Origin of the sequence: Streptomyces sp. NBC_00873, from assembly GCF_045207415.1 — a bacterium.
In the GTDB taxonomy this organism is placed as follows: Bacteria; Actinomycetota; Actinomycetes; order Streptomycetales; family Streptomycetaceae; genus Streptomyces.
In genome coordinates this window covers 7,498,335-7,556,005 of sequence record NZ_CP108803.1, presented here as the reverse complement: position 1 = coordinate 7,556,005, position 57,671 = coordinate 7,498,335, and the positions used below count along the sequence as shown (strand labels likewise).

Below are 57,671 nucleotides of genomic sequence, written 5' to 3'. Positions count from 1 at the left end.
CGATGAGCCGGATGTCGAAGGAGCGGCGGAGGGTGTCGTTGACGCCGACGACCACGGAGGCGAGGTCGGGCCGGAAGGCGGCGGCGGCCGGAGCCTGCCGGTCACGGACGTCGCCGGAGAGCGAACCGCTGACGGCGAAGTTACGGAACTCGACGCCCCGGTGCCTGTCGCCGATGCCCTCGGCAAGCAACGCGGCCCAGCCGCGCCGGCCACCGGGGACAGGATCACCGACTCCTTCGGTGAACGAGTCCCCGAGCGCGGCGAACCGGATCGGGGAATGGGGGCTCCCGGGCGGCACGGGCGGTTCCGGCAGAGCCTCCGTCACCGGCACGGGAGCCGGCCTGCAGACCGGCGCGGGCACGGGTACCCCTGGCACGACCGGCACCGCCACCGCCCCCTCTGCGCCGTCCGACCGCGCCCGCAACCCCGTCATGTCAGTGCTCCCCGGATCCCGCCCCGCTCCGGCACCTCGTGCGCCGCCAGGAACGCGGCCACCGAGCGGTCCCAACCGAAAAGTTCGGCACGTTGTCGCGCCGCCGTGCGCCGCTCGTTCTCCGGGCGCGCCAGCAGTTCCCGTACCGCCGCTGCGAATGCGTCGCCGGTGTCCGCCGCAGCCGCTCCCGCACCGGCGATCACCTCCGGCAGTGCTGAGCTCGCGCTCGCCACCACCGGGGTGCCGCAGGCCAGTGCCTCCAGGGCCGAGAGGCCGAACGTCTCGGCGGGGCCCGGCGCCAGGCAGATGTCGGCCGCGGCCTGCAGATCCGCCAACCGCTCCCGGTCGCGCACATGGCCCAGGAACTCGACCGGCAGCCGCTCCGCCCGTACCCGGCTCTCCAGTCCCGCGCGCAGCGGCCCGTCCCCCGCGACGAGCAGCGTCGCAGGCACGCCCAGGCCGTTCAGGACGGCGAGGGCGTCCAGGGCGCGGCCGGGACGTTTCTCCACCGAGAGGCGGGAGCAGAGCAGAAGCAGTACGGACCGGCCGTGCGCATGACGGGCGCGCAGGACCGTGCTGCGGCGGCCGGGGTAGCAGCGCCGCAGGTCCACGCCGAGCGGGGCACGGACCACGTTGCGGGCGCCGATCCGTATGAACTCGCGCTCCGCCCACTCCGTGGTGCAGACGATCCTCGTGTAGGCGTGAGCGCTGAGGGTGTTGAGGCGGTCGGCGGCGCGTCCGGCCGCTGCCGCCGGTAGGCCCCAGGTGCGCAGCACCCCGTCCGCCGTCTCGTGGGAGACCATCACGGCGGGCACCCTGGCGCGGCGCGCCCACTCGCCCGTCCACCGCAGGGTGGTGCGGTCGGAGACCTCCAGACGGTCGGGCCGCAGCGTTCCGAGGAGGTGGCGGAGCGTGCGGCGGCCGGCCAGCACGCGGTAGCCGCCGCTGCCCGGCAGCACCGGACCGGGCAGGGTGATCACCCTGCCCTGCTCGGCGTACACATCGCCGGCGGTGTCGCCGGGGACGATGAGCACCGGCTCGTGCCCGGCCGCGAGGTAGCCGCGGCCGAGTTCGTCCAGGGCGGTGCGCAGTCCGCCGGAGGACGGGGTGACGAAGTTCGCCAGACGGACGATGGTCGTTCCCCGCTCGCGCCCGGTCATGCGGCCACCGCCGGCCGGTCGCGCAGCACCTCGTCGTAGTGGCCGAGCAGCTGATCGCCGACGGCTTCCCAGGTGCGGCCCTCGACCATGGCCCGCCCGGTCCGCCCGTACGCCGCCGCGAGGGCGGGGTCCGCAACGAGTGCGCCGACGGCCGCCCGTACCGCATCGGTGTCGTGCGGCGGGACCAGCAGCCCGGTCCGCCCGTGGTCGACGAGGTCGAGCGGTCCGCCCGCCGCCGGGGCGACCACGGGCACACCGGAGGCCATCGCCTCCTGCACGGTCTGGCAGAACGTCTCGTACGGGCCGGTGTGCACGAACATGTCCAGCGACGCGACGATCCGGGCGAGGTCGTCCCCGGTCCTGCGGCCGAGGAAGACGGCGCCGGGCAGAGCCGCGGGCAGCGAGGTGCCGCTCGGGCCGTCACCGACGACCACGACCCGCACCCCGGGCAGTCCGCAGGCCCCGGCGAGAAGTTCCACATGCTTCTCCGGGGCGAGCCGGCCGACGTATCCGACGAGCTTCTCCCCGCCGGGGGCGAGGCGCCGGCGCAGTGCCTCGTCGCGCAGCGCGGGCCGGAACCGTACGGTGTCGACGCCACGCGGCCACAGCCGCACCCGCTCCACCCCGTGGTCGGTGAGGTCGCGGACGGCGGCGGTCGACGGAGCGAGCGTGCGGTCGGCGGCGCTGTGCACGGCGCGCATCCGGCGCCAGGCGGTGTTCTCGCCGGCGCCGAGGTACGTACGGGCGTAGCCGGCCAGGTCGGTCTGGTAGACGGCCACGGTCGGCAGCCCCAGCCGGGCGGCGGCCGCCATGCCGCGGACGCCGAGCACGAACGGTCCGGCGAGATGGACGAGTTCGGCCCGGTGGGCGATGAGGGCCGCGGTCAGCCGACGACTGGGAAGCGCCACCCGGACCTGGGAGTAGCCGGGCAGCGGCAGGGACGGGACGCGCACCACGGGGCAGGGAGCGGCCGACGCGAAGAGGTCGGTGCCGCCCGAGGCGCCCGGGTACAGGGGTGAGGAGGAGCGGGACGTGGTCGTCGCGCCGGCGGTGGCCGGGGCGATGACGAGCGGTTCATGGCCGCGCGCGGCGAGATGCCGGGCGGTCTGCAGGGTGCAGTGGGCCACGCCGTTGACATCGGGCGGGAAGGATTCGGTGACGATGACGACACGCATACCTGTGTTGTCGTCGCGCCGGACGTGACTGGGCCGACTTGGATCTTTCCCCCCGGGGAACGTCCCATGAGCGTTGGACGTCCGTGGGCGGGTACGCCGCGCTCCCCCGAAGCGCTGCGTCCTGCTGTGCGTGGAGCGTGTCAGACAGCGGGGGCGTCGGGCCCGATCCTGCTGCGTACCGCGGTCTGCACCTCGGCCTCCTCGGCCGGGTCGGCGGCCAGTCGGCGCAGCCGTTCGGCGACCCTGATGTCGCCGGTCTCCGCATGGAGTGCGGCGACCTCGCGGGTGGACTCCTCGCAGTCCCACAGGCATTCGACGGCGAAGCCGGTGGCGAAGGAGGGGTCGGTGGCGGCGAGCGCGCGGGCCGCCCGGCCGCGCAGATGGGAGGAGGACGTCTCCCGGTAGACGTGGCGCAGGACGGGGGCGGCGCAGGCGATGCCCAGCCGGCCCGTGCCGTCGACCAGGGTCCACAGGCGCGGTGCGTCCGGTCCTTCACCGCGTACGGCGTCGCGCAGGGCGGCGAGGACGAGGGAGGCGTCCTGTGCTCCGCCCCGGCAGGCGAGCACACCGGCGGCGCAGGCGCCGAGCGCGTCGGGCCGTCGGGCCCAGTTCCGGGCCCGGTCCACCGCCGCGTCGCCGCACATCCGCTCGAAGGCGGCGACGGCCGCCTTGGCGACGGTGCTCGACGGGCTGACCGCCGCGGCCTCGATGAGGTCGAGGACAGCGGGGTCCCTGGCCTCGGAGAGGTGGTGCAGGGCAGCGCAGCGGGCGCCGTCCGGGCCGCTGCGGGCGGTCTCGACGATCAACGGCCGGTCCTCGGGACCGGCGACGGCAGTGAGGCAGCGGGCGGCCGGTACGTGGAGGATGCTGCCGCGGTCCAGTCCCTGCTGGGCCCAGTCGAACACGGCCTGGACGCTCCAGCCGGGGCGTGGGCCGCCGGGCCGCATCTGCCGCTGCCACCGGTCGAACGAGCCCTGTTCGGAGGCGGCCCTGACCCGGGCGCCGACCGCTTCACGCGGGTCGTCGGCCCACAGCCGCCAGGGCCGGGGCTCGAAGGCGTCCCGTACGGCGGCCGCGAGTTCGGCGGCGCCCTCCTCGGTGGCGGGGAACCGGCCGAGGACGGGCACGGCGAGGGAACGGAGCCCGGCGTCGTCGTCACGCAGGGCCAGCTCGTCGAGGGCCCACGCCCAGTTGGCGCCCGTCGCCGCGTACCGCCGCAGCAGGGCCAGGGCGTCGCCGCGTCCGTACGAGGCGAGGTGGCCGAGGACCGCGAGGGCCAGGCCGGTCCGCGAGTCGTCGGTGTCGATGTGGTCGTCGGGATCGCAGAGGTGCCGCTCGATCTCTTCGATGCCGCCGTCGAGGTCGAGATACAGGCGTGCGTAGTAGAGGGAGCGGTTCTCGACCTGCCAGTCGTGACGCGGATCGCTCAGGACACAGTGGTTGAGCGCCGCGAGGGCCTCGGGGCGCGGTGCGGCAAGCGCGTGGAGCGTGCCGTCGCCGCGGCCCCTCTGCAGCAGGCCGAGCAGGGTGCCGCTCGGCGCTATGAACGGATCGAACATGGGAGAAGCCTCACATCAAGCTGTCGACGCAACCGGGACTGTGCAGTTCCAAGTGCCGGGTGGGCACTACGCCGCGCAGCAACATGATCGGCCGACCGCCGTCTTCTGCTTGCTGTAGACCATCTTCCTCTGCCTCTCGTCGGTGGCCCGAATCGGGCCCTCGACGTCATGATGACCCAGCCATTTCGCCACCGCGACCACATTTACGGCGAACCCGTTCAGCGGGAGCCGAAGAGTTCCAGCAGGTCGGCCTTGCCGAACATGCGCGCGGTGTCCGTTGCGGACGGTGTGCCGGCGTCCGGGTCGGCGCCCGCGGCGAGCAGCGCCTCGATCACCGCGCCCTCGCCCTTGAAGACGGCTCCGGCGAGCGGCGTCTGCCCGCGGTCGTTGGCCCGGTCCGGGTCGGCTCCCCGGCTCACGAGGGCGGCTACCGCGGGGGCGTGCCCGTGGTACGCGGCGAGCATGAGCAGCGAGTCGCCCCGGTCGTTGGTGAGGTTTGCGGGCACACCGGCGTCCACGTACGCGGCGAGCGCCTCGGTCTCCCCGCGGCGCGCCAGGTCGAAGACCCTGGTCGCCAGCTCGACGACCTCGGGGTCGGGGGCTTCGCTCATCGGACGGACCGCCTTCCATTAACGGGTTTCGCTGCTGCCGGCCAGGGGGGCGGTACGCCGTGGGGGCCGTACGAGTGAATCGACAGGGTACTGCTCCGCAGCGCACATGCCGCGGCCCGGCCGCGGCAAAGCATCACGTCGCGTGAGGCCGGAACGGTGCGCGGCACCGGAAGTTCCGTCCGCACCGCGTTCTCCTGTCGGCCAGTCCAGTGAAAAAAACGGGTTTTCACCCAATTACAGCTTTTATCCTATAGATACTTTTTGTGAGCCTGGAAGGACTCATGGTGACTGTCCCCCAAACAGGAGAACCACTCATGAACCTTTCCATGTCTGGCGTCGTCATCCTCGGCATCATCGTCTTCCTGTTCTTCAGGAAGGACGGTCTGAAGGGCTCGCACGCCTTCGTCACCGCCCTGTTCGGCTTCTATCTGGCAGGCACCGCCATCGCACCGAGCATCACGGCGGGCGGCGCGAGCCTGGCCAGCCTCCTGGGCGGGATCAAGTTCTGACCCGCCGCGACCGCTCCCACCCCTTCAGGAGAACCGACGTGGCCCGGCGACCCCTTCCCCGCATTCTGAGCAGCGGCAGCGCTTCGATCACTCGCAGTCGCGAGTTCGCGCGCACGGCCGCCGCCAACGCCACCGACGTCCTCCATCCGCTGATCAGGGTCGTTCGTGGTCTGCGGCTGCTGGCGGGTGCAGGACGGCAGAAGTGGGCGGCGACGCCCAAGGAGCGGCGTAATCCCATTCTGTTCCTCGTCGCGGCCTGCGTACTCGTGGTGGTGCTCATCCCGTACGGGCCGCTGCTCGCCCTGGTCACGGTGATGGGCGCCGCCGCATGGAAAGGGCGGGAACGCACGCCCGCGAAGACCGGTCCCGGCAAGGCCGAGACGGCGCGGCTCCAGGCGCTGTACGAGGCGCTCGTGCCGCACTTCTCCGCCGCCGAGGACCCCAGTCCGCTGTTCGCCCACGGTGGCGACTGGGCCAAGGCGTTCAGCGGCTACGCGTTCGACGGCGACGGGCGCGTCACCCGGCTCCACGTCTCGTACCCCGCATACTTCACCGACAGTGAGACCGCCTCCCGCACCCGGATCGAACAGCTGCTGCACGCCAAGTCGGGCCGTGGCCGCGAGTACCACTTCGCCTGGAACGAGGAGGGCAACCAGCTCGTCATGAGCGTGCTCGATGCGCTGCCCACCTCGATCGCCGCACAGCGCTTCGTCACCGCGCCGGGCGAGACGGTGCTGGGGTTCACCGACAACGACGCGGTGCAGCGCACCGTGCCGGTGACTGACGGGGACACGACCCGGGACGCTCCCCCGGTCGTCTGGCGGACCGGCGCCCGCTCCACCGAACCGCACCTGCTGATCGTCGGACAGCCAGGCAGCGGCACCACCACGCTGATGCGCTCCATCGCCGTCCAGGCGCTCCAGCACGGCGACATCCTCATGATCGAAGGCAGCGGAACCGGTGAGTACGCCTGCCTGACCGGGCGCGCCGGTGTGCTGGCCGTCGAGTGCGGACTGGCCGGCGCACTGACCAGCCTGGAGTGGGCGGCCCATGAGACGGAGCGACGGCTGATCGCCGCCAACCGGGCCCGGCAGGCGGGGCACTCCGCGCCCGAGGACACCAGGCGCCCGCTCTGGATCCTGCTGGACCGGCCCAGCGTCCTCGGCCATCTGGCGGCCGCCGACGGCAGACCCGACCCGCAGGAGCTGCTGCAGGTGCCGCTGCGGCACGGCCGCGCGGCCAATGTCACCGTGGTGCTGGCCGACCAGTTCGACAGCCTGGACACGCTCAGCGAGACGGTACGGACCCACACCAGGGCCCGCGTCGTGCTCGGCCACAGCTCCCGCGACCAGATCGAGACGGTGCTCGGCCTTGAGCCGCACACCACACCGACCCCGGACGTCCCGCCCGGCCGGGGGTACGTGCGGCTCGGTACCGGTCCGGTGCTGCGGCTCCAGGTTCCGGCCACACCTGATCCGTACGACGACGCGACGAGCGAGGCGCACCGCCAGGCGGTGCTCGATCTCCTGCCCACGGGGCAGACGCCGATCGAGGCGACCGTTCCGGACCCGGCGACTCCGGCGACTGCGACCCCCTTGACCCCGCAGAACGCACTGACCGCGGAGATCGCCCTGACCCCCGAGCAGATGTCGCTCAGCGAGTAGGAGCGCGGAAGGGGCGGGGAAGGATCGCGCGATCCTTCCCCGCCCCTTCCACTGCGCCTCGGCCGTCAGGCGACGAACGTGCGAGGCGCCTCCGCTCCCGCGCTCGCCCCCGACCCCACCAGCTCCGCCGCCGCCGCGAGCCGTACCGCCGCCTCGTCCGCCACCGGACCGCCGACCGTGAACGGCAGCCGTACGTACCCCTCGAAGGCGCCGTCGACGCCGAATCGCGGACCGGACGGCACCCGCACCCCCACTCGCTCGCCCGCCACGGCCAGCCGTGACCCCGAGAGTCCGCCGGTGCGCACCCAGAGCGTCAGGCCGCCGCGCGGCACCTGGAACTCCCACTCCGGCAGCTCCCGGCGCACCGCCGCGACCAGCGCGTCCCGGTTCTCCCGCGCCTGACCGCGCCGGAGCTCCACGGCCTCCTCCCAGCCCCCCGTGCGCATCAGCCAGTTGATGGCGAGCTGTTCCAGCACGGGTGTGCCCATGTCGGCGTAGGCGCGGGCGGACACCAGACTGCGGATCACGTCCGGCGCGGCCCGCACCCAGCCGATCCGCATGCCCGCCCAGAACGCCTTGCTGGCCGAGCCGACGGTGAGCACGGTGCTGCCCGCCGGGTCGAAGGCACAGACCCGGCGCGGCATCTCGACATCGGCGTCGAGGTACAGCTCGTTCATGGTCTCGTCGACGACCAGGACCGTCCCGGCGGAGCGGGCCGCGTCCACCAGGGCCCGTCGCTGGCTCTCGTCGGCGAGCGCGCCGGTGGGATTGTGGAAGTCCGCCACGACGTACGCGAGCCGGGGCGCCGCGTCGCGCAGCACCTGCCGCCAGCGATTCATGTCCCAGCCGCCGATCCCCTCCTCCATCGCCACCGGCACCAGCCGGGCGCCCGCCTCCCGCATCAGCTGAAGGATGTTGGCGTACGAGGGGGACTCCACCGCGATCCGCTCGCCGCGCCCGGCGAAGAGGTGGCAGATGGCGTCGATCGCGCCCATCGCACCGGTGGTGACCATGATCTGTTCGGGCATCGTCGGGATGCCGCGCTCGGTGTAGCGGTCGGCGATCATCTGCCGCAGCGCGGGCAGTCCGGCCGGATAGTCGCCGTGGGTGTGCGCGTACGGCGGCAGCTCCTCCAGGGCGCCCTGGACGGCACGGGTCAGCCAGGGTTCGGGCGCGGGCAGGGAGGCACAGCCCAGGTCGATCATCGAACCGAGCGACTCCGGGGGCAGCGGTTCCAGGCCGCGCGCGGGCAGGGGGTTGCCTGCCGGGACCGCGGTCCAGCTGCCCGCGCCGCGCCGGGACTCCAGGAATCCCTCGGCCCGCAGCGCCTCGTAGGCGGCGGCGACGGTGGTGCGGCTGACGGACAGGGCGAGCGCCAGCTCGCGTTCGGCGGGGAGCCGTGCGGCGACCGGCACCCGGCCTTCGAGGACGAGCAGCCGGACGCCGTCGGCGAGCGCGCGATAGGCGGGGGGCCTGCGGGCGCCGGGGCCCATCGGCTTCTGCTGCTGGGCCTGGAGCTGCCGGGCGAGCTGCGCGGCACCGACGGCCGAAGTCCACTGCGCCATGTAAATCAGTCCACCTTCCTCGGATTGGCCATAGTTGGCAGCCAATCCCCTGCCACAGAGTGTCATGCGGCAGTCCACCACCACCACACGAGGGAGCACATCTTGTCCGTCACCGCCGTCCCCCGCCGGGCGCACCTCACACGGCGGCTGATGCAGCTGTACGTCGGTCTGGCCCTGTACGGGGCGAGCTCGGCGCTCATGGTCCGCGCCGGGCTCGGACTCGAACCCTGGGGGGTGCTGCACCAGGGCCTCGCGGAACGCACCGGACTGTCCATCGGCGTCGTCGCGATCATCGTCGGCGCGGCGGTCCTCCTCCTGTGGATACCGATGAGGCAGCGCCCCGGGCTCGGCACGGTCTCCAATGTCTTCGCCATCGGCCTCGCCATGGACGGCACGCTCGCCCTCGTCCCGGAGCTGCACGGCCTGGCGGCCCGGATCGTTATCATGGTCGCGGGGATCGCGCTCAACGGTGTCGCGACGGGGCTGTACATCGCGGCACGGTTCGGCCCCGGGCCGCGCGACGGCCTGATGACCGGACTGCACCGGCGCACCGGCCGCTCCGTCCGCCTGGTCCGTACGGCAATCGAGGTGGCCGTGGTGGCGACCGGCTTCCTGCTCGGCGGCTCCCTGGGCGTGGGCACGGTCCTGTACGCGCTGTCCATCGGCCCGCTCGCCCAGCTGTTCCTGCGCTTCTTCGCCGTCCCCGAGGCGAAGCCCGCCGACGAGACCGTCGCTCCCGCGCCGGGGTCCGGCACCACCGCCGTCACCGGCCGGCCATCGGAGGAGGCCATACTGCCGCAGTGACCTCTGTACGCCACCCTTATCTGGACCATCCCGCGACGATCCCGTTCGCCCACCGAGGCGGAGCGGCGGACGGGATCGAGAACACCACGGCCGCGTTCAGCCGGGCCGCCGACGCCGGCTACCGCTACTTCGAGACCGATGTGCACACGACGTCGGACGGTCGTCTGGTCGCCTTCCACGACGCCACCCTGGACCGGGTGACGGACGCCCGTGGCCGGATAGCCGACCTGCCGTGGAGCGAGGTGCGGCGGGCCCGGGTGGCGGGCCGTGAACCGCTGCCGCTGTTCGAGGAGTTGCTGGAGGCGTTTCCCGACGCCCGCTGGAACGTGGACATCAAGGCCGAGCCGGCGCTCGTCCCGCTGATCGACCTGATCCGCCGGACCGAAGCCTGGGACCGGGTGTGCGTCGGCTCGTTCTCCGAGACCCGGGTGGCCAGGGCGCACCGCCTCGCGGGCCCCCGGCTGGCCACCTCGTACGGCGTCCGCGGCGTCCTGGGCCTTCGGCTGCGCTCGTACGGCATACCAGCCGCACTGCGTGCCGGAGCGGTGTGCGCGCAGGTCCCGGAGAGCCAGAACGGGGTCCGGGTGGTCGACCGGCGCTTCGTCCGGGAGGCCCATGCGCGCGGGCTCCAGGTCCATGTCTGGACGGTGAACGAACCGGAGCGGATGGCAGCTCTCCTCGATCTCGGTGTGGATGGCATCATGACCGATCACATCGAGACGCTGCGCACGGTGCTGAGCGAGCGGGGGGCCTGGGCCTGACGCCGGCCCGGCGGCGTCCCCACGGGGAGATACAAGGGGGGTGCGGGTTGAGCGCCGAGACCGCCGACACCGCTGAGCCGACGGAACGCACCACCGGCGGCGCCGACGCCGCGGACCGCAGACGCGAACAACGCGGCTGGTACTTCTACGACTTCGCGTGTTCGGTCTACTCGACCAGCGTTCTCACCGTGTTTCTCGGCCCCTACCTGACGTCGATCGCCAAGGCCGCCGCCGACGCCGACGGTTTCCTGCACCCGCTCGGCATCCCGGTGCGCGCGGGTTCGCTCTTCGCCTACGCGGTCTCGATGTCCGTCGTGGTGGCGGTGGTGGTGATGCCGATCGTGGGCGCCGCCGCCGACCGCACGGGCCGCAAGAAGCCCCTGCTGGCGGCCGCCGCGTACGTGGGGGCGGCCGCGACGACCGGGATGTTCTTCCTGGACGGCCACCGCTATCTGCTGGGCGCGTTCCTGCTGATCGTGGCGAACGCGTCGATCTCGGTGTCGATGGTGCTCTACAACGCGTATCTCCCGCAGATCGCCGAGCCCGACGAACGCGACGCCGTCTCGTCCCGGGGCTGGGCCTTCGGCTACACGTCGGGGGCGCTCGTCCTCGTCCTCAATCTGGTCCTCTACACGGGCCACGATTCGTTCGGTCTCTCCGAGTCCGACGCGGTACGGATCTGCCTCGCGTCGGCGGGGGTCTGGTGGGGAGCCTTCACGGTCGTACCGCTGCGACGGCTGCGTGACCGGCGGGTGGCACCGGGCGGTGAGGGCGCGGTCGGCTCCGGCTGGCGGCAGCTGCTCGCGACCCTGCGCGACATGCGCCGCCACCCGCTCACGCTCTCGTTCCTGCTCGCCTATCTCGTCTACAACGACGGCATCCAGACGGTGATCTCGCAGGCGTCGGTGTACGGCTCCGAGGAGCTGGGCCTCGACCAGACATCCCTGATCACGGCCGTGCTGCTGGTGCAGGTGCTGGCGGTGGCCGGGGCCCTGGGCATGGGCCGGCTGGCACGGGTGTACGGCGCGAAGCGCACGATCCTGGCCTCGCTCGTTGTCTGGACCCTGATCCTCGTCGCCGGATACTTCCTGCCCTCGGACGCCCCGGTCTTCTTCTATCTGCTGGCCTCGGCGATCGGCCTGGTCCTCGGCGGCAGCCAGGCACTGTCCCGCTCGCTTTTTTCGCATCTGGTGCCCCACGGCAAGGAGGCGGAGTACTTCTCCGCGTACGAGATGAGCGACCGCGGACTGAGCTGGCTGGGGCCGCTGGTGTTCGGTCTCGCGTATCAGCTGACCGGCAGCTACCGGGATGCGATCATCTCTTTGGTGATCTTCTTCGCGGTCGGTTCCGTGCTGCTCGCGAGGGTGCCTGTACGGCAGGCCGTTGCGGCCGCGGGAAATCCCGTTCCTGAACGGATTTAGGCGTTGAAGTGAAAGGCCGGTAGTGTACGCCTTTGGCCTGCCCGGAGGACCGTTACTGCGAGTGGAAGAAGCCAAACCGTTGGGTGACAACTTCTGCCAAATGTGACAAACCGGGCAATGTTGGGTATTCCAACTCTGAAAAAGCAGCGGCACGACGGGCGACGCATGACCGGCAACGGGAATCTTTGCCGCCGACCGGACGTTGACCGGATGACGACGACAGCGACACCTGTCCTGTGGGCGACAAGCCCGGGAGGCACGATTCATGAGTGAGCGAGCTCTCCGCGGCACGCGACTCGTGGTTACCAGCTACGAGACGGACCGCGGCATCGATCTGGCCCCGCGCCAGGCGGTGGAGTACGCATGCCAGAACGGACATCGATTTGAGATGCCGTTCTCGGTAGAGGCGGAAATTCCGCCGGAGTGGGAGTGCAAGGCGTGCGGCGCCATGGCACTCCTGGTGGACGGGGATGGCCCCGAGGAGAAGAAGGGCAAGCCTGCGCGTACGCACTGGGACATGCTCATGGAGCGGCGCACACGCGAGGAGCTTGAGGAGGTGCTGGCCGAGAGGCTGGCGGTTCTGCGCTCCGGAGCCATGAACATCGCCGTGCACCCGCGGGACAGCAGGAAGTCTGCCTGACCGCGCGACACCGCAGAGAGACAGAGCCGCGGGCCGTGACACACCGAGCGTGTGTCACGGCCCGCGGCTCTGTCGCGCACAGGGTGGGCACCCTGCTACCTGCTCTTCGGTCTCCGAGCGCCGTTCGGGTTTGATTCCTCCGTCCGGGGCGTGAACGCCGGACAGGGAAACTCGAGCCCGTCCGGCGATTGAGGACAGCCGTGCGGACGGGGTCCCGTCCAGGGGGCGGCTTCGGACGAGAACCCGCTCGGAGGCCGTCGGGCTACCTTCGACCGCCCGATCAGAGGTAGCCCGACAGCCGCTCAGGGGGTGAGCGGGGGACGCGAGCCGCCGTCGGGGCGCGGGCCCGGCCGAGTCTCCGTGTCGCGGATGACCTCGCCCTGGACGACCTTTCCGTCCGGACGGTGGATCCGGGCCTGCTCGAACGCGTCGGAGAAGCTGCCGGGGGCAGCGGTGCGCATACGGCGATCCAGGGACTCCTCCGCATACCGGCCGAGCGTCGCGCGGACCGGCGGCACCAGCAGCAGGAGTCCTGCCACGTCCGAGATCATCCCCGGGATGATGAGCAGCAGCCCGCCGAGCATCAGGAAGCCATTGCCCTTGCTGCCCGACGGGGCGGTGGGCGGCGCCGCGGCCTCACCGGGCCGGCCCGGCATCTGCTGGAGCGTCTCGGCGAGGTTGCGGAAGGCCCGGCGGCCGGCCGCCTTCATCACCACGGCCCCGAGCACGACGCCCCCGATCAGGAGCAGCAGCACGGTGAACCCGCCCGCCACGTCCGCCACCAGGGTCAGCAGCCAGATCTCCAGCACTGCCCAGGCGGCGATGGCGAGCGGGATGAAGGTACGGGCGCGCGAGCGCCGCGGTGCGGTCGGGGGCGGGGTGCCGGTCGTCATGGTCCCCAGTGTGCCTGGACGGATGTCCAAGCGGGATAAGGGGGTGATCAGGAAGACTTGCGGCCCAGGACCCGGTTCGTACGGGCGGTGACGCCCCAGGCCGTGACCCGCCACAGCGCCTCGACGAGGATGTCGCGGCTCATCTTGGAGTCGCCGATCTCGCGGTCCACGAAGGTGATCGGGACTTCGACGACGTGGTATCCCGCGTCGATGGTGCGACGGGCCAGGTCGACCTGGAAGCAGTACCCCTGGGAGGCGACCTCGTCGAGGCCGATCCCCTTCAGGGTCTCCGCCCGGAAGGCCCGGTAGCCGCCGGTGACGTCCCTGGTCTGCAGTCCGAGGAGCAGCCGGGAGTACGTGCTGCCGCCGCGGGAGATCATCTCGCGCGACTTGGGCCAGTTGACCACGCGCCCGCCCGGCACCCAGCGGGAGCCGAGCACCAGGTCGGCACCCTTGAGGGCGGTGAGCAGCCGGGGCAGTTCCTCGGGCTGGTGGGAGCCGTCGGCGTCCATCTCCACGAGGACGCCGTAACCGTGGTCGATGCCCCAGCGGAACCCGGCGAGGTAAGCGGCGCCGAGCCCTTCCTTGCCCTTGCGGTGCAGGACCTGGACATGGCTGTCGGCGGCGGCGAGCTCGTCGGCGATCTTCCCGGTTCCGTCGGGACTGTTGTCGTCGGCGACCAGGATGTCCGCGTCCGGTACCGCGGCGCGCACCCGGGTGACGATCGGCTTGATGTTCTCGACCTCGTTGTAGGTCGGGATGATCACCAAGGCTCTGCCGAGCGGGCCGTATCGCCTCTGACCGCCGTCGTTCACTTACTGCCCCTCACGTCCGTACACAGGTGCACACCATATCGATCGCATCAGGGCCGGGGGCCGACGCGTAGGCACCTGTCGGGCGCCCGCCCGGACAGAAGGAGGAAAGTGCGGACAGAACTGCGGATCGGGGCCCGGCGCCCTTCGGGCCGACCTGGGGCCCGCTGGCTGCGGGTCGACCGAGAGCCGTTGTCTACTGAACGTCCGGGCCCCACCCGGGTCACACCTGCCGTCCGGTTCACACCTTCCCTCGCCCCCGAGGCGCGGGCGCTGAACCTGGCTGTCAGTGGTGGTGCGCCGGTGCGGCACACCACCCCATGACCCAGCGGCGTTCGACGACTGCGTGGAGGTTCAACCGGTCGGACGTCCTGTGGTGGACTCGGCCGAACCTACCGGCCCGTGGGCGCCTCCTGTCAATACCCGTCTGACCTGCGATGTTTACCGAAGTTGCCTGGTCAGTACCGGAGATACGCAGGTCGCGGGGAAGCGGGGGCGCCTTCGATCGGCGGTACGAAATGTGGGGACGTCACTCGTTCGGCCGCACGTAGACAGTTTGTCCGTAGACCACGGTTCGCAGACAGACCGGGAGGTCGCTGCCGGGGGTGAGATCCGGCAGGCCGGGCGTCCCGGACCTCGGGTCGGTCGACCAGCGGGCGACCCGGTCGTCCGGGGCCTGGACCACGAGCTCCTCGGTGCGCCAGACCGCGTAGTCGGCGGGGGCGCCGGGAACGAGGGTGCCCGCGTCGTCGCGGCCGACGGCCCGCCAGCCGCCCCTGGTGTGCGCGGTGAAGCCGGCCCGTACGGAGATCCGGTGCTCCGGCGTCCGGTGGAACGCAGCGGCCCGTACGGTCCCCCACGGGTCCAGCGGGGTCACCGGGCTGTCCGAGCCGAAGGCCAGGGGCACACCGGCCCGCAGGAGGCCCGCGTACGGGTTCAGGGTGCGGGCCCGGTCGGCGCCGAGCCGCTGGGCGTACATGCCGTCCTCGCCGCCCCAAGCGGCGTCGAAGGCGGGCTGGACCGAGGCGGTCAGACCCAGCTCCGCGAAACCGGCGACCGTCTCGGGGGTGAGCATCTCGGCGTGCTCGACGCGATGGCGTGCGGCGCGGATCCGGGGCAGCCCGAGCGTCTCGGATGCGGCCCGGACCCCTGCCACGACGGCGGAGACCGCCGCGTCGCCGATGGCGTGGAAACCGGCCTGCAGACCGGCCTCGGTGCAGGCGGTGACATGGGCGGCGATCTGCGCGGCGTCCAGGTGGGCGGCGCCCCTGCCGTCGGCCGGTCCGTCGGCGTAGGGCTCGTGCAGGCACGCGGTGTGCGAGCCGAGGGAACCGTCGACGAACAGGTCACCGGCCGCACCGATCGCGCCGAGTTCACGGATCCTGCGGGCATCCTTCTCGTCCGCGACCTGCTCGGCCCAGTAGCCGAAGACCCGCGGTCCCGGCCGCCCGGCGGCAAGCTTCAGCAGGGCGGTGAAGTCCTCCTCGTCGGAGATGTCCGGTCCGCCGCACTCATGAAGGGAGCCGATGCCGAGCGAGACGGCGTGGTCCAGGGCGGCACGCTGCGCCTCGGCACGCTGCTGCGGCGAGATCGCGCCATGGGCGGCGGAGCGCACGGCGTGGTGGGCGGCGCCGGTCAGCGGGGCGTCGGGGCGGTAGCCGGCCAGCGCGGTGACGCCGGGAACCAGATCGAGGAGGGCGGTCGTGACGACGGCGGAGTGCACATCGATCCGGGGCAGATAGAGCGGCCGGCCGCCGGCCGCGGCGTCGAGCTCGGCGCGCGACGGAGGCCGCTGCTCCGGCCAGCGCGTGGCGTCCCAGCCGTGTCCGAGGACGACCCGGTCCGTGGGGTGCGCGGCCGTGTACGCGCGTACGAGGTCGAGGGCCTCGGCGAGGGTGCGGGCGCCCGCGAGGTCCAGGCCGGTGAGGGCGAGGCCGGTCGAGGTGGTGTGGACGTGGGCGTCGGTGAACGCGGGAGTGACCAGGGCCCCTTCGAGGTCGATCACTTCGTCGACGCCGCTCGCGAAGGCGTCGGCGGCCCCTTCCGACCCCACCCAGGCGATATGGCCGCGTTCGACGACCATGGCGGTGGCGAAGGGATCGGCGGGGCTGTGGACGTCTCCACCGCGCAGCAGCACGGTGCGGTGTTCGCTCTGGGGGGCGGTGCTCTCGGTCATGGCACCAGTCTCGCCCTTGTGCGGAGCGGCGCCGTCCGCGCCCCCCTCAGATCTGCGGGGGGCGTGCCTCGTACGGGGTGGAGAGGACCACGGTGGTGCGGGTGGAGACCCCGGCCAGCGAGCGGATCCGGGTCAGCAGATGCTCCAGCTCGAGCGGGGTCGCGACGCGCACCTTGAGGATGTAGTTCTCGTCGCCCGCGACGCTGTGGCACGCCTCCAGTTCCGGTACACCGGCGAGCCGCTCGGCGATGTCGTCCGGCGCGCTCGGGTCGAACGGTTTCACCGAGATGAACGCGGTGAGGGGCAGCCCGACGGCCTCGGGGTCGACGACCGCGGCATAGCCCCGGATCACCCCGCGCTGCTCCAGCCGACGGACTCGCTGATGAACGGCCGAGGTGGACAGGCCCGTGGCCTTGCCCAGGTCGGTGTAGCTCATCCGCCCGTCCTTGACGAGCAACTCCACAATCTGACGGTCCAGCTCCTCCATGCGGATCAACCTATGGCCCCGGGCCCCTCCAGGCACAGCCGTAGGGCCCCGAACAGGGCACCCGCAGGGGTCATGTGACGAATGCCACAGGTTTACGGAAGGGTAGCCGACGACCTCGCGGTTACGGCGGATGCGCGACGGGAAGTGCTTGCTGTGGTCGAGGCCGTGGCGCCTTGCCGGCCCACCCGAGGGGGAGATTCTCCATGCAGAGCCTGAAGCTCACCGTACGTACCGAACCGGAGCCTGTTGAACCCGTCGAGGACTCCGCTCCCGACGCGTACGACACTTTTGAGATGTACCGGGTGATCTGCCCGGACTGTGCGCAGCCGATCGCGCTGCTGGCCGACGAGGATGTGCTGCCGGAACACGCGCTGTGCCCGACGCCGTGGAACCCGTTCGTCCTCATGGTGTGCGCCGGAACCGGTCGCGACGCCGCGCAGGCACGTCCGGCCGACGAGTCGCTCGAACTCCAGGAACAGGAGATGGGACTGCTGCTGACGCTCCCCCAGGGGCTCGACTGGAGGATGCAGCCGTTCTCGCACGCCGGTGGCGCGGGTTCGCGCCCGCTGCGGGTGCCGCACCAGATCCGCCGCAACGCCGCCTGAGACGCCCTGACGCCGCCTGACGCGCGCCGAAGGCAGTGAGGGGCGGCGACTCTCCGTCTGCCGGATTCCTCCCGCAGACGCCCGGCACACACGTGCTGCACCACGACGGCCGGGCCGGCGTGGTGCGGGCGACCGAGCCACGCCCGCGCGGCAGGGGAACCTGGCGAACGGGCGCTCGAATCCTCACGGCAGTGACCCGGCCCCGCCCCACGGCGTTGGCCTGGCATGACCCTGCTGCAATCCACGGCCGGCCCCGGTCGCCGCCGTCTCGCCGCTCCGACCCCCGAAGAATCGGTTCCGCAGCCCGGTTCGCAGCCGGAGCCCCCCTCGGCGTCCGCCCCGTCAGGCCTGCGCGCGGTGCCGCATTCGACGGATCCACCCATCTACCGAGCGATGCTGAGCCATTGGGAGTCCACCGGCAGGACCCTGCCGGGCCGTCATGACCATGAGTGGAACCGGATCATGACGACGCCCGTGTGGTCGGACCGGCCGTTGCGCCTCAGTGGGTCTCGGGACCCGCGAGGTGGCGCGCGATGACCATGCGCTGAATCTGATTGGTCCCCTCGACGATCTGCAGCACCTTGGCCTCGCGCATCAGCCGCTCGACGGGGAAGTCGACGGTGTAGCCGTAGCCGCCGAGCACCTGGACGGCGTCGACGGTGACCCGCATGGCCGCGTCCGTACAGAACAGCTTGGCCATGGCCGCCTGCCGGGAGAACGGCCTGCCCGCGTCGCGCAGCCTCGCCGCCTCCAGATAGAGCGCACGGCCCGCCTCGATCTGGGTGGCCATGTCGGCGAGCATGAACCGCAGCCCCTGAAAGTCGGCGATGGGGCGGCCGAACTGCTGCCGCCCGGTGGCATATCCGACGGCCTCGTCCAGAGCCGCCTGTGCGACGCCGATAGCGCAGGCGGCGATGCCGAGCCGCCCGGAGTCGAGTGCGGACAGGGCGATGGCGAAACCCTGCCCTTCCTCACCGATCCGGCGGGCGTCCGGCACCCGCACACCGTCGAAGTGCAGCTGGGCGGTGGGCGAGCCCTTCATGCCCATCTTCTTCTCGGGGAGGGCCGCGTTCAGCCCCTCGGCGTCGCCGGGGACAAGGAAGGCGGTGATGCCGCGGGCACCCTCGACGCCGGTCCTCGCCAGAACCGTGTAGAAGTCGGCGATACCGCCATGGGTGATCCACGCCTTGGTGCCGGTGATGACCCAGTCGTCGCCGTCGCGTACGGCCTTCGTGCGGAGCGAGGCGGCATCGGAGCCCGAGGCGGGCTCGGAGAGGCAGTAGGCCCCCAGCAGGCCGCCTCCCAGCATCGCCGGCAGGTGTTCCGCCTGCTGCTCCTTGGTGCCGTATCCGGCGAGGGCATGGCAGGCGAGCGAGTGGACACTGACGCCGAGGCCCACGGTGAGCCGGGCGGCCGCGAGCTCTTCGAGCACCTGGAGGTAGACCTCGTAGGGCTGGTCTCCGCCGCCATGGGCGGAGTCGTACGGCAGACCGAGCAGCCCGGATTCGGAGAGCAGGGTGAAGACCTCGCGCGGGAACCGGCCCGCGTCCTCCTCCTCCGCCGCGTTGGGCGCGATCTCCCGCTGGACGATGTCGCGGACGAGCGCGACGAGCTGCCTGGACTCCTCGGTGGGCAGACGACGCTCCACCAATTGCGGGGCACGGTCGGACATGACGGCGCTCTCCTCCCTGTCGGGCGTTGCGGCGGCGCGCGCGCGGGGTGTGAGCGGCTCCGCCGGGGGATCTCCGGACCGGGGCCCGGAAAAGCACTGGTACCCAAACCGCTGCTGCCCTCCCGGATTACGAGAGTTGCTGGCCAGCGGCCGTGGGGGGTCGAGTATGCCCGATCGGACGGTATCCGTCACGGGGTGACGGATAGGGCGCCCGGACGACCCGTGCGGGGCCCGGACGACCAGGGGAATAGTCCGAACCATTACACAGTTGGTCTCGTCCATCTACGGTTCGGCTTCGTCTGCTTCAGCGGCTGGCCGCGGTCGGTGTAGGTGAAGGCGGCGATCTGCTGGTTGCCCGCCGTCGGCGAGTCCGCGTTGGTGATCTTGTCGACCGGGTCGCGGATGTCGTACTCGGACTTCGACCACGTCAGATCGTGGGTCGCCGTGACCGGGTTCCCGTTGGCGTCATAGGTCAGCGCCGTCGTGTTCCTGACCGTGCTGCCCAGCTTCTCCTCGACCTTCGAGAGGTGGTTCAGCTCGTCGTAGGTCATCGCGTACGCGTCGGCCCTGGCCCCGGGGGCGAGGGGGAAGCCGAGGCGAACGCCGACGGGGTCCCGCTCGGCGACGCGGACGAGGCCGCGGGCGAGCCCCCGGCCGGCTCACTCACAGAACCCGACTCGACCTCGGCGGCGCAGAGAAATCGGGCCGGTCATACATCGCCTCGGCAGCCGATTGCGAGCGCGCGCACCTTTGGGGCAAAACCACTGCACGGGGCGGCGCCCTCTGGAGCTCCTCCGGGGCTGAGCGCAGCGACACCACCTCGTGATATCTTCTTTTCGAAACGTATATACGCATCCTGGGGGTGCCCATGTCCCGCACCGTGATCGACTTGGACGACGAAGCCCTGCAAGAGGCTGCACGACATCTGGGTACCACCACCAAGAAGGACACCGTGAACGCGGCCCTACGCGAAATCGCTGACCGGCGGCGTCGCGCGGCAGCAGTGGAGCGGATGCGGCAGATGGTTGCCGATGGCGAGATCGACTTCTCGGTCATCGACCCCGGCCATGAAAGCCCCGACGACGGCGGACGGTCCACCGCGTGAGCGAGCTGTTTCTGATCGACACCAGTGCCCTGGTGCGCTTCTACCGGCGTCAGGCGAGTCCCGCTTGGGACGAACTCGTCACCGCAGGGCTGGTAGGGCTCTGCGAGCCGGTACGGCAGGAATATCTGCGGGCAGTCGGCAGCCGTGCGGCGTACTACGAAGCCGATGGCCTGCTCCGCGAGACGTTCCCCTACTACTCGATGCGCGACTCCGCATGGGACGACTCCGCAGATCTGCAGCAACGCCTCGCGGACAGCGGGTGGCATCAGTGCGCCAGCCCCGTTGACCTACTCGTCGCTGTCACTGCCCGACATCACAAGTTCACAGTCCTCCACCAGGATGCTGACTTCGAGACGATTGCCCGTGTCACTGGCCAGCCGGTGCGCCGCATCGGCGAGTGACAATCGCCGAAACCAGGTAGGGCGGCACGGGAGGGCCGGCCTCCGGCTGCCGGAACTGCGGACCAGGTCAGCGCACGTCGGCAGGAAGCTCGATCTTCCCGTTGAACGTGCCCTGGTTCTCCTGCCGTACGTCCTGCTCGAACGTGATGTTCTGTCCGCTGTAAGGGATCAGATTGAGGGTCGTTGATCGGTGGGATCGGTTTGTGGTGTGCCCAGGGTTGTAGGAGTGGTGGGAGGGGGTCGCCTCGTCGTCGGTAGTGGCTGACCATGGCTCGGGTCTGATGCAGTCGGCGCCATAACTCGCAGGTCAGGACAGTTTCGACGGGGTGGCGGGGGTTGAGCCGGGTAGCGGCCAGGCAGTGCCGGATGGTGTGGACCGAGGGCCGCAGCAGCGGTCCGGGGATCAGCCAGCGGCCTCGCTCTCGCTGATGCTCTGACCTTTTCCCAGGTCAGGGTCCTGCTCCAGGGCGGGACCGGGGAGGGGGGCGCGTTGAACGGCGAGGAAGGCGCTGGCCAGCATGCAGGCGGTGACGTGCCGGTGCCAGGGCGTCCACTTGCGGACCTGGTACTGCGCGAGGCCGACGAGCTGTTTGTTGAGCTCGTTGTCCTCCTCGATCTGCCGGCGGCCACCGACCCGCGCAATGACCTCAGTGAGGTTGGTGTCCTGAGGGGCGTGGACCAGGAAGTAGGCGACCTCGCGGCGCGGTTCGCCGTCCTTGCCGCGCCGATTGGGATGCAGGAAGCGTCGCAGTACCAGCCAGTGGGCGAAGCCGTCGGCCGGTGCCTCGTCCTTCACCTTCACGGCGAAGGCGGTCCAGTCGTAGAGCCGTTCGCTCTTCGAGCCGTCGCCGCAGGAGCGGCGTGCCCACTGGTCACGGGCCTTGGCGTAGTGGAGGAGGTCATCGGCGCGGTCCACGGCCGGCTGGCGTGGTTTGCCCGGCGGGCCGTTGAGGGGCAGATCGACGGGGACGCCGAAGACATACGGCGCGAGCTGCCGGTGGCACCAGGCGCGCAACTGCGGATCACGGCCGTAGCCGGCGTCCGCCAGGATCCAGGCGAACGGAACATCGGCCGCCTTCACCCGGTCCAGCATGGCAATGGCCAACTCGGGCTGGGTACGGACATCGCCGGTCAGCCCGCAGTGCTGGAAGCCCACCCCAACCGACGTGGTGCCCTTCTTCTGGGCCTGCGTGTCATCGATGACCAGCGACGCGTCCGCGTCGCCGAGATGCGTCACGACGTAGTCGCGGACCGCGTCGCGCAGCAGGTCCGCATCCCACACCGAACCGTTCAGCAGCCACTGCATCCGATCCGCGGTCACATGCCCGGCCCGCTCGGCCGGCGTCCAGCCGTTCTTCGCCGGCAACTCCGCCAGCAGCCCCTCGATGAACTGCGCAAACACCACCCGCGGCTCGGGCCGGTTGAACAAGTGTCCCAGCGGCGGTCAACGCGGACAGTTCGGCGTCCCACCCGGCTATCTGCTCAGCCGTCACATCCAGCACCATGCCCGGTCAACGACGCCACCCTGGCTCCGTCACAAGATCTCCGGCTGTAGTACTTGCAGATCGCACGCCGTATCCAGGTTCTTCCGTTTCGTACTTTCGCACGTCGAAACGTACCCCGGGTACGGCGTGTTCTGCGCATCAGCCCTGGTCAACGACCCACGGAGGCGACAGGAGAGCCACATTGAATGCCACCGTCCAGAGCCAGTAGCCGCTCGTCCTGGACCCCTTGTCTTTGTTGAAGAATTTTCTGGGTTGTTTCGGCCGGGGTCGGCAGCCGCCAGAAGCGGCAGCCGGCCCCGGCCGTCACGCACCCGGTCCCGACACTACGCGTCGTGCCACCCGAGCGCCGCAGCGACGATCGGCAGCGCGTCGTCTCCGGCGCGCGCCGTCCACACGCTGAACCCGCTCTCTGGAAAGACGAGTTCGGCCTCGCGCTCCACGACGGTGACGCCCTGTCTGCGCGCCGCCGCCACGACTTCGGCGTACGGGTGCCCGATCAGCTCCATGCCCCGGTGCACCACTTGCGCGGGCCGGGCCATGACGACGCGCGTCACGCGGCCTTCGGAGTCGTATCCGACAGCCGCACCCGCTGGCAGCCGTCCGCTGACGTTGCCGTCACCGTTGCCGTCAAAAACCCCAGAAGCCCACCGGAAATCACTCCGGTGGGCTTCTGGACGACAACCATTCCGTCAAACTCGATAAGCCGAGCTGGCCTTAAGTCGAGTGCCGACAATCAAGGTTGCGGGTAGCAATCGTAGAGCACTTCTGGCATGACTCCCAAGATGAGACTTTCCATCCCGCTGAGACCAATACCAAATCGCGCTAGCCAATCGGCCACGAGGTAGATCTCTCCCATGTCATCAAGACCAAGGAAATACCTGCCTTGATCGAGTTCACCAATCGGGAAAAGCGTCACCCCGATCAATTCACCCCACTCGCGAAATCTATCATCTTCTCCGAGTCCGAGTAGCGGATCAAGCTCGAAGGGTTCTCGCGTCCGCGAAATACCATAACCGCCATACTCGAAAGACAGGCCACCGAATTCAGAGAGGAATCTCTCGGCTGCCTCGTGCATGCTGAATCCAGAGCCCTCCAATCGGGCCCGCCAGGCCGACGTATCAACGCGCCGACCAGGCGTCCAACCTGCAAGCAGGAGCACCCGCTCCGCTTCTTCGGACAGCTCACTCACTTTAGCCACCTGTCAAGAAGTTGAGGTCGAAGTGCTCAGAAAGAGTCTTGCAGCTATCACACGGCCCTACCCCGAATCCATGCTTGGGGTGGCCAACGTCACCTCTGATCAACACCGCGGCCGCATCGGCTCCCATCGGACTCTCTCCGCTAAATAGCGCCTGCGAAAGACAGACAGCCAACCCGCATTGCCCATGACCGACACCACGGGCACCAGGAGCGACCGCATTAAGAACTGCCTGAACGGCCGGGTGTATGCGTGCCTTTGCTCCGCGGACACTACCACTCGCTATGACCCGCCCACTCGATAGCTGAATCGCTTCCGCGACTGCTGGTCTTGCTGCGGCGGGGCGAATGGACGCCGATGCATCAGCAACCCCCTGAGCTGCTTCTACCGCGCCTTCACCACAATTGTGAACGAGTACCGGAGTCTCGCCCGCCAGCACATAGTACGTGTGCGCGCTGGGCTGACGTCACCTGTATTTTCGCAGTTCAGCGGCATTCGGTACGTGCGCGGGTGTACGTGGAAGTGCCTTGCTGTGCACCCGTGTTGCCGTCGGCGTTGCCGTCAGACGGCTACGTGCGTGAGGTCGGTGGAGTGGGCTTTGATCGGTGTCCTGCCCGGGTTGGGGTCGGGCATGGTCAGGGGGCCGTACGCTGGCCCGGCAACTCGGGCAGGCTTTGCCCCTGCCCGGAATTTGAACGAGTGGCCCCCTGGCCTTGTCCGACGCGGGCCCCGGCCCGGGGAGGTGGGTAAAGCCCACGGAGCCGACCGACCCACCCACGAGCTGCGCACCGGCCAACTCCCCGCCGCTGCAACGCCGTCGACCTGGTGCTCGTCGTGCGGGTGCGTCCCGGCTTCTTCGCGCTTCCGGTCGTGCGCTGTGCTGTTTGCGCGGCCTGGTCGCTGGCCGGCCCGCGGTGGCGGAGCCGAGAGCGGGCCGGGTGGGCGGCCGTGCCGCGCGCGACCCGCGCCAGCGGGTCGCGTTGATGCAGTAAAGAAACTCTGAACAGCTCAGCCTCTTGGACCAACGCCTGCCAGCACCTGAAGAGCATCGGTGTCACCTCAGCCGACCCGCTGAGGAGACACCGGCGAGGCCGACATCGAAAGCGATCCGATGTCGGGTGGAAGATCATCCGCCATTAATGCCGTCAGCCGTTGCCGTCAGACGGACCAGACTGCCCCTTCGGAGGTTCGCAGCTTGGACACGCTAGACGTGGCGTTCCGCCAGAGTCTTGAGGGGGTCGGCCAAGTTGCCTAGATTCCTCACGGCCTTCCCAAGAAATCCGATAGCCGCGCTCAGCTCAATCCCGTCAACCATTTCCTCATGCAGAGCGAGTTTCCGTTCACCTAGCTCTCCGACCGCCTCGCCGAGGTCGGCTCGAATTTCAACAGATGTCGCGCATGAAGATTCCCCAATGAGGATGCTTGCGGCAATTTCAATCTCCTTGCAGTCTACAAAATCAAGGCCGACCGAAACGGTGAAACGATGCAGGGATGTGAATTCTACCGACTTCTCGATCGGCTCAACAAGAATTTGATGAACCAATTCAACGTCACTGCCAAAATTATATTCACGAAGAATCCTGCGAGAGAATTCAGTAAGCTCTTCGTGGAATTTTCCCAGACTCGCCAGGGTGCTGACTACGCCTTGCTGAACCTGCATCACTTGAGATATCTCCTGTAAATATCGAGACGCCGGCCCACCTAAGTGGGCCAGCGTCTCGCACGTCGAGTGGTGTGTTTACCAGGCCATGACCGTATGCACGACCCATGTCCCCTTATGGCCGTCAGTTCCCTTATTTACACGCCTAATAAGGAGCTGTAGATTGTATGCATCTGAGACATTTCCAGAGCTGTCGGCTACCCGGCCAATTGGGCTATTGAACCGTCCAGTGAGAGTCCTTTCGGCCCCATGAGAGTTCTTGGCAGCCCAGGCGTTGAGATTTACGCCAGAAAGTACGGAGTCGATACTTGCCTGGGCAGTTCCTGGCGTCAGGCTCGACGCTTTGCCGCCCTTGAGAGTGGGCGCCCTGTCTTTCAGTTGTTGATCCGACAGACCCACGTGATCCTTGGCGTGTCCGCCCGCGACGTCGTAGTCCTTGTCGATATTTCCGCAGTTGTGGACGAGGACAGGGGTGGTGCCAGCCAGCACATAGTACGTGTGGACGCCGTCGACGGTGAGGTTGTGGACTCGTTCGCTGCGGTGGCTGTCGTCGATCGCGGTGATCTGGGTCCAGGTGCCCGATGAGGTCTGGAGCCACATGCCTGGCTTGAGCTGCTGGGCCTTGACCCACTTGCCCGCGTCCGGGAGCCAGAAGAGGTGTGCCGAGGTTGAGGTGATCTTGCCCGGCTTGGCCTGGCCGTCCTTGCCGTCGGGGTCGACGGTGAGGGTGACCAGGTGCTTGTCGCTCTTGTGGTTACGGGTGTCGGTGACTTCGCGGGCCCTGGTGTCGCCCGTTTCCGGGTCGGTGGCCAGGACCTGCTCGCCGACGTTCAGGTCCTCGATGTTCTTGCTGGACCCGTCCGCCATCACCACGCGCGTGCCCGGCACGAAGCTGTTTTTGCAGCTCGGTGCCGCCTGCGGCGTAGCCGCTGGTGCATCCTTCGGTGCGGCCGGTGCTGCCTTCGCGGTGTCGGTCGCTGTGTCTGCGGCCTTCACCGTGTCGGCCACGTTGTCCGCGGCCTTCGCGCCGTCGGAGATGGCGTCGACGGCCTTGACCGTCTTGGACGCCAGTCGTGCCCCGGTAACCGCACTGCCCGCGAACGGGATCATCCCCGCCGCGGAGAGTCCGGCGTCGACCCAGTTGCCCTCGGCCGCGTACCAGATCGCGTTCGCACCGTCGGCGACCTCACCGATCACCGGCACCTGACCCGCGACATCCAGCACCGCGTGCCCGATGTCCGAGATCGAGATGTCGACGCCGAAGAGGTGACCGTCCAGCTCCACGAAGGCGATCGGGTTACCGCCCGCGAACGCGTACCGGTTGCCCGTGTACGGGTCGCTGCCCAGCGTCATGTCGGCCAGCGCGCCGTTGTACATGTCCCGCGTCAGGAACCGGTTCAGTCCCGGGTCGTAGTTGCGGAACCCCATGTCGTACGTACCCGACGCGGCGTCGTAGCGCTTGCCGTTGTACCGGTACTCGTTGTACGGCTCCGCCGCCGGGTTCTGGGCATCCGGTTTGTCGGCGCCGGTGAAGAGCCTCGACTCGTCCGAGCCGTACGCGGTGTACCCGTACGTCGCCCGGGTCGTGCCGTCGTCCTTCGTGATCGCCTCCACATCACCCTTGGGGTGATACGTGAACTGCGAGTACTCCTTGCTCCCGTCGTCCTTGTGCTTGATCTGCGTCAGCTGCTGACCCCACGGCGACCACTGGTAGGACTTCGTCGCCTTGCCCGCGACCTCCTCGCGCAGGACCTTGTTGTCCATGCCCAGATAGGTGAAGGCCGTGGTCTTGCCGCTCGTCCCCGACGTGGTCTGCGACTGCGTACGGTCGAAGGCGTCGTAGACGTACGAGGTCGTCCTCTCCGAACCGCCGCTGCCCGCGGTGTGCTTGGCCATCCGGTCGAAGCCGTCGTAGGTGTACTTCTCCTGCGTCGACCCGTTGGAGGACACCGTGTCCAGGCGGCCCAGCGGGTCGTAGTTGTACGTCGCCGCCACTGCGCCCGTGGTGTTCTTCAGCAGGCGATTGCGGTCGTACGTCGAGGACGTGGTGACGCCGCCGACCGTCTGGTTGACCACATTGGAGTTGGCGTCGTACTGGTACGACTCCGTCCCCGTGCCGTCACCGGTCTTGGTGACCTTCCTGATCCGGTCCTGCGGGTCGTACTCGAAGGAGGACACCGTGTCCAGGTACGCCGAGGAGTCGTCGGCGTTCATGAGCTTCGCGGTGTCCTTGGAGCGGTTCCCGTTCGGGTCGTACTCCAGGTCGTGCTGGGCGACCACCGCTCCGGCCGAGGTCTTCTCCAGCACCGACTTGGCCGGACCGTCGAGGAAGTAGGTGAAGTCGACGGTGTTGCCGTTCGCCTTCGTCTGCTTCAGCGGCTGGTTCCGGTCGGTGTAGGTCTGGGTGAAGATCTGCTGATTGCCGGCCGTCGGCGAATCGGCGTTGGTGACCTTCGAGATCTTGTCCCGGATGTCGTACTCGATCTTCGACCAGGTCAGATCGTGCGTGGAGCTGATGATGTTGCCGTTGACGTCGTAGTCCAGCGCGGTCGTGTTCTTGACCGCGGTGCCCGACATCTCGTCCACCTTCGACAGCTGGTTGAGCCCGTCGTAGGCGATGGCATAACTGTCGATCTTCGCGCCCGGGGCGAGGTCCTCGACCTCCACCAGGTTGGCGTTCGCGTCGTAGCGGTAGGTGAAGTCCTTCTTCTCGTTGTCGGTTTCGCCGGTGTTCGAGCGGACCAGCTTCACCGCGTCGGCGATCACCGTGCCGTTCGCAGCGTCCGTCAGCGTGATCTTCTGGGCGGCCGCCTCCGTGAAGGAGTACGAGCCCAGGGAGATCCACTCACCGGAGCCTGTCGACTGGTTGACGGTCTTGGTCACATCGCCGGTGGCGTGGGTGACCTTGAAGGAGGCGTCCGAAGCCGCGCCCGTCACGTCACCGTGCCGGACGAAGACCTCGTATGAACCGTCCTGCGGGATGTTGAGCTGCCACACGAACTGCGAGGTGCCGTCGCCCTTGGCGTGCGTACGGACGTCGTAGCCCCACTGGCCGGTCGCCTGGGACGCGTCCCAGGTTCCCTGAGTCGCGGTGTTGTTGATGTCCGTCGAGTCGACGAGCGCGACCTGCTTGCCGACCGGCACACCGTCGTCGGAGCGCGACCTCTGGTTGCCCGACGGGTAGAAGTCCCACGTCATCGTGCGCTGCGAGGAACCACCGGCCGAGGTCAGCGTGTTCTTCGTCTGCTGGCCCAGGTCGTTGTAGTCGTACGTCGTCGAGATGTCGAACGCATCCGTCGACGACTTCGTCCAGCCGTTGTCGAAGTAGGTGTACTTCGTGTCGTTGCGAACGGTCTGGCCCTGCGACGGTGGTGCGGACAGCCGCTCCAGCTGGCCGACCTCGTCATAGAAGTAAAACGTCTTGTCCGGACTCCCGGAGTCACCGTCGCCCGCCTTGAAGGGACTCAGCTGCTCCTTGACCCGGTTCAGTTCGTCGTACTTCGCCTCGGCGACATGGTCCGTGGCGTCGCCGGTGGTCTCGACGCCGCGCGGACTGACGACCTTGGTCTGGTTTCCGACCTGGTCGTACTCGAACTTCGTGGTCCGGTGAGTAATGGCACCGGAGCCGTCCTCCGAGTGCGGCACCTTCTGTTCGGTGAGCGCACCGCGCTCGTCATACGTCAGAAGGGTCTTGTTGTTCTCCGCGTCCGTGGTGGAGAGAGTGAGCGAGTCCTTGTCGTAGGTGGTCGAAGCGGACTTGCCCGCAGCGTCCGTGACCGAGAACGGCCGGTGGTTGAGGTCGTAATCGGCCTTGACCGTGAAGTCGTCCGGATCCGCCGAGGCGTTCTTCTTCGGATCGATCATCTTCACGACGTTGCCGACGTTGTCGTACACCGAGACCGCGGTGTCACCCTTGGCGTTGGTGACACGCGTCGGCTGGTAGATCTCGTCGTACGCCATCCTGGTGGTGTACGAGCCGGCCACCGCACCGGCCTCGTTACCCTTCGGCTCCGTCACCGACAGGACGTTGCCGACCTTGTCGTAGGTGCGGGTCGTCCTGCGTCCGGGGGCTCCGGCCTCGTCACCGGGCGCGATCGATTCGGTGATCTGGTCGGTGGCGTCGAAGACCGATGTCGACACCGCGCCCGAGGGCGAGGTGACCTTGGTGACGTTGTCGTTGGCGTCGTAGACGGGCGCGGGGACGGTGATGAACTGGTTGTCCGCCGCGCTCTTGGGTGCCTTCTGCTCCTTAGGCCGGCCGAAGGTGTCGTACGCCTGGGTCGTCTTCGCGCCCTTGGCGTTCACTGCCTCCTGGACCTGGCCTCGCTCGTCGTAGACGTATGTCGAAGCCTTGCCCAGTGCGTCCGTGATGGTCGCCGGGTAGCCGGTTGGGCCGAATGCGCTGTTGGTGGTCGGGTTGCCGTTGGCGTCAGTGGCCTTGGTGAGCTGGCCGTAGGAGTTGTACTCGTACTTCGTGGTGTAGTCGTCGACCGTTGTGGTGGCGACGCCCTTGGGGTCGGTGACCGACTTCAGGTTGCCGAACGTGTCGTAGCCGAACTGGTGCGTGCGGCCCTCGGGGGACGTCTTCCTGAAGATGTCGGCCGAGTAGCCGTCCACACGGGTCTGGTACTCGTACTTGGCTGCGTTGGCCGGGTAGGTGCCCGGGGCGCAGTCCGAGGACGGGGGTACGCCCGCCTTGTTGTTCTCGGCGTCACGCTGCCAGAGCGGGTAACCGGTCTTCTGGTCGTAGCAGTAGGCGGTCTTGGCGCCGTTGGCTTCTTCGAGGTAGGTGACGTTGTTGTCCGCGTCCCACGACATCTTCGTGGGCTGGGATTTGGCGTTGGTGATCTGGACCGGGCGGCCGAAGTCGTCGGTCACGTAGTCCGTGGCGTGGCTCTCCGCGTCGGTGAGCTTGGTGTCGGTGAACTTGGTGTTCGCCACATTGGGCTTGTACGCGAAGCCGGTGGTGAAGTTCTTGCGATCAGTGATCGTCTGTGTCCACCAGTGGTACTTCGGGTCGTCGCCCTCCTTCGGGTAGTAGTACGCCAGGCCGGTCGCGTTGCCCCGGGGGGCGGTGGCCTTGACCAGCTTGACGTTCTTGTTGCCCTGGGTGGCGTCGTAGGTGAACGTGAAGTTTTTCGGCGCACCGTTGGTGGAGCCGTCACCGTCGGTGAACTGTCCGAGCAGGCCCTTGGTGGTGTAGTAGAAGGAGATCTTGCGGCCCGAGATGTCCGTCATGGACTTCACGTGGTCGTAGATCTTGGGCTCGTTGAGGTTGGTGCCGGTGGCCTTGGCGCCGGTGTCGGTGATGTAGGTGTAGGTGGCGTCACCAGATACGACGCCGCCCTTGTTCTCGTATTTGCGGTAGTAGTCGACGGTCAGGGTGTTACGGCCGGCCGGGTCGGTGATGTACTTGAGGAACTTGGTCGGCTTGTTGTTGGACTTGCGCTCTTCGTAGGTGTACGTCTGCGTGTTGCCGTTCTTGTCGACGGTGGACGTCATGTAGCCGTCGCAGCCGAACAGGAAGCGGGTACCGTCCGGGCGCGTGAGTGTCCACGCGTCAGGGACGGGGTCCTTCGTCGGCTTGCAGTCCAGGCCCGACTTCATCGTGACCTTGTAGTGGACACCCGCCGGCGCCTTCCACGACTCGTCCGCCTGCTTGCGGAAGACGTGCGTGGTGCCGTCACCGTCCGGGAGCCTGAGCTCGGTCGGGTTCGGGTTGGGGTGGAAGTCCAGCGGTGCGCCGAGCCGGGTCGGGCCGGCGAGCTGGCCGGACCAGCCGTGGCCGAGGACGGTGTCCGAGGTGTCCTGCGTGTTGTACGCCAGGCGCGCGAAGGTGCTCAGCCCGCGGCCCGGGTTGCTGAAGGCGTTGTACGACCAGACGCTGTTGCCGGACGCCGTGTTGTTCATCAGCGACGAACCCGCGCCGGTGTTCTTGCCCGCGTACGAGTAGAACTTCTCCAGACCCAGCTGGTCCGAGGTCGGGTCCTCCACCGCCACGTTCTGCTTCAGCGTCGGGATGGCGCCGGTGCCTGCGGAAAGCCACGTGCCGTCGGAGACCTTCTTGATGTCCCAGCCGAGCACGTAGTCGTTGCGCTTGTTCCCCGAGTCGGAGTTGATCGGGGTCTTGACCTGCGCCTTGATCGTCGCCGACTTGCCCGGCAGGAGGGCAGGGATCGCGGTGGACAGCTGGTTGCCGCCGGTCGTCACGTCCGTGCCGTCGGGCAGCTTCCAGGTGTAGGAGAGCACCCGCTCACCGGCCGCCCACGCCGAGGCAGTGGTGTTGGTGACCGTGAAGTCCACCGTGTAGGTGGAGTTGGGGGTCATCCGGGCCGGGGTGGTCGGCGCGTAGTACGTGTCCTCCGTGGTGGCGTCGACGTAGATGACCTGCATGTACGGCCGCAGCTGCGGGTCGGAGGCTTCGGACGACAGGAACAGCGTGCGCTCCTGCGGGCCGGTGATGGTCTCGTCCTTCAGCTTGACCAGGACGCCCTTGTTGTTGGCAGGCGTCTTGACCCAGGACTGCATCAGTCCGGTGGCGTCCCACCAGTGACGCCCGACCTCGTCGGTGATCTGCGGGACGGTGTCGGAGACGGTGGCCGAGAAGTCACCGCCCGCGGTGGTCCACGGCGTCGTGGAGTTCGCGTTGTTCCACGTGGCCTGGGTCTCGGTGAAGTCCCGGGTCAGGGAGCGGAGTTCGTAGATCGCACCATTGGTCGTGCTGGTGGTCTCCGCGCCCCACATGTACATCTTGTTCTCCAGCACCGTGGCGGTGGTGGGGATGGATGTGGTGGGGAACTTCACGACGGCGCGGGTCTTGCCGTACGTGCCGGAGTTGTTGCCCACGCTCAACCAGGTCTGCGCCTTGCCGGAGACCAGACCGTCGTGGTTGACGGTCGGCTGCGTCGAGGACAGCGTGGTGTCGGTCTGGCCCGCCTGGATGATCTTCATCGTCCGGCCGGCCTTCGGGATGCCCACGATCCGGGTCGGCGACCCGAGCAGCTGCCCGTTCTGGGTCTTGACCGCGAGCTGGTAGTAGTACGACTTCCCGATCTCGCTGGAGGAGGAGTCGGGGGTCGGCACCGCCGTGGTGTCCGTGTACGTCGTCGTGGTCGACGCGATCGGGGCGATCAGCGTCGCCGCGGACGGGGTGAACGCCTGCTGCGTGGAGCGGTGCAGCTGGTACTCCACGATGTCCAGACCGCTGTCACCGCTGCCGTTGGCGTACGCCGGCCAGGAGAGCACCGGACCGGTGGAGTGGACCACGGTCGGCGAGTTCAGCGACGTGCCGACAGCCCCGTAGGTCACTGTCAGACGCGGGTACGTGGACGTTTCGTCGCCGTAGGCGTTGCCGTCGGCGGCCTCGTAGCGCGGGCCGCCCTGCGGCGCGGTGCCCGACTCGTCCGTGGCCTTGAGCACGAAGCCGTGGTTGACGGCCGTGCCCGAGACCCACTTCTGGACCGTGTCCGCGACGGGGAAGTCGTGCCACTTGTTGTAGTCCCAGGCGCCCTTGGTGATCGCGGCGGGGTTCACCAGCCGCACCGAGTCGGCCAGCGTACGGGTCGTGGCCGAGCCGGTGTCACCGAGGGCGATCTTCCCGGCGTTCCCCTTGGCGAAGCTGAGCTCCGCCGCGTCCAGGGTCTTCCAGACGCCGCCGGTGCCGGTCTGGTTGACCGTGTAGTTCTTGGTGCCGCCGTTGTGGGTGACCGTGTACGGGGCGGCCGTGGCCGCGTCCGCCGCCGCCGGGTAGTGCACGTCCACCCGGTACGTGTCGGTCTCCGGGACCCTCGGCTGCCAGGTGTACGACTCGCCCGTGAGCGCGTTCTTGTTGTAAGCGTAGTCGTCGTTGGTCGCCGCGCCGCCCGTGGTCGTGGATCGCGGCCACTCGCCGACCGCCGCCGTGCCGGCATCACCGTCGTCCAACTGCACCGTGGTGCCGGACAGTTCACCGACCAGCGCGCTGGTGTTGGACCACGTTGCGGGCGACGTGCCCGACTCGCTCCACGCCCCGGTGGCCCGGTGCGCCTCGAGGGCGACGACGTTGCCGTTGGTCGTGTGCGACTGGTCGTAGTACATGCTCAGCCGTGCCGCATCGACCTTCACCCCCGCCGGGACCTCGTTCAGCGGGAACTTGATCAGCGACCGGGCGATGCCGGTGCCGGTCTTGCCGACCGACAGCTTCCAGGTGTTGTTGAAGTTGGCCGCCGGCTGGTCCGACAGGACCATCGTGTCCTCGGACGCCGAGGCGATCGGCGTGATCGTGATCGTCGGGTCGATGACGACCGGGTACTGGCGTTCCTTCGCCGCAAGCCACTTGGCGTCCGGCGTGACGGTCAGCTTCCAGCCCTTGCCGTCGGCGTCCCGGATCAGCCTCTGGGTGACCTTGGTGCTGTACGTACCACCGGTGACCGACTGCGGATCCTTCTTGGCGTCCGTCATGTACGGAGCCGGGATCACCATCACCGCAGTGCCCGGAGCCTCGCCGAAGAAGGCGATCGAGCCGTCCTTGCGCGCCTTCGGCGTCAGACCGCCCTCGGTGTCCAGGGTGAAGGTGAACGACACCGGACCCGCCGGGCGTTCGGCGAGGACGATGTCCTCCTTCACCTCACCGTTGCCGACCCGGTACGACAGGTCCGCACCCACGACCGCGTCCTTGTAGACGACCCGGTCGTCCTTCGCCTCCGGCTTGAGCGCACCAGCACCGGTCAGGCCGAACGTGACCGCCCCGCCGCTCTCCGCCTCGAAACGCATGAACTTGCCGGCGTCGGAGCCGAACCAGCTCTTGCCGGTGTTCGCGGTGTTGGCGAAATCGAAGCCCTTGTCCTCGGTGGCGCGCACCGTGGTCTCGATCGGCTTCCACGTTTTCCCGGACCTGTACGAGGTCGGTCGCCGTCAGCTCGGCCTCGATCCGGCCGTCCGACAGCTGCCAGAAGCGCGCCTGCGACGTGCGCTTCCCAGTCAGCTCCTTGACCCGCTTCGCCTTCGGAAGCTTCTCGCCCTTTGCCAGCTTCTCCCGGCTCGGTATTTCCAGCTTTCCGCCGACCGGCGGCTTGGCCAGTTCCCTTTCTTCGTCGTCGTCCGAAAACCAGCCCCTGACCGTTTCGACAACACCTTTTCCGTCGTCTTCCTTGGGTGCCGGGGCGGCGTAAGCCACCTGCGGTAACGCAGTACCTGCGACCGCCGACACCACAAGGCAGGAAATGAGTCTCCCGAGCCTTACTTTCACAATGCCCTTTCTGGGGCGGCCCTTTCCGTGGAACGTGGGCACGCCAATCAAACCGACCTGAAATTTCAGGTCGGCAGTGGGGTGAACATGCGTCACCCCTGGCCAGGGGCATTGGTGATATTGAGTCAGGTCGGCCGGGCGGCGTCAACCCCGCGGACATTCGGGGACGAACGGCGGCCCGATGGCGGATGGTTTCTCCCCTTTCTTCCGGTCGCTTGCGCTGCTGTTTCGCCGTGGTGTATAACCGCCCGGTTCGAATTCCGCCCACTCACCGAAAGCCGGGCTCTGCCATGCCAGCCAGCGAATCCTCAGAAATCACGGAACCGGAAACAAAGGGCCACCAGCAGGTGAATGAGAAGGACGAGCAGAACTCCGGTGGGAGTCAGGGCGCGGGTCTTCAGGGCACAGGGCGTCAGGGCATAGCCATTGCCGCCGCCGTGCTGCTCGCCTGCGGCGGCCTCGTCGGCTACGGCGTGTTCGCCACCGACGAGCAGCCCGCCCCCCACGCCGTCCCGACCGCCGAGGTGACGTACGAGGTCACGGGTGAGGGCACCGTCGAGATCTCCTACCTCGCCCGCAGCGAGTCCGGCTCCGCGACCGTCGTCAAGGACGCCGACCTGCCGTGGAAGAAGACCGTGCAGGTCCCCCTCGGCAAGGACCCGACCGTGGCCATCGTCCTCGGCGACCGGGGCGGCCAGGCGGCCTGCACCCTCGCCGTCCGTGGCGCGCATGTCCAGCGCGCAACCGCCAGCGGGACGTACGGCCGCGCCACCTGCAGCGGCCCACTCCCCCAGTCCTGAATCACGCCGGCCCCATCCGTTCACGGCCCGTCCACCCGAGTTCCGGGTTCCGAGTTCAAGGAGTACGCACATGCGCACCGCGTCACGACAGATGCTGGTCACCTCGGCTGTCCTGAGCGCCCTCGCGCTCACCGCCGGATGCGGCACAGCAGACCCGCAGAACACCGCGGCGGCGGACGCCACCGCCCCGACGGGAGCGGGAGCCGCAAAGGCCGGGACCGGCGGCAAGGAAACCTCCGCCTCGCCGTCCGCCCCGTCGCCCTCCGCGTCCACGTCCGCGTCCCCGAGCGGCTCGGCGACTCCCTCGGCCACCGCGGCGGGCGCCGCCACGACGAAGGCGGCGCCCGCCGCCGACACCACCGCTGCCGCTCCCGCCGGGGCCGACGACAAGGGTGCGGCGCCCTCGAAGCCCGACTTCCCCGTCCCGGCCGACGTCGGCAACGCCACCCAGCTCATCACCGTCAAGGCCAGCGGCTCGTACGCGACCGTGACCGCCTGGGCGAAGGGCGCCTCCGGGTGGAAAGCCCAGTTCAGTACCGCCTCGGGCCGCGTCGGCTCCAACGGCGTCACCGACGGCGCGACCCGCAGGCAGAGCACGTACACCACACCCACCGGCACCTACACCATGACGGAGGGGTTCGGCGTCGAAGCGGGCGGCACGGCCATGCCGTACACCGTCGTGGGCAGGACGCACTGGTGGGTCCAGGACCCCGAGTCGAAGTTCTACAACCAGATGCACACCGAGGCGGGCGCCGACTTCCCGCTCACCGAGTCCGGCGAACGTGGCAGCGAGCGCCTGATCAATTACCCGACGCAGTACGCCAAGGCCCTCGTCATCAACTTCAACCGGTGGCCCGCCGTCCCGGGCCGGGGCGCCGGTATCTTTCTCCACGTCAACGGCAGCGGCGCCACCGCGGGCTGCGTGTCCGTGCCGCGCTCGACCATGGACCGGATCATGGGCTGGGTCACACCGGCCGGCCACCCACGCATCGCCATCGGCTGACCACGCGCCCGGCCTCCAGTCTGACGTTTCAGGAGGGTGGGGCGCTGGGTATAACGGGACGCCTCTTTCGGGGGCGAGCCGGAACTGAACTCTTATAAGGGTTAGGGGATTTGAGTCCGCGTAAGTCGCATGCCTACAGACCGCTGAGCATGAAACGCCGCGCCTGGCTGACCGTCGGGGCCGTCGTACTCGGCGGTGCGGGGGTCGTCACAGTGAGCCTTTTCCAACCTCGCGGTGCTGACCGCAAGTTGGACACTCCTGCGTAGCGGCGAAGCTCCTGGTAGACGGGCTCTCGACCAAGATCACCCGGGTCCGCCAGGAGCTTCGCGTGCTTGTCTACCCATCCTCGATTGATCTGTCCAGCCGCACCCTGCGGTTCCTGACCGGACACCTGGCAGCCCGGCGGAAGAAGATAGGGACGGGGTGGAGGCGTCTGCCGGCCGGCCGCCAGGCCCTGCTGGCCCTGGCCCACCTGCGGTGCGGCGACACCTACGCCCAGCTCGCCGCCGGGTTCGGCATCGGGATCGCAACCGTGTTCCGTTACATCCGCGACCCGATCTCCTGCGCAAGTCGTGGGATCGCGCCATCAGGCGGCTCGGGCTGCCCGAATACAATCCGCACGAATTGCGACACAAATGGACCACCGTGACCTTGACGAGCGGCGTGTCCATCCACGAAGTGTCTCGCTGGCTCGGGCATCGCTCGATCAAGGTCACGGTGGACCAGTACGGTCACCTCACCCAGGACGGCCGGGAACGCTGCCGTCAGGTGGTCGAGGCGGCCGTAGGGCCGCACATGCTCACAGCAGGCCGAGTGACTTCAGAACCCGGCGCTGACTCGGTGCTGGGTCAGCGGGCCAGTAGAGGTAGCAGACCCCGCCCGTACCGCTTCTGACCTTGCCGTTCGCGTCGTAGCGCTTGGTGCGGAGCCAGATCGTCTCCCACTCGCGGCGCTTGTAGATCCGGCGGACGGCCTCGTTGCTCGGCGAGGCGGGGTCGTTGGCGATCACGTCGCCGTCCGCCGTGAACCCGATCACGGTCATGAGATGGCCGGAGGTCCCGTATCCGGCCCCGGTCAGCTCCTCCTTGCGGAACGACTGCGACGTTATGGCCGGGATGCCCGCCCGGATCAGCGTCTCCAGGTCCGTCAGCGAACTCAGCCGGGTCACCACCGCGCTCATGCCGTCGTACGTGGCGGCATAGGCGGCGTTGAACGGCCAGTTGCCGCAGCCCTCGTACTGGTAGTCGTACGTGAAGCGGGCCGCATGGCAGACCTGCGGGTCCGCGAGGCCTGGCTTCACCCAGGCGAGATCCTCGGTGGTGGGCCTGCGCCCCCAGTACTCGATGATCATCTGCGAGGAGGTGGGGCTGCACCACGCCTCACCGCCGTTGTCGTACTCCGGGTACTGGCCGACGTGCACATTCTGCGAGTAGCGCGGCACCGGCAGTTCCCGGGCGAGGCCGGGCGTGCTGGGCTCCACGGTGAACCGGTCGGGGATGTCCGAGGCCATCGCGCCGAGCCGCCACACGGTCGGCGTGAGGCGACTGCCCGGGGTCCGGTAGAGGGTGAGCCGCAGCCGGTAGGAGACCAGCCGCAGCCCGCTCGCCGCGTCGTCCACCGAGAAGGTGTCCGTCCAGATCGAGCTCTTGCCGTCGGTCTGGTCGTCGACGGAGGTACGGCGGATGTCGCCGTCGCCCGCCGCCCAGCGGCCCATCACGTACCAGGGGGTCTCGGTGTCGTCCGAGTAGCTGCCGCACAGCTCGATCTGGATCCAGGTGCCGGCCGGGGCGTCCGCGTTCCAGGACGCGATCACCTCGGTCGCCGGGACCGACGAGCAGTGGCGCGGCGAGGTCCAGGTCGCGTACTCCCAGGCCGCCGTCTTCCCGGTGTGCGGGTCGGTGTAGTCGGTACGCCCCTGCGGGGTCCCGATCACCAGTCCGGGCCGCCGGCCCGCGACGGCGCGCGTCCCGGCGCCTGAACCGCTGCGCCAGTCGGTGTACGTACTCCAGGAATGGTTGTCCACCAGGGCTGCGACAGCCGAGGGCGCGTGGGGCGGGGCGAGCGAGGGCGCGGCGGCTGCGGAGCCTGCGGACGCCGCCGCGCCGGCGGCCACGGCGAGCGCGGCGGTCAGTACGGTTCTGCGTGAAGTCGGTCTGTTCATGGGCGAGACCCCCGGTCGTAAGCGGAATGGGGCTGCAGGTGCACGACAGTGCGCCAACTATCGCGGTTCGCAGCCGGATTGGGCCAGCGATTCGCCTCGCGTCGCGGAACAAATATTGGTCTGGTCCACTGGCGTGACCTGCGGTTGCTTCGCATCGCCTCGTACGCTGGTCCGCATGACCGACCTCGCCCGCCTTGCCTCAGAACTGATCGCCCTGCCGCCGTCCTGCGGACCCGTGCGGCTGATCGCCGTCGACGGCCATGCGGGATCGGGCAAGAGCACTCTCGCCTCCCGCCTCTCGGTGGCGCTCGGGGACGCGCCCGTGCTGCATCTGGACGACCTGGCCACCCACGAGGAGCTGTTCGGCTGGGCGGACCGGCTCCGGGACCAGGTGATCGGCCCGCTGTCGCGCGGGGAGACCGCGCACTACGCGCCGTACGACTGGACAGCCCGGCGCCTCGGCCCACCGCAGACACTGGAACCGGCACCGGTGGTACTGATCGAGGGAGTGGGCGCCGGCCGCCGGGCCCTGCGCCCGTATCTCGCACGGCTGTGGTGGATGGAGCTCGACCCCCTGGCGTCCTGGCAGCGGGGCCGACGGCGGGACGGGCCGGCACTTTCGGCCTTCTGGGACGGGTGGACCGTGGCCGAGGAACAACATTTCGCCGCCGATCCGTCGCGCCCGTACGCGGACGCTCTGGTACGCCAGTTGCCTGTGGGGTACGAGTGGCTGGAGGGGCCTCGTACGACAGCAGGAGCGAACCATTCCGTCACCCACCGTGAGCCTCCGTGCGCAACGTACTGACCAGCCGGAAAACGGCCCGGAAGTACCTCAACTCCGCTTGACCCGGGGGCGGTACAGGTCTTACGTTCTCAATGTGCGGCTTTTCGGAGCCCTCACAGACGCGAAGCCCCCGGTTGTTCCCCCGTGATCGGGGGCTTCGTTCTGTCCCTGCACCCCCTTTCGCATGGTTGTTCACCGGATTCCGCTCACCCTCGGTCACGGTCCTCGTTCTGCTTGTGGTGCCCTTAGTCGCGCACTGCCTGCGCAGGTACGATGCCTCTCGGTGCGGTCAATTCCCGTACACGGCAGTGTGGTTCAGCGCGCCTGGACGGTCGGGTCGTGCGGCGGGACAACCTGGGGGCACGGCTTGTGGGGGACCTGATGGACATCGGCACGCAGGGCGCACAGGCCCCGGCCGACCTCGCCTGGCTGCGCGGCGTGGACGCCTACACGATGGGCGCCTATCCGCAGGCCGAGGAGGAGTTCAGAACGGCGGTGCGGCTGGATCCCGGCATGGCGGACGGCTGGCTCGGCCTCCACGCCCTGCGGATCGACACGACGACCGCGCTGCTGCGGATGTACCGCCACCGCGAGCGCTTCGGCGAACAGCGCACCCGTCATCGACGCACGCTCAACTCCTGGTACTGGCTGGGCTGGTGGGTACAGCCAGTACTGGAGAGCCCGCGTGATCTGCTGCTTGCGCACGCCTCGCACTGGCTGGACGGACGCCATGTCCCGGAGCTGGACCGGGCGCTGGCCGGACTGCCACCCGTGGACGCGGACCCGCAGGTGCGGTTCCTGCACGCCTGCCGCTCGTATCTGGTCAAGGACTGGGAACAGCTCGTCCGCCACACCGAACAGCTCGTCGACGATCCACTGCTCGGCATCGAGGCGGGGCTCTTCGGCGGGATGGCGCGGGTGCGGCTGGAAATGTACGGGCAGGCCGAGCCGCTGCTCTCCACCGCGCTGATGCGCTGCCGCAGCGAACAGCCGCAGCGCAAGGAGCTGCGCTACTGGCTGGCCCGCGCGCACGAGGGAACCGGGCGCAGCGCGGCCGCCCTGCCGCTCTACAGAGCAGTGCACCGGATCGATCCGGCGTTCATGGACACCTCGGCGCGGCTCGCCGCGATCGCGGACTACGACGGTCTCGAAGGCTCCGACGAGGCGGCCGGTCTCGCGTCCGTGTCGCTGACCGGATTCGGCGACGGCTCCACGTCCGCGGAGGCGCTGCCGGACGGGGACTCGCTGCTCGGTACCGATCTGGTGGGCGGGCGGGAACTACGGCCCGGCGGCGATCCGCAGAACCTGCCGGGCGTCGGGGTGCCTCCTCGGACAGACGGAGCACGGGAGAAGAGCGCCGTGCCCGGCCAGTCGTCGCAGGCATTCCCGGCGGGGCCCAGCGATCCGGTGCTGCTCGCGGCGGCGCTGGCGGAGCTGGAGCGGATGGTCGGCCTCGAACCGGTCAAGCGCCAGGTCAAGGCGTTGTCTGCGCAGCTGAACATGGCGCGGCTGCGGGCCGGCCAGGGACTTCCGGTCCAGCCGCCGAAGCGCCACTTCGTCTTCTCCGGCCCCTCGGGCACCGGGAAGACCACAGTGGCCCGCATCCTGGGCCGGGTCTTCTACGCGCTGGGGCTGCTCGGCGGGGACCATCTCGTCGAGGCCCAACGCTCCGATCTGGTCGGCGAGTTCCTCGGACAGACAGCGGTCAAGGCCAATGAGCTGATCGACTCGGCGCTGGGTGGGGTGCTGTTCGTCGACGAGGCGTACAGCCTCGCCAACTCCGGCTACAGCAAGGGCGACGCGTACGGGGACGAGGCGCTGCAGGTCCTCCTCAAGCGGGCCGAGGACAACCGGGACCATCTCGTCGTCATCCTCGCGGGCTACCCCGAGGGCATGGACCGGCTGCTGGCCACCAACCCCGGGCTCTCCTCCCGGTTCACCACCCGGGTGGACTTCCCCAGCTACCGGCCGCTGGAACTCACCTCGATCGGCGAGGTACTGGCCGCCGACAACGACGACGTGTGGGACGAGGAGTCCCTGGAGGAGCTGCGCTCGATCAGCGGCCATGTCGTCGACCAGGGCTGGATCGACGAACTGGGCAACGGACGGTTCCTGCGCACGCTGTACGAGAAGAGCTGCGCGTACCGGGACTTGCGGCTCTCCGGATACGCGACGGTGCCCACCCGCGACGATCTGGCGACGCTGCGACTGCCGGATCTGATGCAGGCGTACGGCGAAGTGCTGTCCGGCCGGGGGCCGGTTGACCGGGGGCAGCAGGAGCCTCCGCCGCTGTGACCTTGCCGGTCGGGTGCGGCGGGTGGTGGGACCGGGGCCGCCCGGTGGGGCGGTCTGTCCTCAACCGCCGGACGGGCGTCCCTGGGCGCCCGTCCGACGAGGAGCCCGGGTAGGGCCGCGCGGCACACGACCGTCCTCAACCGCCGGACGGGCTCGCGGGCGGACGGGCCCTGACATGAAGCCCGCCCGACGACCGACCCGGATCAGACCGCCCGGCACACGACCGTCCTCAATCGCCGGACACGCTCGCGTGTGCCGACAGGCCCGATGCGATTGCCAGCGGTTGCAGTTCGTCCGGGACCGGGGCTGTCGGCGCCACGTCCACCGTCCGGCGGGGTATCGAGACCCGGTGCGCCGGGTCGCGCACCTCGCCCACCAGCATTTCCAGGACGTCTTCCATCGCGACCAGGCCGAGGACCCGGCCCGATGCGTCAGCGACCTGGGCCAGATGGGTGGCGGCGCGGCGCATCACCGTCAGGGCGTCGTCCAGGGGCAGCTCCGCGCGCAGTGTCGCCATCGGGCGCCAGATGTGCTGCGGGACCGCCCGTTCGCCGTCCTCCAGATCGAGGACGTCCTTGACGTGCAGATAGCCCATGAACGTGCCGCCGCCCTCCGCGCAGACGGGGAAACGTGAGTAGCCGGTCCGTACGGTCAGCTCCTCGATCCTGCGCGGCGTGACCGACGGGTCCACCGTCACCAGGGCTGCCCTGGCGAGCAGCACATCGGTGACCGGCCTGCTGCCCAGTTCCAGGGCGTCCTCCAGCCGTTCCTGCGCCTCCGGCTCCAGCAGTCCGGCCTGCCCGGAGTCCTCGACGAGCCGGTTGAGCTGCTCGCTGGTGAAGACGGCCTCGACCTCGTCCTTGGGTTCGACGCGGAAGAGCCGGAGCACCAGCCGGGCGCAGGCGCCCAGCGCCGTGGTGACGGGGCGGCACAGCCGGGCGAAGCCGACCAGGGCCGGGCTGAGCCACAGTGAGGTCTTCTCCGGGGCTGCCATCGCCAGGTTCTTCGGGACCATTTCGCCGATGACGAGGTGGAGGAAGACCACGAGGACGAGCGCCAGCACGTAGCCGAGCGGGTGAATGAGCCCCTCGGGGATGTGAACCGCGTGGAAGACCGGCTCCAGCAGGTGGGCGACGGTCGGTTCGGCGACGGCTCCGAGGGTCAGGGAGCAGACGGTGATGCCGAACTGGGCTGCGGCCATCATCTGCGGCAGGTTCTCCAGGCCGTAGAGCACTTGGCGGGCCCTGCCGGACCCGGCCGCCGCGAGGGGTTCGACCTGGCTGCGGCGTACGGAGACGAGTGCGAACTCGGCACCGACGAAGAAGCCGTTCGCCAGGACGAGGAGCCCGGCGAAGAGCAACTGGACGACGTTCATCGTGCGGCCTCCAGGACACCACGGGCGGCCGACGGCTCGTCGACCGGTTCGGCCACTTCGGCGATGCGTACGAAGCGGACCTGCTCCGCGCGGTAGTGACCGACCTGGCGGACCGAGATCCGCCAGCCCGGCAGCTCGGCCCGGTCGCCGGGGGCGGGGATCCGCCCGAGCAGATCGGCGACCAGTCCGGCCACCGTCTCGTACGGTCCTTCCGGTACGTCGAGGCCTATCCGGCGCAGGATGAGGACCCGGCAGCTGCCTTCGGCGTCCCAGGCGGGACGGCCGTCCTCGGGGGCAGCGGCGACCAGTTCGGGCCGGTCGGCGCCTTCCGCGTCGTGCTCGTCCCTGACCTCGCCGACCAGTTCCTCGATGATGTCCTCCAGGGTGACGACCCCGGCGGTGCCACCGTACTCGTCGACCACGACGGCGATCGGCTGCTCCTTGCGCAGGCGCTGGAGCAGTTGTTCGACCGGGAGTGTCTCGGGTACGAGGAGGGGCGGCACGGCGATCCGGCCCGCGGTGGTGCGCAGGCGTTCCTGGGCGGGCACGGCGAGCGCGTCCTTGAGGTGGATCATGCCGACGACCTCGTCGATCCGGTCCCGGTAGACCGGGAAGCGGGAGAGGCCCGTGGCGCGGGTGAGATTGAGGACGTCCGCCGCGGTGGCGGTCGACTGCAGGGCGCTGACCTTCACGCGCGGGGTCATGACGTGCTGCGCGGTGAGTCCGGCGAGCGACAGGGTCCGTACGAAGAGATCGGCGGTGTCCTGTTCGAGGGTGCCCGCCTCGGCGGAGTGCCGGGCCAGGGAGACCAGTTCACCGGGGGTACGGGCGGAGGCCAGCTCATCGGTGGGTTCGACACCCAGCAGGCGGACCAGCCGGTTGGCGACGGTGTTCAGCAGCGTGATCACCGGCCGGAGAGCACCGGCGAAGCGGTGCTGGGGGCCGGCCACGAACCGGGCGACCTGGAGCGGCCTGGAGACCGCCCAGTTCTTCGGTACGAGCTCGCCGATCACCATCTGGACGGCGGAGGCGACGATCATCCCGATCACCACACTGACGCCGGGTACCACCGCGTCGGGGAGGCCGGTCGCGGTGAGAGGTCCGGCGAGCATCTGGGCGAGGGCCGGTTCGGCGAGCATGCCGACGACCAGTGAGGTGATGGTGATGCCCAGCTGGGTGCCGGAGAGCTGGAAGGAAAGCTCGCGCAGCGCGTCGACGACGGTACGGGCCCGCCGGTCGCCCTCGGCGGCGGCACGCTCGGCGTCCGGCCGCTCCACCGTGACGAGCCCGAATTCGGCCGCCACGAAGAATCCGTTGGCGAGGATGAGAAGGAATGCTGCACTCAGAAGCAGCAGGGGGGTGGTCATGCCGCCGCCTCCGGGGAAGGGGCGGCGCAGGTACTACCGGACGATCCGTCCATTGCTGGAGGGAGTCACTCCTTGGGTCGCAGGAAAGCCCCGCCGGCCCTGGGGCCTCTGGTGCGGGGCGGGGCGCACAGGGCGCCACCGCCCACCAGAGTAATCAAGAAGTGGCCGTGCGGGGCAGGGGGCTCAGCCGTTCTCCGTACGGGCGCCGTGGTTCTCGGCGAGTGTGCGGAGCGTACGGGCGTCGCGAATGGCCTGTTCCTTGGCGATTCCAGGCTGGATGCCGAGGGCGGGCATGCTGGTCCCGTCGCTGAGGTCGAGAAAGACCCACGGGTCGCCGGCGCGCAGGTTGACGCGGAGGATCTCCGCCCAGGACAGCCGTCGGGTGCGAGTGAGATTTACCACGGTCACCCCGTGGTCGTCGGCGACGACCTTGGGGCGGCTGAGCAGCGCCAGGACGGCGAAGAAGAGCAGCGCGGTGAAGATGAAGCTGACCCGCTCCCCCGGGCTGAGCTGCTCCAGGCTCATCGCGATGACGGTGATGACGACGAACATCGCCGCCCCCACGGTCAGCAGGACCACCCGGGTACGGGTCGGCCGGAAGGTGACCGGGAGGGTGGGAAGTTCGGGCCGGTGCGCGGGGGTGGACATGGTGTTCTTCTGTCTTCCGGGGGTGATCGCTGGCGGTCCGGCCGTCAGAGGCGGCAGGCGTGGATGGCCGTGGTGAGGATGGCGCGGGCGCCGAGCTCGTACAGGTCGTCCATGATCCGCTGGGCCTCCTTGGCGGCGACCATGGAGCGGACGGCGACCCAGCCCTCGTGGTGCAGCGGGGAGATGGTGGGCGACTCCAGGCCCGGGGTGAGGGCGACGGCGCGCTCCAGGTGCTCGACGCGGCAGTCGTAGTCCATCATCACGTAGCTGCGGGCGACCAGGACGCCCTGGAGGCGGCGGAGGAACTGCTGCACCTTGGGGTCGTCCTCGGCGGCACCCGTCCGGCGGATGACGACGGCTTCCGACTTCATGATCGGCTCGCCGATCACTTCGAGTCCCGCGTTGCGCAGGCTGGTGCCGGTCTCCACCACATCGGCGATGACCTGGGCGACGCCGAGCTCGATGGCGGTCTCGACCGCGCCGTCGAGGTGAACGACGGAGGCGGTGACGCCGACGTCGGCGAGGTGCTTGGCCACGATGCCCTCGTAGGAGGTGGCGATCGTCATACCGTCGAAGTCCTGCGGCCCGGCGGCCGTGCCGGGCTTGGTGGCGTAGCGGAAGGTGGAGCGGGCGAAGCCGAGCTGCAGGATCTCCTCGGACTGCGCGCCGGAGTCCAGCAGCAGATCGCGGCCGGTGATGCCGATGTCGAGACGGCCGGAGCTGACGTAGATCGCGATGTCGCGCGGGCGCAGGTAGAAGAACTCGACCTCGTTGTCGGGGTCGACGAGGACGAGCTCCTTGGACTCCTTGCGCTGCTGGTAGCCGGCCTCATGGAGCATCGCCATCGCAGGCCCGGAGAGAGAACCCTTGTTGGGGACGGCGATGCGCAGCATGAGGTCAGGTTTCCTTTGTGCGAAGGGGATTTCTACGGACGTGACGTGCGGGGTGCGGAACTGTGCTCAGAGGTGGGCGTAGACGTCGTCGAGAGAGATTCCGCGGGCAACCATCATCACCTGGACGTGGTACAGCAGCTGGGAGATCTCCTCGGCGGCGGCGTCCTTGCTCTCGTGCTCGGCGGCCATCCAGACTTCGGCGGCCTCCTCGACGACCTTCTTGCCGATGGCATGGACGCCCTTGTCCACCAGCTCGGCGGTGCGGGAGGTGGAGGGGTCGCCGTTGGCGGCCTTGAGCTGCAGCTCGGCGAAGAGCTCTTCGAAGGTTTTGTTCGCCATGATGGTCCTTAGCGTACGGGGTCCCGCACCCCCGTTCAGCGCCAGGGCTCGCTGACGGTGCGCAGCGTGGCGGCGGTGGCGACGGCCGCGGTGACCGCTTCGTGCCCCTTGTCCTCGTTGGAACCTTCGAGCCCGGCCCGGTCGAGCGCCTGCTCCTCGGTGTCACAGGTCAGTACGCCGAAGCCGACCGGGACACCCGTGTCGACGGCGACCTGGGTGAGCCCGTTGGTGACGCCGTGGGACACGTACTCGAAGTGGGGGGTACCGCCGCGGATGATCACGCCGAGGGCGACGATCGCGTCGTAGCCGCGGCCGGCGAGGACCTTGGCGACGACCGGGAGCTCGAAGCTGCCGGGGACCCGGAGCAGGGTCGGCTCGTCGATGCCGAGCTCGTGCAGGGCGCGCAGCGCGCCGTCGACGAGGCCGCCCATGACCTTCTCGTGCCACTGGGCGGCGATCACCGCCACTCGCAGGTCACCGCAGTTGCGTACGGACAGTTCGGGTGCGCCCTTGCCGCTCATGTCTCTCCTACCGCTCGTTTCCGTGCTCGTTACTGGTTGCCGCAGGTCGACACCGAGGGGGTGTCGAGCCAGGGCAGGTCGTGTCCCATGCGGTCCCGCTTGGTGCGCAGGTACCGCAGGTTGTGCTCGCCGGCCTGGACGGGCATCGGCTCGCGTCCGGTGATCGCGAGGCCGTGCCGCAGGAGCGCGGCGGTCTTGTCGGGGTTGTTCGTCATCAGCCGGACGCCGTGGACGCCGAGGTCCTTGAGGATCTGGGCGCCTGCCGCGTAGTCCCGGGCGTCGGCGGGCAGGCCGAGCTCCAGGTTGGCGTCGAGGGTGTCGACGCCGCGCTCCTGGAGTTCGTACGCGCGCAGCTTGGAGAGCAGGCCGATCCCCCGGCCCTCGTGGCCACGCAGATAGACGACGACGCCTCGGCCCGCTTCGGTGATGCGCTGCATGGAGGCGTGCAACTGGGGGCCGCAGTCGCAGCGCTGGGACTGGAAGATGTCGCCGGTCAGGCACTCGGAGTGGACCCGGACGAGGATGTCGTCGCCGTCACCGAGGTCGCCGTGGACGAGCGCGACGTGCTCGACGCCGTCAACGGTGGAGCGGTAGCCGTACGCGGTGAACTCGCCGAACGACGTCGGCAGCCGGACCTCGGCCTCACGGCGGACGGTCGGCTCGGCGGAGCGGCGGTACGCGATCAGGTCCTCGATCGAGATGATCGTGAGGCCGTGTTTGCGGGCGAACGGGACCAGCTCCGGCAGCCGCAGCATGACGCCGTCCTCGCCCGCGATCTCGACGATCGCTCCGGCGGGGCGGAGCCCGGCGAGCCGGGCCAGGTCCACGGCGGCCTCGGTGTGGCCGTTGCGGACCAGGACACCGCCGGTCCTTGCCCGGAGCGGGAAGATGTGTCCGGGGCGCACGAAGTCGCCGGGGCCGGCCAGGCCGCCCGCCAGCATCCGGAGCGTGGTGGCCCGGTCGGCGGCGGAGATGCCGGTGGTGACACCGTGCGCCGCAGAGGCGTCGACCGAGACGGTGAACGCCGTGCGCATCGACTCGGTGTTGTGGGCGACCATCTGCGGCAGGTCGAGCCGTTCCAGCTCGTCGTTCTCCATGGGTGCGCAGATCAGGCCGCGGCACTCGCTCATCATGAAGGCGACGATCTCGGGGGTGGCCTTCTCGGCGGCGATGACGAGGTCGCCCTCGTTCTCCCGGTCCTCGTCGTCGACGACGACGACGGGGCGGCCGGCGGCAATGTCGCGGATCGCCTGCTCGACGGGGTCGAGGGACAGGTCCTCGGCCGTGCTGTCTTCCCGGTGCAACCAGGTGGGCTGGGCAGTCATGCCGTGGCTCCTTCCAGAGCGGGTGTCCGCGTACGCAGCCACCAGTCGCGCATGCCCCACAGGACGAGGGCGCCGTAAATGACGTAGACGAAGCCGGAGAAGGCGAAGCCGTTGGCGAAGTTCAGCGGTACGCCGACCAGGTCGACCAGGAGCCAGGCGAACCAGAACTCGACCATGCCGCGCGCCTGGGCGTACATCGCGACGACCGTGCCGACGAAGATGTACGCGTCGGGCCACGGGTCCCACGACAGCGTCGGGAACGCGGTGAACAGGCCACCGACGACGAGCGTGCCGAGGGCCGCGCCGCCGACCAGGCAGGCGCGCTCGCGCCAGGTGGCGAACCGTACGGCGATGGAGCCGTCCTGGGCCTGCTGCCTGCCGCGGTTCCACGACCACCAGCCCCACGCGGCCACGCCGATGACCACCAGTTGCTTGCCCGCGCTGCCCGAGAGGTGCGCGGAGGCGAAGGCGACCAGGAGGATCACACCGGAGAGCAGCTGTGCGGGCCAGGTCCATATGGAACGCCGCCAGCCGAGCGCGAGGGCGACCAGACCGACCGTGTTGCCGATCATGTCGGACCACTTGATGTGCTGGCCGAACAGCTTGAAGGCCTCCGAGTTGAGCCAGTCGACCGCGCTCACTTCGGGTCCTCCCGGCCCCGGTCGCCGAGAAGCCGCTCGACGTACTTCGCGATGACGTCCACCTCGAGGTTGACCGGGTCGTCGGGCTCCTTGATGCCGAGCGTGGTCAGGGCGAGGGTGGTGGGGATGAGGCTGATGGTGAAGTAGTCGGGCCCGGCGTCGACGACGGTCAGGCTCACGCCGTCGACGGTGATCGATCCCTTCTCCACCACGTAGCGGGTCAGCTCCGCCGGGAGGGAGATCTTCACGATCTCCCAGTTCTCGGAGAGCTTGCGCTCGACGATGCGGCCCGTGCCGTCGACGTGTCCCTGGACGATGTGTCCGCCGAGCCTGCCGCCGAGCGCCATGGGGCGCTCCAGGTTGACCCGGGAGCCGGTCTCCAGCGCGCCGAGGCTGGACCGGTTCAGGGTCTCCGCCATCACATCGGCGGTGAATTCACCGTCGCCGAGGTCGACGATGGTGAGGCAGACGCCGTTGACGGCGATGGAGTCGCCGTGCTTCGCGCCTTCGGTGACGACGGGACCGCGCAGGCGGAATCGGGAGGCGTCGCCGAGCTTCTCGACGGCGGTGACCTCACCCAGTTCTTCGACAATTCCGGTGAACACTCAGTTTCCCTTCCGGGCAGGGCCGGGGACGGCGGTGATGCGCAGATCGGGGCCGATGCGTACGGTCTCGGTCACATCGAGGCGCAACGCCTGGGCGATGGTGGAGATTCCGGCGTCGGCGAGGGCTGCGGGGCCCGCGCCGAGGAGCACGGGGGCGAGGTAGCCGACGACCTTGTCGACCGTTCCCGCCGCGACGAAGGCCCCGGCGAGGGTCGGGCCGCCTTCGAGGAGTACGGAGCGGACGCCGCGCCCGTGCAGGGCGGCAAGCAGGGCGGGGATGTCCAGGCCGCGGCCGGTGGCGGCGCGCGGCAGTCGCAGGACGGTTCCCTCGGGAAGACGGCCGGTGTCGGCGTCGTCGGCGACCGCGATCAGGGTGGGCGCCGTCGTGTCGAGGACGCGGGCGCCGGGCCGTACCGCGGTGGCGTCGGTGTCGACGACGACCCGGAGCGGCTGCACGGCGCCTTCGATGCCACGCACACCGAGCTGGGGGTCGTCCGTGCGGGCGGTGCCGGAGCCGACCACGACGGCGTCGGCCTCGGCGCGCAGCCGGTGGACGTCGGCGCGGGACTCGGCAGAGGTGATCCAACGGCTGGTGGCGTCGGCGGCCGCGATCCGGCCGTCGAGGGTCGCCGCGTACTTCCACAGCACGTACGGACGGCCGAGCCGCGCCGAGGTCAGCCAGGCGGTGTTGCCCGCCTCGGCGAGTTCGCCAAGGAGTCCCTGCTCCACGGTGGCCCCGGCGGCACGGAGGGTGTCCGCTCCCCCGGTGGCCTGCGGATTCGGGTCGGCGACCGCGTACACGACACGGCTGACGCCGGCCTCGATAAGTGCCTGGGCGCAAGGGCCGGTGCGACCGGTGTGGTTGCACGGTTCGAGGGTGACGTAGGCGGTGCCGCCACGGGCCTTCTCGCCTGCTTCGCGCAGGGCGTGGATTTCGGCGTGCGGCCCGCCGGCCCGCTGGTGGAAGCCTTCACCGGCGGGCTGTCCTCCGGCGTCGAGGATCACGCATCCGACGACCGGATTGGGGCTGGTGGAGCCGAGCCCGCGGGCGGCGAGCGCGATCGCTCGGCGCATGGCGGTGGTGTCGGCTGCGGTGTCCACCGGGTCCTCCTGCCTCTTCGGGCACGGACTCCGGGGCCTGTCGACGACGACAGATGAAGCGGAACGCAACAGGGGACGCCGAAACCGAAGACACGGACGCAGCTGTTCCGGGGATCCCGGAAACGCGTCCGCCGACGGCGGCGTACCTGTGACGGCCCGCCGCGCACTGCCTCCCATCCGGACTTTAACCGTCGGTCCAGGAATCCCACCTGGTCAACCGGCCGCTGGATGCGGACGGGTCGCGGACTATAACCGCCGGTTCGGAATTGCACCGACCCCGGAGTGCGCTGCTGCTGGTACACGATCAGTCTGCCACGCCCGCTCATGGGCCATGCGAGAGAGTGCCTGTGGAGTGGCTCACAGACAGGCCCGAGGAGGCTGTGAACAGCTCGTCCTGAGCTGCCTCGCGGGCGGCGAGCAGCGCGCCGCGCAGTACCGCGGAACCGCCGAGCGCGCCTGCCCTGACCTCGGTGCGCAGCGGGGACATCATGGCCAGCCGTTCCTCGACCCGGGACGCCAGCGCGTCGCCGCCCGCATGGCCGACCTCGCCCGCGAGGACCACACAGCCGGGGTCGATGACCGAGGCGACGGCGGCGGCGCCCACCGCGAGGCGGTCCGCGAGCGCGCCGAGGAATGCCTCGCTCTCCCCCTCCCCCGCCAGAGCTGCCCGTACGGCGGACGCGGCGGCGGGTTCCTGTTCCCCGGAGCCCGGCCGCGTACGCGCGTCGATGCCGTGCCCTCGGGCCAGTTCGCAGACCGGCGCGGAGCCGACCAGGGAGTGGAACCCTCCGTCGCAATTGACCGCGGAGGGCACTCCCGTCGTGCCCGGCACGGGCAGGAAGCCGATCTCGCCCGCGCCGCCGGAGGCCCCGCGGCGCAGCTTGCCGTCCAGTATGACGGCGGCGCCGATGCCGTGGCCGAGCCAGAGCAGGACGAAGGTGTCACGGTCGCGGGCCGCTCCGACGCGGTGCTCGGCGACGGCGGCGAGGTTGGTCTCGTTCTCGACGAGCACGGTCGCCGGCAGCCGCTGCTGCAGCACCCGGACCAGGCGGCGGTGCCAGGCGGGCAGGCCGGTGGTGTCGCGGAGCTCGCCGGTGACCGGGTCGATCAGGCCGGGGGCGCCGATGCCGACGCTGTGCAGCGGTGCGGCGCCGGCCTCGCGCGCGGTGCGTTCCAGCAGCGCCGCGGCCTGCTCGGCGGCGGCATCGGTTCCGGTGTCGCTGCCGATCGGCCGGGTGGCCTCGGCGAGCGTGACGCCGAGGAGATCGGCGACGACGACGGCGACGCTGTCGGTCCGTACGTCGAGAGCGGCGAGGTGGGCCCGGTCGGCGACGATTCCGTACAGCCGGGCATTGGGGCCGCGGCGTGCGGCGCCGCTCTCGCCGACGACCCGGATCAGCCCGGCGCCCTGCAGCCGCTCCACCAGATCGGCGACGGTGGGGCGGGAGAGTCCGGTCAGGGTCTTGAGCTGGGTGGCCGTCAGCGGGCCGTCCTGCTGGAGCAGTCGCAGGGCCAGCCGGTCGTTGATGGCCCGGGCGGTGCTCGGTGATGCGGGCATGGCGAGATCCTTCCAGATCACTGCCGCACGGGAACGGACCTTGGTGGTCTATTTATCAGGCAGGGTTCCTGATAGTTTACTGGCCGCACCGTGGAGCGGGGCGCCGGGGCCACCGGTGGCAGAGAATTCCCAGGGGAGGGAACGGCAGCATGACGACGGATTCCGCAGAGACGGTCTTCGGCGCGGAGCAGGTGAGGCGGGCCAGGTTCGCCGTCGCCGCGGTCTTCACCGTGCACGGCGCTGTGACCGGCAGCTTCGCCACCCGCGTGCCCTGGATCCAGGACCACGCCGGGGTCGGCGCGGGGCAGCTCGGTCTCGCCCTGGCGTTCCCGGCGATCGGTGCCTCGCTCGCCATGCCGCTGGCCGGTGCGATCAGTCATCGCTTCGGCGCCAGGACGGCGCTGCGCGGGCTGCTGGCGCTGTGGACACTGGCGCTGGTCCTGCCCGCGCTGGCACCGAACCTGCTGACGCTGTGCGCGGCGCTCCTCGTGTACGGGGCATCGGCCGGCATGTCGGACGTGGCGATGAACGCCCTCGGTGTCGAGGTGGAGAACCGTCTCGACAGGTCGATCATGTCCGGGCTGCACGGGATGTGGAGCGTGGGCGCCCTGATCGGTTCGGCGGCGGGCACGGTGGCCGCGCACCTGGGCGCCGACGCCCGGCTGCACCACACCGTCGCCGCCCTCGCGCTCACCGTGCTCGGCCTGATCGCCTGTCAGGGCGTGCTGGATCTGCGCAGCGAGCCGGACGAGGAGCCTCCGCCGCGGTTCACGCTGCCCCCCAGGTCGGCGCTGGCCATCGGCGCGGTGGGCTTCTGCGCGGTGTTCGCGGAGGGGGCCAGCCTGGACTGGTCGGCGGTCTATCTCCGGGACATCATGGACAGTTCCGCGGGACTCGCGGCCGCGTCGACGACGGCGTTCGCGCTCACGATGGCGGTGGCCCGGCTCGCCGGGGACAAGGTCGTCGACCGGTTCGGCGCGGTCAGGACCGTGCGGGTCGGCGGCGTGCTGGCGACGGCCGGCGGGCTGCTCGTGGTCACGTCACCGAACTCGGCGCTCGCGATGTGCGGCTTCGGGCTGCTCGGCCTCGGTGTCGCCGTCGTCGTCCCCCTCGCCTTCGCGGCGGCCGGGCGCAGTGGACCGAACCCGAGTCAGGCGATCGCGGGCGTTGCCACCATCACGTACACCTCGGGGCTCATCGCCCCGTCGGCCATCGGTTCGCTGGCCGAGGCGACCTCGCTGATCGTCTCGTTCGGCCTGGTGACGGTGCTGGCATTCGGACTGGTGCTGGGCGCCGGCGTGTTGCGGGCGGGCGACCGCCGGGTCGCGGCGAAGGGGGTCGGCGCGCCCGGCACGGCGGCGGCCGAGCCCCGCGCCTGAACCGTTCGACCGGGCGGAACGAGGTGGGGATGCGGTGTCCGTCGATGAGCACGGTCCTCGGCGCGCGGGGCAGCGGGCGGTGTCCGTGCGCGGTGGCGTCCGCCGAGGAGTCGGCCAGGACCGGAAACGGCGGTCCGAGCGGCCGCGGCGGTGAGCAGGGCGCCGAGGCGCCGACGGGGTCTTCCTCATCGAGCACCCCCATCACGGAATCAAATATGTGAATTGTGTTCACGAGCAAGACTGAGCGAGCGTAGAGCCGCCTGTTCGGAGTGACAATGCTTCGCGCGCGATTCATGGATGGGACCCGGTCGCAGGCCCGCGCAAGGGAACCCCGACACGAGTCAATGAGCGCTCCGGCATTACCATGGCGCTGATCTTTTTCCGCGGACCGCGCCGGGCCGGACGAACGGCACCGGGCACCGGGCACCGCACGGACCCACACACGGACACACAGGGAGCGACCATGGGCGGCCTCGGCGTGCGCTGGACCTTGCACGGCGACGGAAAGACCCCCGCACCGGGGGCCGTGGTCCGGCCCGACGAGCGGCTCTCCTGGCCCCGTACGTTCGGGCTCGGCGCCCAGCACGTGGTGGCCATGTTCGGCGCGTCGTTCGTCGCTCCCGTGCTCATGGGTCTGGATCCGAACCTCGCGATCATGATGTCGGGTGTCGCGACGGCCATCTTCCTGCTGGCCACCCGCGGCCGGGTGCCCAGCTATCTGGGCTGCTCGCTCTCCTTCGTCGGCGTGGCCGCGACCATCCGGGCCAGTGGCGGGGACAGCGCCGTCGTCACCGGGGCAGTCTTCGTCGTCGGCGCGGCACTCTTCCTCTCGGGCCTCGCGGTGCAGCGGTTCGGCGCGCGGATCATCCATGCGGCGATGCCGCCCGTGGTCACCGGCGCCGTCGTCATGCTCATCGGCTTCAACCTGGCGCCGGTCACCGCGTCGACGTACTGGCCGCAGGACCAGTGGACCGCGCTGATGGTGATGCTGTTCACCGGAATGGCCGTCGTGTGCCTGCGCGGATTCTTCTCGCGTATCGCGATCTTCCTCGGCCTGGTCTTCGGCTATGCGCTGTCCTGGGGCCTGGACCGGGTCTTCGGCAAGATCCATTCGCCGGCGGGCGGCGCCGAGGCGGTCGACCACTGGCGGCTCGACCTGTCGGGTGTCTCCAAGGCCGACTGGATCGGACTGCCGTCCTTCCACGCCCCGAGCTTCGAGTGGTCCGCGATCCTGGTCGCGCTACCGGTGGTGATCGCGCTGATCGCGGAGAACGCGGGGCACGTCAAGGCCGTCGGCGAGATGACCGGTGACTCGCTCGACGACAAGCTCGGCACCGCCATCGCGGCGGACGGCGCAGCCTCCATGCTCTCCACCGCCGTGGGCGGCCCGCCCAACACCACGTACTCCGAGAACATCGGCGTCATGGCCGCGACCCGTGTCTACTCCACCGCCGCGTACTGGGCCGCCGCCTGCTTCGCCCTGCTGTTCGGCCTCTGTCCCAAGTTCGGTGCGGTCGTCGCCGCGATCCCGGGCGGGGTGCTCGGCGGCATCACCGTCATCCTGTACGGAATGATCGGCCTGCTGGGTGCCCAGATCTGGATGAGCGGCAACGTCGACCTCCGCAACCCGCTGAATCTGGTACCGGCCGCCGCAGGCATCATCATCGGCGTCGGCGGGGTCAGCCTGAAGATCACCGACAACTTCGAGCTGAGCGGAATCGCCCTCGGCACCATCGTCGTGATCACCGGCTACCACGTCCTTCGGGCCTTCGCCCCGGCCCATCTGAAGACCCAGGAGCCCCTGCTGGACGCGGGTACGTCCTCGTACGACGACACCAGGCCGCCCACGCAGTAGCCACGCCCGGCAGAGGTTCCGCGGGCCATCCGCCTGACCGCGACCCGCTGCGCCGACCCGTCCGGAGCATCGCCGGGCCGGCCTCCGGGTCACCGATGGCTCTGCCGTCGTTCCCCCGTTCCGATGAACCCGCGGCCGGTAGGCGCCAGGACGGGCCCGCGGCTGGGACGCTGCCCCCATGGCGCAGTTCAAGCAGATGGAGCAGTTCACGGACCGGGCCGGTCCCGTCACCGCGCCGCCCGATGTCACCTCGGTGATCGGGCGGATGCGTGACTTTCAGTCCTCCTGGCCGCCGGCGGACGGGGTGGCGGTCTTCAACCGGGTCTACCTGACGGTCACCGAGACCGTCGACCGGCGGATCACCGGTGGCGCGTTCCCGGACCGGGCGGCCGCCGCCGCCCTGGATGTGCGGTTCGCGGAGCGCTATCTGACGGCGGTCGACGCGGCGACGGCCGGGCGGCGGCCGCCCGACTGCTGGCGCCCGCTGTTCCAGTACCGGCGCCATCCCGGCGTACGGCCGCTGCAGTTCGCACTGGCGGGCATCAACGCACACATCGGCCACGACCTGGCGCTCGCGGTCGTGGACACCTGCCAGGCGCTGCGCTGCGCTCCGCCGGAGCTGGAGGACGAGTTCGACCAGGTGGGCGATCTCCTCGTGATGCTGGAGGAGCAGATCCGGGAGGATCTGATGCCGGGGCCCGATCTGCTGGAGGTCGCGGATCCGCTCACCCATCTGCTGGGGTCGTGGAGCCTGGAGCGGGCCCGTGAGGCAGCGTGGTCTGCGGCCCGGGTGCTGTGGCGGTTGCGTGATCTCCCGCTCCTCGCCGAGGAGTTCCGGCAGCGGATGGACGCCGGGGCCGGTCTGGTGGGGCGCTGTCTGCTCACTCCTTGCCGCTGACCGCGCCCCACCGGGTCCTCAGAAACTGTCGCCGTACCAGTGGACGGCTCCGGGCGCGGTGACCGTCGCCCGTACCGCCGCCGGGTCGGCCGGCAACGGTCGGGCCATGCCCACGTAGCGTCTGCCGGCCCGCATAAGACCGGTCGGCAATTGGGGGGCGGCGTCACGGGGCTGGGGCACGCACCTCGCGGCGTTGTCGTCCATCACCAAGTTCCCCGAGCTCTCGGCTTCGCTCGAGCAGGGGAGGCCCCATTCGCCATGGCTCAATCCTCCGCCTTGCGATGCACGCACCCCAGCCCCGCTCCTTCACCCACCCCCCAATTGCCGGTCGGTCTAACGCCGCTCAGTCCTCCGGGAGTTCGACCGGGGCGATGTCGTCGAAGACATCGCCGGGGCCGGGGTTCGTCGTGTCCGTGGCACCGCCGAAGTGGTTCATCACACCCCATACGGCGTTGAGCGCGGTCTGCACGGCGCCCTCGGCCCACCCAGCCGTCCACGAGATGTCGTCGCCCGCGAGGAAGAGTCCCCGCTTGTCGGCGGGCAGCCGGTCCTGCATGAAGTGGGTGAACAGCCGCCGCTGGTAGCGGTAGTGGCCCGGCAGGTTGGCCTTGAACGCACCCATGAAATAGGGCTCGTTCTCCCAGGAGACCGTCACCGGGTTGCCGATGATGTGCTTCCTGATGTCGACGTTCGGGTAGATCTCGCCGAGCGACTTCAGCATCACTTCCATGCGCTCGTTCGGGGAGAGCGGCAGCCACTTCAGGCTGTCGTCGCACCAGGTGTACGAGAGGCAGATGACGGCCGGCTTGTCGGGCCCGTCGTCGAGAAGGTACGTGCCCCGGGTCATCCGGTCGGTGAGCGTCATCGACATGGTGTCGCGCCCGGTGGGAACCCCCCTGCCGTCGACGGCCTTGTCCAGCCAGAACGGCCGGTCGACGGGGACGAACAGCTTCGACGACTCCATGTAGTGGGTCCGCTCCATCGCCGTCCAGTGGTCGATGGGGAACAGCTCGTCGTCGCAGGCGATCTTGGAGAGCAGCAGCCAGGACTGCCCCGTGAAGATCGCCGCCCGGAAGGTGCGGATGTCGCCGGTCGCATCGGTGACGGTGATCCGGTTCCCGGCGGTGCGGTGCAGCCGGGTCACGGCGGGACGGGGCTCGCCGTCGTGCAGCGAGGACAGCGAGGTACCGAGCGGCCAGTGCACGATCTTCTGCGGCTCGCGGTCCCAGAGCCGCAGCGGGAGCTGCTGGCTGCCGCCGACGATGCCGCGGTGGTGGTCGTCGGCCTCGGTGTAGACGACCCGCAGGATCTCCAGGATGGAGTTGGGGAAGTCGGTGTCCCAGCCGCCGGTGCCGAACCCGACCTGGCCGAAGATCTCGCGGTGCCGGAACGACTTGAAGGCGTCGGAGGCGCAGAGGAAGCCGTAGAAGGTCTGGTTGTCGAGCTTCTCGACGAGCTTCGCCCAGATCTCCCGGATCCGCGGGACGTCGCGCTCGCGCATCGCCCGGTTCATGTCGGAGAAGTCGGCGCCCTCCTCCAGACAGGCGTTCCAGGCGTCCATCACGTCGCGGTAGACCTGCGGCAGGTCGTCGATCGTCTCCGCGTAGTGCGACTCGCCCTTGAGGTCGACGACGGTCGACGGGGTGGTCGGCGCGAGCGGGTTGGGGAATGGGCTGGTCTCCAGGCCCACCAGGTCGATGTAGTGCTGCAGCGCCGTGGACGACGGCGGGAAGCGCATCGCGCCCATCTCGGCCGTCAGCGACGGGTCGCACCCGTCGAACGGGACGGTACGCAGCCGGCCGCCTATCCGGTCCGCCTCGTAGACGACGGGCTTGAGGCCCATCTTCATCAGTTCGTACGCCGCCACGATGCCGGAGAGCCCGCCGCCGATGACCGCCACCTCGGCGCCGTGCTCGGTCGCCGGTATCTGCCCGAGCCCCGCGGGGTGCGCCAGGAAGTCGTCGTACGCGTAGGGGAAGTCCGGACCGAACATGGTGATCGGCGGCTGCGCGTCGGTGTGCTGGACGGCGTTGGGCACCGTGGACGTCATGGGGTGGGGACTCCTTGCGAGGGCAGTGGAAGAG

General features: G+C 69.5%; 49 protein-coding genes, 1 pseudogene and 1 riboswitch (1 of these 51 only partly in view). Of the genes and pseudogenes, 18 read left to right on the top strand and 32 right to left on the bottom strand.

Annotation, left to right across the window (positions count from 1 at the left end):
- From OH809_RS34910 to OH809_RS34890, 5 genes are all read right to left on the bottom strand, one after another.
- On the bottom strand, window positions 1–433 hold the start of the coding sequence (locus OH809_RS34910; RefSeq protein ID WP_406417546.1) for an SGNH/GDSL hydrolase family protein. Its footprint begins 608 nt before the window's first position; 433 of the gene's 1,041 nt are visible here — the first part of the coding sequence; it begins with the start codon at window positions 431–433; its stop codon lies off the left edge, out of view.
- Entirely contained in the window at window positions 430–1,593 is a 1,164-nt protein-coding gene (locus OH809_RS34905; protein WP_406417548.1) for a glycosyltransferase, read from the bottom strand. The genes OH809_RS34910 and OH809_RS34905 overlap by 4 nt, the downstream gene beginning before the upstream one ends.
- A complete protein-coding gene (locus tag OH809_RS34900; RefSeq protein WP_406417550.1) occupies window positions 1,590–2,768 on the bottom strand; it encodes a glycosyltransferase family 4 protein in 1,179 nt (392 codons plus the stop codon). The genes OH809_RS34905 and OH809_RS34900 overlap by 4 nt, the downstream gene beginning before the upstream one ends.
- Window positions 2,769–2,908: 140 nt before the next feature.
- Window positions 2,909–4,327: a HEAT repeat domain-containing protein gene (locus OH809_RS34895; protein WP_406516033.1), complete on the bottom strand. Its 1,419-nt coding sequence runs from the start codon at window positions 4,325–4,327 to the stop codon at window positions 2,909–2,911.
- A gap of 218 nt (window positions 4,328–4,545) precedes the next feature.
- Entirely contained in the window at window positions 4,546–4,938 is a 393-nt protein-coding gene (locus tag OH809_RS34890) for an ankyrin repeat domain-containing protein (RefSeq protein ID WP_406417553.1), read from the bottom strand.
- A 314-nt stretch (window positions 4,939–5,252) separates the two neighbouring features.
- Here OH809_RS34890 and OH809_RS34885 point away from each other — a divergent pair, with 314 nt between their 5' ends.
- Together OH809_RS34885 and OH809_RS34880 are read left to right on the top strand one after the other, a co-directional pair.
- Window positions 5,253–5,447, top strand: coding sequence for a hypothetical protein (locus OH809_RS34885; protein WP_266988092.1), 195 nt, complete (start codon window positions 5,253–5,255; stop codon window positions 5,445–5,447).
- 38 nt (window positions 5,448–5,485) lie between these two features.
- Window positions 5,486–7,111, top strand: coding sequence for a hypothetical protein (locus OH809_RS34880; protein ID WP_406516032.1), 1,626 nt, complete (start codon window positions 5,486–5,488; stop codon window positions 7,109–7,111).
- A 65-nt stretch (window positions 7,112–7,176) separates the two neighbouring features.
- Here OH809_RS34880 and OH809_RS34875 read toward each other — a convergent pair whose 3' ends face one another.
- A complete protein-coding gene (locus OH809_RS34875; RefSeq protein ID WP_376668074.1) occupies window positions 7,177–8,676 on the bottom strand; it encodes a PLP-dependent aminotransferase family protein in 1,500 nt (499 codons plus the stop codon).
- Between the two features lie 102 nt (window positions 8,677–8,778).
- Here OH809_RS34875 and OH809_RS34870 point away from each other — a divergent pair, with 102 nt between their 5' ends.
- The 4 genes from OH809_RS34870 to OH809_RS34855 all read left to right on the top strand — a co-directional run bounded on the left by OH809_RS34870 (window position 8,779) and on the right by OH809_RS34855 (window position 12,302).
- Window positions 8,779–9,480, top strand: a complete 702-nt coding sequence (locus OH809_RS34870) for a YitT family protein (protein ID WP_406417559.1) — start codon at window positions 8,779–8,781, stop codon at window positions 9,478–9,480.
- Entirely contained in the window at window positions 9,477–10,241 is a 765-nt protein-coding gene (locus OH809_RS34865; protein WP_406417561.1) for a glycerophosphodiester phosphodiesterase, read from the top strand. The genes OH809_RS34870 and OH809_RS34865 overlap by 4 nt, the downstream gene beginning before the upstream one ends.
- Window positions 10,242–10,288: 47 nt before the next feature.
- The gene (locus OH809_RS34860) at window positions 10,289–11,662 is read left to right on the top strand and encodes an MFS transporter (RefSeq protein ID WP_406516031.1); all 1,374 of its coding nucleotides are present in this window, start codon (window positions 10,289–10,291) and stop codon (window positions 11,660–11,662) included.
- Between the two features lie 265 nt (window positions 11,663–11,927).
- A complete protein-coding gene (locus OH809_RS34855) occupies window positions 11,928–12,302 on the top strand; it encodes an RNA polymerase-binding protein RbpA (protein ID WP_007262928.1) in 375 nt (124 codons plus the stop codon).
- Window positions 12,303–12,604: 302 nt separating this feature from the next.
- Here OH809_RS34855 and fxsA read toward each other — a convergent pair whose 3' ends face one another.
- From fxsA to OH809_RS34835, 4 genes are all read right to left on the bottom strand, one after another.
- Window positions 12,605–13,195, bottom strand: coding sequence for an FxsA family membrane protein (gene fxsA / locus OH809_RS34850; RefSeq protein ID WP_406516030.1), 591 nt, complete (start codon window positions 13,193–13,195; stop codon window positions 12,605–12,607).
- Between the two features lie 47 nt (window positions 13,196–13,242).
- A complete protein-coding gene (locus tag OH809_RS34845; RefSeq protein WP_406516029.1) occupies window positions 13,243–14,010 on the bottom strand; it encodes a polyprenol monophosphomannose synthase in 768 nt (255 codons plus the stop codon).
- 526 nt (window positions 14,011–14,536) lie between these two features.
- Window positions 14,537–16,183, bottom strand: coding sequence for an amidohydrolase (locus tag OH809_RS34840; RefSeq protein ID WP_406516028.1), 1,647 nt, complete (start codon window positions 16,181–16,183; stop codon window positions 14,537–14,539).
- Between the two features lie 46 nt (window positions 16,184–16,229).
- Complete coding sequence (locus OH809_RS34835; protein ID WP_024493538.1) at window positions 16,230–16,670, bottom strand: Lrp/AsnC family transcriptional regulator; 441 nt, start codon at window positions 16,668–16,670, stop codon at window positions 16,230–16,232.
- A gap of 203 nt (window positions 16,671–16,873) precedes the next feature.
- On the opposite strand from OH809_RS34835, the gene OH809_RS34830 reads away from it, so the two are divergent.
- The gene (locus tag OH809_RS34830; RefSeq protein ID WP_406417568.1) at window positions 16,874–17,275 is read left to right on the top strand and encodes a hypothetical protein; all 402 of its coding nucleotides are present in this window, start codon (window positions 16,874–16,876) and stop codon (window positions 17,273–17,275) included.
- 499 nt (window positions 17,276–17,774) lie between these two features.
- On the opposite strand, the gene OH809_RS34825 is transcribed toward OH809_RS34830, so the two are convergent.
- Window positions 17,775–18,947 (bottom strand): acyl-CoA dehydrogenase family protein, encoded by a 1,173-nt coding sequence (locus tag OH809_RS34825; protein ID WP_406516027.1) that lies wholly within the window; start codon window positions 18,945–18,947, stop codon window positions 17,775–17,777.
- Between the two features lie 260 nt (window positions 18,948–19,207).
- Entirely contained in the window at window positions 19,208–19,498 is a 291-nt protein-coding gene (locus tag OH809_RS34820) for a hypothetical protein (RefSeq protein ID WP_406516026.1), read from the bottom strand.
- 317 nt (window positions 19,499–19,815) lie between these two features.
- On the opposite strand from OH809_RS34820, the gene OH809_RS34815 reads away from it, so the two are divergent.
- Window positions 19,816–20,052, top strand: a complete 237-nt coding sequence (locus tag OH809_RS34815) for a type II toxin-antitoxin system VapB family antitoxin (RefSeq protein WP_406417574.1) — start codon at window positions 19,816–19,818, stop codon at window positions 20,050–20,052.
- A complete protein-coding gene (locus OH809_RS34810; protein ID WP_406417576.1) occupies window positions 20,049–20,453 on the top strand; it encodes a PIN domain nuclease in 405 nt (134 codons plus the stop codon). Before OH809_RS34815 ends, OH809_RS34810 begins: the two co-directional genes overlap by 4 nt.
- A gap of 403 nt (window positions 20,454–20,856) precedes the next feature.
- Here OH809_RS34810 and OH809_RS34805 read toward each other — a convergent pair whose 3' ends face one another.
- The 6 genes from OH809_RS34805 to OH809_RS34780 all read right to left on the bottom strand — a co-directional run bounded on the left by OH809_RS34805 (window position 20,857) and on the right by OH809_RS34780 (window position 33,651).
- Window positions 20,857–21,882, bottom strand: a complete 1,026-nt coding sequence (locus OH809_RS34805) for an IS701 family transposase (RefSeq protein ID WP_406417577.1) — start codon at window positions 21,880–21,882, stop codon at window positions 20,857–20,859.
- A gap of 399 nt (window positions 21,883–22,281) precedes the next feature.
- Window positions 22,282–22,512, bottom strand: coding sequence for a hypothetical protein (locus tag OH809_RS34800; RefSeq protein ID WP_406516025.1), 231 nt, complete (start codon window positions 22,510–22,512; stop codon window positions 22,282–22,284).
- A 179-nt stretch (window positions 22,513–22,691) separates the two neighbouring features.
- Window positions 22,692–23,147 (bottom strand): SUKH-3 domain-containing protein, encoded by a 456-nt coding sequence (locus OH809_RS34795; RefSeq protein WP_406516024.1) that lies wholly within the window; start codon window positions 23,145–23,147, stop codon window positions 22,692–22,694.
- Between the two features lies 1 nt (window position 23,148).
- Window positions 23,149–23,592 (bottom strand): YwqJ-related putative deaminase, encoded by a 444-nt coding sequence (locus OH809_RS34790; RefSeq protein WP_406417583.1) that lies wholly within the window; start codon window positions 23,590–23,592, stop codon window positions 23,149–23,151.
- Between the two features lie 765 nt (window positions 23,593–24,357).
- Window positions 24,358–24,816, bottom strand: a complete 459-nt coding sequence (locus OH809_RS34785; RefSeq protein WP_406417585.1) for a hypothetical protein — start codon at window positions 24,814–24,816, stop codon at window positions 24,358–24,360.
- Window positions 24,817–24,891: 75 nt separating this feature from the next.
- Complete coding sequence (locus tag OH809_RS34780; RefSeq protein WP_406516023.1) at window positions 24,892–33,651, bottom strand: DNRLRE domain-containing protein; 8,760 nt, start codon at window positions 33,649–33,651, stop codon at window positions 24,892–24,894.
- A gap of 735 nt (window positions 33,652–34,386) precedes the next feature.
- On the opposite strand from OH809_RS34780, the gene OH809_RS34775 reads away from it, so the two are divergent.
- The 4 genes and pseudogenes from OH809_RS34775 to OH809_RS34760 all read left to right on the top strand — a co-directional run bounded on the left by OH809_RS34775 (window position 34,387) and on the right by OH809_RS34760 (window position 36,736).
- On the top strand, window positions 34,387–34,839 hold the full coding sequence (locus tag OH809_RS34775) for a hypothetical protein (RefSeq protein ID WP_406417590.1): 453 nt from the start codon (window positions 34,387–34,389) through the stop codon (window positions 34,837–34,839).
- Between the two features lie 70 nt (window positions 34,840–34,909).
- Window positions 34,910–35,842, top strand: a complete 933-nt coding sequence (locus tag OH809_RS34770; RefSeq protein WP_406417592.1) for a L,D-transpeptidase family protein — start codon at window positions 34,910–34,912, stop codon at window positions 35,840–35,842.
- Between the two features lie 328 nt (window positions 35,843–36,170).
- A pseudogene (locus OH809_RS34765) lies at window positions 36,171–36,431 on the top strand (transposase family protein); the annotation flags it as partial.
- The gene (locus OH809_RS34760; protein ID WP_406417594.1) at window positions 36,320–36,736 is read left to right on the top strand and encodes a tyrosine-type recombinase/integrase; all 417 of its coding nucleotides are present in this window, start codon (window positions 36,320–36,322) and stop codon (window positions 36,734–36,736) included. The pseudogene OH809_RS34765 and the gene OH809_RS34760, both read left to right, overlap by 112 nt.
- Here OH809_RS34760 and OH809_RS34755 read toward each other — a convergent pair.
- Complete coding sequence (locus tag OH809_RS34755; RefSeq protein ID WP_406417595.1) at window positions 36,642–38,003, bottom strand: peptidase C39 family protein; 1,362 nt, start codon at window positions 38,001–38,003, stop codon at window positions 36,642–36,644. The genes OH809_RS34760 and OH809_RS34755 overlap by 95 nt on opposite strands.
- 175 nt (window positions 38,004–38,178) lie before the next feature.
- Here OH809_RS34755 and OH809_RS34750 point away from each other — a divergent pair, with 175 nt between their 5' ends.
- Window positions 38,179–38,808 (top strand): uridine kinase, encoded by a 630-nt coding sequence (locus tag OH809_RS34750; protein WP_406417597.1) that lies wholly within the window; start codon window positions 38,179–38,181, stop codon window positions 38,806–38,808.
- Window positions 38,809–39,168: 360 nt separating this feature from the next.
- On the top strand, window positions 39,169–41,082 hold the full coding sequence (locus OH809_RS34745) for an AAA family ATPase (RefSeq protein WP_406424808.1): 1,914 nt from the start codon (window positions 39,169–39,171) through the stop codon (window positions 41,080–41,082).
- 229 nt (window positions 41,083–41,311) lie between these two features.
- Here the strand turns inward: OH809_RS34745 and OH809_RS34740 are convergent, their stop codons facing one another.
- The 11 genes from OH809_RS34740 to OH809_RS34690 form a co-directional block, all read right to left on the bottom strand.
- Window positions 41,312–42,457, bottom strand: coding sequence for a hemolysin family protein (locus OH809_RS34740; RefSeq protein WP_406417598.1), 1,146 nt, complete (start codon window positions 42,455–42,457; stop codon window positions 41,312–41,314).
- Window positions 42,454–43,824: a hemolysin family protein gene (locus OH809_RS34735; protein ID WP_406417600.1), complete on the bottom strand. Its 1,371-nt coding sequence runs from the start codon at window positions 43,822–43,824 to the stop codon at window positions 42,454–42,456. The genes OH809_RS34740 and OH809_RS34735 overlap by 4 nt, the downstream gene beginning before the upstream one ends.
- A 183-nt stretch (window positions 43,825–44,007) precedes the next feature.
- Window positions 44,008–44,472, bottom strand: coding sequence for a PH domain-containing protein (locus OH809_RS34730; protein ID WP_406417602.1), 465 nt, complete (start codon window positions 44,470–44,472; stop codon window positions 44,008–44,010).
- A 44-nt stretch (window positions 44,473–44,516) separates the two neighbouring features.
- Window positions 44,517–45,365 (bottom strand): ATP phosphoribosyltransferase, encoded by an 849-nt coding sequence (gene hisG / locus OH809_RS34725; RefSeq protein WP_358861546.1) that lies wholly within the window; start codon window positions 45,363–45,365, stop codon window positions 44,517–44,519.
- 66 nt (window positions 45,366–45,431) lie between these two features.
- A complete protein-coding gene (locus tag OH809_RS34720) occupies window positions 45,432–45,704 on the bottom strand; it encodes a phosphoribosyl-ATP diphosphatase (protein WP_018524273.1) in 273 nt (90 codons plus the stop codon).
- Window positions 45,705–45,739: 35 nt separating this feature from the next.
- Window positions 45,740–46,225, bottom strand: a complete 486-nt coding sequence (gene ribH, locus OH809_RS34715) for a 6,7-dimethyl-8-ribityllumazine synthase (RefSeq protein WP_266988058.1) — start codon at window positions 46,223–46,225, stop codon at window positions 45,740–45,742.
- Window positions 46,226–46,254: 29 nt separating this feature from the next.
- A complete protein-coding gene (locus tag OH809_RS34710; protein WP_406417604.1) occupies window positions 46,255–47,550 on the bottom strand; it encodes a bifunctional 3,4-dihydroxy-2-butanone-4-phosphate synthase/GTP cyclohydrolase II in 1,296 nt (431 codons plus the stop codon).
- Complete coding sequence (locus OH809_RS34705) at window positions 47,547–48,191, bottom strand: nicotinamide riboside transporter PnuC (RefSeq protein ID WP_406417606.1); 645 nt, start codon at window positions 48,189–48,191, stop codon at window positions 47,547–47,549. Before OH809_RS34705 ends, OH809_RS34710 begins: the two co-directional genes overlap by 4 nt.
- A complete protein-coding gene (locus OH809_RS34700; RefSeq protein ID WP_406417608.1) occupies window positions 48,188–48,796 on the bottom strand; it encodes a riboflavin synthase in 609 nt (202 codons plus the stop codon). The genes OH809_RS34705 and OH809_RS34700 overlap by 4 nt, the downstream gene beginning before the upstream one ends.
- Window positions 48,797–49,897: a bifunctional diaminohydroxyphosphoribosylaminopyrimidine deaminase/5-amino-6-(5-phosphoribosylamino)uracil reductase RibD gene (ribD, locus tag OH809_RS34695; RefSeq protein WP_406417610.1), complete on the bottom strand. Its 1,101-nt coding sequence runs from the start codon at window positions 49,895–49,897 to the stop codon at window positions 48,797–48,799.
- 159 nt (window positions 49,898–50,056) lie between these two features.
- A riboswitch (FMN riboswitch) is annotated at window positions 50,057–50,187 on the bottom strand.
- 32 nt (window positions 50,188–50,219) lie between these two features.
- A complete protein-coding gene (locus tag OH809_RS34690) occupies window positions 50,220–51,455 on the bottom strand; it encodes an ROK family protein (RefSeq protein WP_406417612.1) in 1,236 nt (411 codons plus the stop codon).
- 149 nt (window positions 51,456–51,604) lie between these two features.
- Here OH809_RS34690 and OH809_RS34685 point away from each other — a divergent pair, with 149 nt between their 5' ends.
- The 3 genes from OH809_RS34685 to OH809_RS34675 all read left to right on the top strand — a co-directional run bounded on the left by OH809_RS34685 (window position 51,605) and on the right by OH809_RS34675 (window position 55,587).
- Complete coding sequence (locus OH809_RS34685; protein ID WP_406417613.1) at window positions 51,605–52,834, top strand: MFS transporter; 1,230 nt, start codon at window positions 51,605–51,607, stop codon at window positions 52,832–52,834.
- Window positions 52,835–53,297: 463 nt separating this feature from the next.
- Window positions 53,298–54,689 carry a uracil-xanthine permease family protein gene (locus OH809_RS34680; RefSeq protein WP_406417615.1) on the top strand — a complete coding sequence of 464 codons (1,392 nt, stop codon included), beginning with the start codon at window positions 53,298–53,300 and terminating at the stop codon, window positions 54,687–54,689.
- A 196-nt stretch (window positions 54,690–54,885) separates the two neighbouring features.
- Window positions 54,886–55,587 (top strand): DUF5995 family protein, encoded by a 702-nt coding sequence (locus OH809_RS34675; protein WP_406516304.1) that lies wholly within the window; start codon window positions 54,886–54,888, stop codon window positions 55,585–55,587.
- Between the two features lie 18 nt (window positions 55,588–55,605).
- On the opposite strand, the gene OH809_RS34670 is transcribed toward OH809_RS34675, so the two are convergent.
- On the bottom strand, window positions 55,606–55,791 hold the full coding sequence (locus tag OH809_RS34670) for a hypothetical protein (protein WP_406417616.1): 186 nt from the start codon (window positions 55,789–55,791) through the stop codon (window positions 55,606–55,608).
- 139 nt (window positions 55,792–55,930) lie between these two features.
- Window positions 55,931–57,637 carry a flavin monoamine oxidase family protein gene (locus OH809_RS34665; protein WP_406516022.1) on the bottom strand — a complete coding sequence of 569 codons (1,707 nt, stop codon included), beginning with the start codon at window positions 57,635–57,637 and terminating at the stop codon, window positions 55,931–55,933.
- Window positions 57,638–57,671 lie beyond the last annotated feature (34 nt).

What these genes read in the sequence shown, in the direction of transcription:
- OH809_RS34905 (WP_406417548.1), bottom strand. Translation starts at nt 1,593, where the DNA reads ATGACCGGGCGCGAGCGGGGAACGACCATCGTCCGTCTGGCGAACTTC.
- OH809_RS34900 (WP_406417550.1), bottom strand. Translation starts at nt 2,768, where the DNA reads ATGCGTGTCGTCATCGTCACCGAATCCTTCCCGCCCGATGTCAACGGC.
- OH809_RS34895 (WP_406516033.1), bottom strand. Translation starts at nt 4,327, where the DNA reads ATGTTCGATCCGTTCATAGCGCCGAGCGGCACCCTGCTCGGCCTGCTG.
- OH809_RS34890 (WP_406417553.1), bottom strand. Translation starts at nt 4,938, where the DNA reads ATGAGCGAAGCCCCCGACCCCGAGGTCGTCGAGCTGGCGACCAGGGTC.
- OH809_RS34885 (WP_266988092.1), top strand. Translation starts at nt 5,253, where the DNA reads ATGAACCTTTCCATGTCTGGCGTCGTCATCCTCGGCATCATCGTCTTC.
- OH809_RS34875 (WP_376668074.1), bottom strand. Translation starts at nt 8,676, where the DNA reads ATGGCGCAGTGGACTTCGGCCGTCGGTGCCGCGCAGCTCGCCCGGCAG.
- OH809_RS34855 (WP_007262928.1), top strand. Translation starts at nt 11,928, where the DNA reads ATGAGTGAGCGAGCTCTCCGCGGCACGCGACTCGTGGTTACCAGCTAC.
- fxsA (WP_406516030.1), bottom strand. Translation starts at nt 13,195, where the DNA reads ATGACGACCGGCACCCCGCCCCCGACCGCACCGCGGCGCTCGCGCGCC.
- OH809_RS34840 (WP_406516028.1), bottom strand. Translation starts at nt 16,183, where the DNA reads ATGACCGAGAGCACCGCCCCCCAGAGCGAACACCGCACCGTGCTGCTG.
- OH809_RS34835 (WP_024493538.1), bottom strand. Translation starts at nt 16,670, where the DNA reads ATGGAGGAGCTGGACCGTCAGATTGTGGAGTTGCTCGTCAAGGACGGG.
- OH809_RS34830 (WP_406417568.1), top strand. Translation starts at nt 16,874, where the DNA reads ATGCAGAGCCTGAAGCTCACCGTACGTACCGAACCGGAGCCTGTTGAA.
- OH809_RS34825 (WP_406516027.1), bottom strand. Translation starts at nt 18,947, where the DNA reads ATGTCCGACCGTGCCCCGCAATTGGTGGAGCGTCGTCTGCCCACCGAG.
- OH809_RS34820 (WP_406516026.1), bottom strand. Translation starts at nt 19,498, where the DNA reads ATGACCTACGACGAGCTGAACCACCTCTCGAAGGTCGAGGAGAAGCTG.
- OH809_RS34815 (WP_406417574.1), top strand. Translation starts at nt 19,816, where the DNA reads ATGTCCCGCACCGTGATCGACTTGGACGACGAAGCCCTGCAAGAGGCT.
- OH809_RS34770 (WP_406417592.1), top strand. Translation starts at nt 34,910, where the DNA reads ATGCGCACCGCGTCACGACAGATGCTGGTCACCTCGGCTGTCCTGAGC.
- OH809_RS34755 (WP_406417595.1), bottom strand. Translation starts at nt 38,003, where the DNA reads ATGAACAGACCGACTTCACGCAGAACCGTACTGACCGCCGCGCTCGCC.
- OH809_RS34750 (WP_406417597.1), top strand. Translation starts at nt 38,179, where the DNA reads ATGACCGACCTCGCCCGCCTTGCCTCAGAACTGATCGCCCTGCCGCCG.
- OH809_RS34745 (WP_406424808.1), top strand. Translation starts at nt 39,169, where the DNA reads ATGGACATCGGCACGCAGGGCGCACAGGCCCCGGCCGACCTCGCCTGG.
- OH809_RS34740 (WP_406417598.1), bottom strand. Translation starts at nt 42,457, where the DNA reads ATGAACGTCGTCCAGTTGCTCTTCGCCGGGCTCCTCGTCCTGGCGAAC.
- OH809_RS34735 (WP_406417600.1), bottom strand. Translation starts at nt 43,824, where the DNA reads ATGACCACCCCCCTGCTGCTTCTGAGTGCAGCATTCCTTCTCATCCTC.
- OH809_RS34730 (WP_406417602.1), bottom strand. Translation starts at nt 44,472, where the DNA reads ATGTCCACCCCCGCGCACCGGCCCGAACTTCCCACCCTCCCGGTCACC.
- hisG (WP_358861546.1), bottom strand. Translation starts at nt 45,365, where the DNA reads ATGCTGCGCATCGCCGTCCCCAACAAGGGTTCTCTCTCCGGGCCTGCG.
- OH809_RS34720 (WP_018524273.1), bottom strand. Translation starts at nt 45,704, where the DNA reads ATGGCGAACAAAACCTTCGAAGAGCTCTTCGCCGAGCTGCAGCTCAAG.
- ribH (WP_266988058.1), bottom strand. Translation starts at nt 46,225, where the DNA reads ATGAGCGGCAAGGGCGCACCCGAACTGTCCGTACGCAACTGCGGTGAC.
- OH809_RS34710 (WP_406417604.1), bottom strand. Translation starts at nt 47,550, where the DNA reads ATGACTGCCCAGCCCACCTGGTTGCACCGGGAAGACAGCACGGCCGAG.
- OH809_RS34690 (WP_406417612.1), bottom strand. Translation starts at nt 51,455, where the DNA reads ATGCCCGCATCACCGAGCACCGCCCGGGCCATCAACGACCGGCTGGCC.
- OH809_RS34685 (WP_406417613.1), top strand. Translation starts at nt 51,605, where the DNA reads ATGACGACGGATTCCGCAGAGACGGTCTTCGGCGCGGAGCAGGTGAGG.
- OH809_RS34680 (WP_406417615.1), top strand. Translation starts at nt 53,298, where the DNA reads ATGGGCGGCCTCGGCGTGCGCTGGACCTTGCACGGCGACGGAAAGACC.
- OH809_RS34675 (WP_406516304.1), top strand. Translation starts at nt 54,886, where the DNA reads ATGGAGCAGTTCACGGACCGGGCCGGTCCCGTCACCGCGCCGCCCGAT.
- OH809_RS34670 (WP_406417616.1), bottom strand. Translation starts at nt 55,791, where the DNA reads ATGGACGACAACGCCGCGAGGTGCGTGCCCCAGCCCCGTGACGCCGCC.
- OH809_RS34665 (WP_406516022.1), bottom strand. Translation starts at nt 57,637, where the DNA reads ATGACGTCCACGGTGCCCAACGCCGTCCAGCACACCGACGCGCAGCCG.